The following is a 54409-nucleotide window of genomic DNA, read 5'->3' as shown; positions in this document are numbered from 1 at the left end:
CTACCGACGCGGCCAAGCGTACCGCTTACAGCGCGGCGAACGTTGATGCTGCGATCAACACCTTCACCACGACGTTGGCCGAGCTGGGCACCAAGTCCAAATCGCTGGACCGTCAGCTTTCGTTCGTCGGCAAGCTGCAAGACTCGCTGGAAACCGGCATCGGCAACCTCGTCGATGCGGATCTGGCCAAGGAAAGCGCCCGACTGACCGCACTGCAGACCAAGCAGCAGCTGGGTGTGCAGGCGCTGTCGATCGCCAACTCGTCGAGCAGCATCCTGCTCGGCCTGTTCCGCTAACCGGTAGGGGAGGAGCCTCGAGGCAAGCCTCGGGGCCCCGACCCTGATCACCTCGAATACAGTAACCAGTAAGCGTTGAGTACAGAGCACAAGGCTCACCCCGCCAAAACGGCGGGTCTCACAAAATGTGAAAAACGGAGGCCAGAATGGCCAACTCGATCAATACCAATCGCGGTGCGCTGGTCGCGCTGCAAACCCTGAATGCGACCAACAAGGCGCTGGAGACCACGCAGAACCGCGTGAACACCGGCATGAAGGTGTCGTCGGCCAAAGACAACGGTGCCATCTTCGCCATTGCGACCTCGCAGCGTGCAGAAATGGGCGCTCAGGATGCGGTCAAGCAGTCGCTGCAACGCGGTCAGTCGATCGTGGACGTGGCGCTGGCGGCGGGTGAAACCGTTGTCGCTGCTCTGACCGAACTGAAGAGCCTGGCTGTGGCTATCCAGGACGCGCCGGAAACCGGTGACACCCAAACCAAGCTCCACGCCGACTTCACGGCTATCACCAACGAAATCACCACGGCCTTGGCCGGGGCGACTTTCGATGGCGTGAATCTGTTCCTTGAGAACGACGCAGCTATCGACGTCACCATCAACACGGCCAGCAGCGGGAACAAGTTCACGCTGAAGGCCGTCACCGCCGAAGACACCAACCCTCTGGAAGTGTCCATCGGTGCCGATGATTTCGATCTGTCGGTGCCTGACAAGGACAACCGCACCGCTGCGGCTGTCGATGCGGCCATCAACAGCTTTACCTCCATTCTGGCTGACTTCGGCACCAAGTCGAAGTCGCTGGATCGTCAGCTAGCCTTTGTCGGCAAGCTGCAAGACTCGCTGGAAACCGGCATCGGCAACCTCGTCGATGCGGATCTGGCCAAAGAAAGCGCTCGACTGACCGCTCTGCAGACCAAGCAACAGCTGGGTGTGCAGGCACTGTCGATCGCCAACTCGTCGAGCAGCATCCTGCTCGGCCTGTTCCGATAATCGGTAGGGGAGGGTGTCGTCGCCAAAAGCGGCGTCACCCGCTCCTGATCACCTCTTTAGTACCCAGTAACCGGCGCAAAATGCGCCCCGCGGCCAAAATGGCAGCGGCTTTGTAAATAGTAAGGCAGCCAGAATGGCTAACTCGATTAACACCAACCGCGGTGCCCTCGTGGCCCTGCAAACCCTGAACGCCACCAACAAGGCTCTGGAAACCACCCAGAACCGCGTGAACACCGGCATGGCTGTGTCGTCCGCCAAGGACAACGGTGCGATCTATGCGATCGCCACCTCGCAGCGAGCCGAAATGGGCGCTCAGGATGCCGTGAAGCAATCTCTGCAACGCGGCCAATCGATCGTTGACGTCGCCCTGGCAGCTGGCGAGACCGTCACGGACGCCCTGTCGGAGCTGAAGAGCCTCGCAGTGTCGATCCAGGACGCGACGGCTGACTCGGAAACCGAGAAGAAGCTGATGGCAGACTTTGAGGCTATCGTTACCGAAGTTCACACCGCGCTTGCCGGTGCGAACTTTGATGGCGTGAACCTCTTCAAAGCTACCGACGCCAACACGACCCACCAGGTCACCACCAATACCGGTGCTGCCAACAACAAATTCGTTCTGAAGGCCGCCAGCGCGGCAGCTTCGGCTGATTCGTTCGAGTTCGGGGGTACCCCGGACGCAGCGGCAGGCACTTGGACTGCGGCCACGGATGTGACTGCCAAGCGCACGGCTTACACCGCTGCCAATGTGGACACGGCCATCAATGCCTTCACCTCGACCCTGGCCGATCTCGGTACCAAGTCGAAGTCTCTGGATCGCCAACTGACCTTTGTCGGTAAAATGCAGGACTCGCTGGAGACCGGCATCGGCAATCTGGTGGACGCTGACCTTGCCAAGGAAAGCGCCCGTCTGACGGCTCTGCAAACCAAGCAACAGCTGGGTGTGCAGGCGCTGTCTATCGCGAACTCGTCGAGCAGCATGCTGCTGGGCCTGTTCCGCTAACCTGATGGGGCGGGCGGCAAGAATCGTTCGCCCGCCCTCATCACTCACTATGAAAGGACGCGCAAAAGGCGCGAACAGACATGACAGATACCATCTCCGCCTTAGGGGGCGCTTCCAGCGTTCCTGCCGAGACGATGAAACAGGATCTGACCCCCGCTCCGGCTCCTGCCGAGAGCGCCAGCCGTCGCCAAGCGCCGGATCTGGGGCAGCAGCGTCTGGTCATCGAGCCGGTCAGCTCGCACCGCTATGTCTATAAGGTGCTGGACTCGCACACCGGCGAGGTCATCCGCCAACTGCCTAACGAGCACGTTGAAAAGATGATCACCGACCCCGCCTACCAGCAGGGTGGTCTGGTCAAGACCTCGGTCTAAAGACTTTCGCGCCAGTCCCCCACGGCGCGGTTGTTCAAAATCTCGGCTCGCACCCCTGGCGGTGCCAGCGCCCCCGGATAGCAATGCCGGGCGGCGCAATCATGGTTTTTTCTGTGTTAACCATACGCTCACGACTCATGGTTAATGGTGAAGTCGGTACAGAAAGTCCGGGGGCGTCGAAGCCATGACCACAAGCGTTCATACAAACAGCTCTGCGCTGATTGCGCTGCAGAATCTGAATAATACGAATTCCAAACTGTCCTCTACGCAGAACCGGATCAGCACCGGTTTGAAAGTGCAGGGCGCCAAAGACAATGCTGCAACGTGGGCCATCGCCCAGAACCAGCGCGCCGATACGTCGGCTCTCGACTCCGTTAAATCCAGCCTGAACCGCGCCACGTCGATCGCAGACGTCTCGCTGGCCGCTGGTGCCCAGATTTCCGATATCATCGTCGAACTGAAGGCCAAGGCCGTGGCTGCTGCGGATCCGTCCGCCTCGGAAGCCTCGCGCAAGGCCTATGACGACGAGTTCCAGTCGCTGCTCAAGTCGCTGCAATCGTTTGCCGACAACGCCACCTTTGATGGCGAGAACATTCTAAACGGCGCGAACGCCGCCGTTCCGCTTTCTTTCCTGGCCAGCGCCGATGCGCAGGAAAAGATCGACCTGAACCGTCAGGATCTCACCTTGGCCGGTCTGGGCTTGGCGGCTGATGCCACGGTAACCCCGAACGTTGACGCGCCAAGCCTGCTGGAAACTGCAGACGCCGAGGCGGCACTGGCCCGCGTCGAAGAGGCTTTGCAAACCTCGAACTCGCGTCTCGCCGAGTTGGGGGCCCAAGCCAAGCAGATTGAAAAGCACAACATCTTCGTCGGCAAGCTGATGGACTCGCTGGAAGTGGGCGTCGGCAATCTGGTGGATGCCGATCTGGCCAAGGAAAGCGCCCGACTGCAAGCCTTGCAGGTCCAGCAACAGCTTGGCGCGCAATCGCTGTCGATCGCCAATCAGGCCCCGCAGATCATCCTTTCGCTGTTCCAGTAAACAGCGGGCAGGGAGACACGCTTCTGAAACCGGCTGCGGCATAGGTCGCAGCCGGTTTTTTCGTGTCCGCATTAAGCGCCGCAGTTAACGATTTCCGGTCGCGGATACTGTAAAGCTAGGTGGGCAAAGGAGTGCGCCGTGTCGCGGATCGACAACAGCTATCTGCTGGGACTGTGGGGGCTGGATACCAGTGCCTTCGGCGCGCCCGTGGCTGCGGCCCCCGTCAAGGCGCAACCGACCGCACCGTGGTCGGGCGCCGTGGCCGACAAACAGCCAACCCAGTCCGAACTGCTGCGTTCGGCGCTGAACGGCCGTCGCTTCATCGACGAAGGGGCCAACAAGCTTGATCTGCGCACGAAAACCTCGAGCGAGTATCGCACCCTGTTTGCCCTGCACACGGGTCTGCAAATGCTGGAAGCCTTGTCGATGCGCGCCCTCGACAAGAATGTGCCCAAGGCCGAGGCTGCCCGTCTGGAGCAGCGTTTTGCGGCGGGTATGAAGGAAGTGACGGCCTATCTGGCTACGGCGGGCAGTCAGGTGGACACGGTGCGCTTGATCAACGGCGTTTCGTCCAGCCGCGCCCAATCCACCACCAAGATCGCGCGCGACAACCATGTCTATAATACCGGTGCCATCCACAGCGGCTCGCTGTCCGATCCGGTCGAGGCGTTTCAGGGCGATGTGCGCTTTGGCATCACTGTTCGCAGTGGCAGCACCACCAAGACCATTGACATCAATCTGAACGACATGGGTGCCGAGCCGCGCACCATGGACAAGGTCATCCAGCACATCAACGGCAAGCTGGAAGCCGCTGGCGTCGAAACACGTTTCAGCCGGCAGGATATCAAGGGCGAAGAGCGCACCATGAAGGTGGGCGACCGCACCATCACCCTGCCGTCGACCTCTTCCAGCTGGGGTCTGACCGTCACCGGTAGCTCGGTCGAGACGGTTGGTTTTACCGTCCCCACAACCGGTACAGCCGTTCAGGTGGTTCAGGGCACAGGCATTCCGGGCCAGCGCCAGACGCTGAAATTCGACCCTAACGCCTCGGGCTCCAACGGTATTGGCGAAAATAACTGGGTCGAGGGCCGCACCCACCAGACCATACTGCCCGACGGGCTGAGCGCGGTTCGGGCTTCGGCGGCGACCGCCGACGGCGGCATGTGGATCGTGGCGGACATGACCACCTCGTCTGGCGGTCACTCCGTGCGCGGTCAGTCCGATGTCGTGCTGATGAAGTTGGACTCTGCAGGGCAGGTGGTGGTCAGCCGTGGCCTTGGTGCGGCGTCGCAGGGCGCGGGTTATGCGATTTCGGTGGCTGATGACGGCCGCGTGGCCGTGGCCGGTTCGGTTACGGGTGGCCTGATCCCCGGTCAGAGCGTGGCCAATGCCAATCTGTCCGACAGCTTCGTCACCGTGTTTGACGCTCACGGCGTGGAGCAATGGACCCAGTCGCGCGGCGCGCGCGCAGCCGATGAGGCGACGGCGGTTTCGTTCGGCAGCGATGGCCGCGTCTATGTGTCGGGACGGGCCCAGTCGGCCATGCCGGGGGCGGGGACCGTTGGTGGCTGGGACGGCTATGTTCAGGTCTTTGGCGAAAACCAGTCCCATGCGGCAGCTCCCGTTGTCGGGGTTTCGCTTGGAGCCCAACAGTTCGGCACGGTCGGCGACGATAATGTGCAGGCCATGACCGTCGATGGAGACAATCTCTACACAGCGGGTATCGAGAACGGCAGCTTTGTCGTGCGCCACTTCCGCATTGGCGCGGGCGGTGCTCCCGAACTTCTGAACACGCGCAATCTGGGGGCGTCACACAGTGGCGAGATTGCCGGTATCGCGGTGGCCGATGGCAAGCTGATTGTCTCGGGGGCCACGCGCAACAGCGGGCTCAACGCAGGCACCGTTACACGCGCCCATGCCGGTGGTTCTGACGCCTTTGTCGCCAGTCTTTCGACCGATCTGAATGCCGCTGGCAGCGACCGCCTGACCTATTACGGCACCGAAGGCGAAGACACCGCCGCCGACGTCAAGGTCGTGAACGGCGAGGTCTGGCTGACCGGGGCGTGGAACGGCACCCGCACCGCCAAGGACACCGACCCAACGACCGCCTATCTGGCCAAGCTGGACGCCCAGACAGGGGCCGTGGACTGGAGCCGTACGTGGACGGGCGACAAGCAGAAGGCCACCCCGCTGACCTTGTCGGTCACGCAGAACGGCAGCAGCGTGCTGGATCGTCTCGGCCTGCCGCAGGGCGAACTGGTTCAGGACCTGTCGCAAAAGGTCGTTGAGGCGACAGGCCTGCGTGTCGGTGACCGTTTCTACGTCACCAACCCCAACACCAATCGGAAAACTGCCGTCACCATCGACGCGCGCGACACGCTGCAAACCTTGGCGACCAAGATCGAAACCGCCTCGGGCCGCCATCTGAAGGTGACGGTTTCGACGGATCGGGAAGGGGCGGGCGCAACAGAAGGCGACAGCCGCGTGTTGGCCGGTGGGGCGCAGTATCTGACCATAACCAATGCCGATGGTCGTAAGGGGGCCTTGATCTCGGCGGGCGAGACGGGGCGGGACGCGTTGGCGGGCTTGGGTCTGACGGCGGGCTATGTCGGCAAGACCGATGACAAGCGCAAAACCATCGGCCTTGATCTGCCAGCCAGCCTGAATCTGTCCAGCGCCGACGCCGCCCTGAAAGCGCGGGACTATGTCCAGTCGGCCATGCGCGCCGTGCGCGAGGCCTATCGCGCCATGAGCCCTACCATGCTGAATGCGGGCAAACAGGTCGTCGGCGCGCCGTCGCTGTACATGCAAAACCAGATCGCCAACTACCAAGCGGCCTTGGCCCGCTTGTCCGGCGGCTGACGGACTGTCAACAAGGCTGGCGACCCTGACAGTTGACGTGGGGGGCGCGGTAAGGGTTATTGAAGCCATCACTGGCGTCGAGACCCGAATGGCTTTTTCAAAAGACACCCGCACAGTTCTGATGGTCGGCGCGGGACTGGCTGTATTGGCTGGCGTTGCAGCTGCCCTCGTATTCGGGGCGGGTAAGGCCAATGATCCAAATGCGGTTCCGCCCGCTGCTGAAGGCGGCTTGAAAATCGATCTGGCAGAGGCTCCGGCTTTGGAGCCCACGCGCCAGCTGCGATGCTTCGTGGACGGCCAGTTTGTCGGCATGGCCACTTTGGCTGACTGCGCCAACCGTAACGGGGTAGCCTCCAGTGCGCTGGACGTGGGTCTGGATTCCACGGGTGCGCTGGCTGCGGCCCCTACGGCGGCATTCGCCCCCCCACCGACAGCACCGGTCACGGTGGCCCCCTCGGGCCAACCTTCGGGCGCAACGTCGCAGGCTCAGGCCTCGCCTCCCCAAGCGTCGGCGACGGGCGGGGTGTGTCTGCGCCATGTCGGCTCGGAATGGCGTCAGGTTGGCACCGGAATGTCCATCGGTGCCTGTGCGCAGGCCCTTTATTCCGGCACCTGTGTGCGTTCGCCGGGCGAGGCCCAATATGGCCGTTGGAATGATGTGACCTTGCGTCTGGTACCGCGCCGCGTGGAACAGTCGTCCGACAACAGCCGCTTCACCACTCTGGCGGCCCAGAACCGCGCCTGCCAATTCCCGGACCTGTAAGATGAAATCTTTCGCTCTGACATTCTTGCTGGCCGGATCGGCCTTGGCGCTTTCAGCCTGTCAAAGCCAGCCGCAGGCCCCCCTCGACGAGGGCGTGTGCTATCACGTCGGCAAGGATGATACGCAGGAACACGGCATCCGTTATAATGTCGTGGCCCGTGACCAGCCGCAGATCGAGTTCTGCGCGGCCCGTCTAGAGGAGCTGCGCATCAAGTTTCTGCGCATGGGCGGATCCAACAATGAGCTGGTGGGGGCCTATCAGGGCCAGTACATCTTCATTGACCGCTTTGGCGTGAAGTTCGGCAAGACGCTGGACGGACAACGCTTCTTTGCGCTGGCCCGCACGGGCGATGGACGACTGGCCATCCCCGGTGCCATCCAGCGCCAAATCGACGGCCAACCCATTGCGGTTGCGCCTAACTAATTCTGGTCACCGGATCAGAACGAAACTGGAACATTCCGCCGCAGTCCGCTAGGCTGTGGCGGACAAAAATAATCTAAGGACATCGGTCATGGCGGGTAGCGTCAACAAGGTCATTCTGGTCGGCAATCTGGGCCGCGATCCGGAAATCCGCACCCTGAACTCGGGCGATCGCGTCGCAAACCTGCGTATCGCCACCTCGGAAACGTGGCGCGACAAAGCGACCGGCGAGCGCAAGGAAAAGACCGAGTGGCACTCGGTGGTCATCTTCAACGAAAACATCGTCAAGGTGGCCGAGCAGTATCTGAAGAAGGGCTCGACCGTGTACATCGAGGGTGCCCTTCAGACCCGTAAATACACCGACGCCCAAGGCATCGAGAAATACTCGACCGAAATCGTCCTGCAACGCTTCAACGGCACCCTGACCATGCTGGGTGGTCGTTCGGACGGCGGTCAGGGCGGCGGTTACGGCGGTGGCCAAGGTGGCGGCCGCAACGACGACGACTATTCCTCGGGCTTCTCCACCGGCGGTGCCAACCGCCCGTCGGGTCCCAAGGAAAGCTATGACCTGAACGACGACATTCCGTTCTAAGTCTCGTCAGATTTCCTGAAAAAGGCCGCTGGATCATCCAGCGGCCTTTTTTTTCATCGGTCGAAACGGCTCTTGGTAGCGGCCTCGGACAAGGCCTGACGGACCGCTGCGGTCAGTTCTTCCATTGTCGACACCTGCCGCACGCCATAGGCCTCGGCGGTGATGTCGACATTGCCTTTGCGCCAAAAGCCGTCGGGGGCCAGCACGATCAGTTTGCCGCCGCGGGCGTGTAGCCCCATTTCCAGCAGGCTGATCGGGCTTTGGGTGCCCGGCGCGAAATACATGACGATGACGTCACTGGCTTCCAGTGCGGCCAGTTCCCATTCCACCTGACGGCGGAACTCGGGCTCGGACGCTTCGGGCTTCCATTGCGGGTTCCAGTCAGGCCGACGCGGATTCAGGATAACCACGTCCATATCTGACAGGGCACGGGTCATCGCCGCCTGCCAGTCGGGGGCCCCGCCCATGTCGATGCTGCCCCCTAGAAACAGGCGCGGCAGGCTGTGGTCCAGCGGCAGCGGAGTGGGTGAGGTCACCAGCACCGGTTCGGCCCACGCCATAGCGGGCGCGGACAATGCGCCCACCATTGCTGTCACAGCCGTCAGGCGACGGATCAGTCGGGTGCCAAAAACCATAAGCCACTATCCCTTTGTCACCGCCGGAGCTGTGGCGGTATTCGCCCTGCGCCATAGCCGTATTGATCGCCCTTGCGAAGCCCGACAGATGAACGAAATGCGCTGACACTGTTCGTGAGAAGCCAATGGTCTTCGGCTATGGCATGGGCGGATTACGATGTTGGATCAGAAGCTCAGTCCCCTGGAGTTGGCTGCTATTGCGGCTATCGTCATTATTTGGGGCGTTAACAACGCAGCGGCCAAGCTGGCCACCGAATACATGCCGCCGATGATGGTGGCGTCCCTGCGCTTTATGATCGCAGGCGTGTGCCTGTTGCCGTTCCTGCGACCGCCGTTTCCGAATTGGAAGAGCATGGTGCTGATCGCCTTGCTAGGCGGTCCGGTGCACTATGGACTGATCTATTACGCCTTTTCGATCTCGCAGGACGTTAGCCCTGTGTCGGTCGCTACCCAGATGTGGATCCCGTTCACCACCCTGTTTGCCTTCCTGCTGTTGGGCGAGAAGGTCAAAATATCGGCCATTATCGGCATGCTGGTCGCCTTCGTCGGCGTGGCGTGGATGACCGCGGATCCCCATGCCTTGGCGGACTGGGAGGGGATTGTGTTTGGCACGCTTGGCGCTGCGGTCTGGGCGCTTGTCACGGTAATTGCCCGCCGCACCGCCTCCATCCCGCCGCTCAAGATGCAGGGCATTCTGGCATGGACGGCCTTGCCCAGCCTGGCGCTGGGGTCGTTCCTGTTCGAGACCGGCCATCTGGAAGGCGCGCGAGCGGCCACGCCTTTGGTTTGGGGCTCCGTGCTATGGGCCGGTCTGCTGTCGTCTGTGGCGGCGACCACCTTGTTGTTCTGGCTGGTCCAGCGACGCGAGGCAGGTCGTGTGACGCCCTATCTGCTCGGCTCGACCGTGGTGTCGGTGCTGATGGGTTGGCTGTTCATGAATGATGTGCTGACCACCCAGATCATCATTGGTGCCTCGCTGACCATGGCAGGCGTGATCGTGGTGGCGGCTGCCGAGCGGGGCCTGCGGTCGGGCGCGGCCCGCTAAGGGCAACAGGATTTCAGTCAAGAAAAAGGGCGGGGCACCATGCGGTGCGCCGCCCTTTGTCGTTTGGCCGACAGTGTGTCTTAGCGGGCGGCTTCGATCACGCCACAGGCCACGCGGTCGCCGGCACCGCCAATGGGCTGGCTGCTGTGGTCGTCGGCATTGGCGTGGATCACGATGGCCGAACCGTCGGCATCGGCCAGCAGCACGCCCGGCAGCCCCTGCTGCAGGCTGGCGCGGGTGCTGAACAGCTCGGCCTTGGCGACACCGTTGGCGTCAGCAAAGATGTTCGGCAGGTCGCCATCATCGGGACCGGCCGGGTTCAGCAGGCCGTGCGGCACCTTCGGATCGGCATGGTTGATGTGGGCACCGGCCGAGGTGAAGGGGGCTTCACATTGGGCAGTGGCATGCAGGTGGATGCCGTGCCAACCCGGCGTCAGGCCTTGGGCTTCGACCACCATCAGCAGGCCGGTACGGCCCTGTTTCAGCGTCACCTGACCGGCGGACTGGCCCTGACCATTGATCAGGTTCACGGTCTTGGTCGCGGTGGCTGCCGGTGCGGCCTGTCCCGTCGCGTGCGCTGCGCCGTGACCCTGATGGTGGCTCTCCTGCGCCGTGGCGGCGCACCCGACGGTGAGGGCCATGATCCCGCTAGCGGCAACGACGATTGCAGATTTTTTCATTGTCATTCTTCCTTTGGCTATCGGCATTTTGGCCCTTCGCAGCTTTTGCCACGACGGCCCTAGAGTGCTAGAACCGACCCTAGCGGATCACGTTCCGATTCCGGCCATTTAAAGCCTGATTTCCTTGACCGACGACAGTTACCAAAACGGCGCCCCTTCGGCATCCGGCGATATTGCGACTATCACTATCGAGAACGAGCTGAAACGTTCATATCTCGACTACGCCATGAGTGTGATCGTTAGTCGCGCCCTGCCGGATGCGCGCGACGGCCTGAAGCCCGTTCACCGCCGCATCCTGTATTCGATGCACGACCTGAACATGTCGCCCGAGCGCAGCTATTCGAAGTGCGCCCGCGTTGTGGGTGACGTGCTGGGTCGTTTCCACCCGCACGGTGACAGCTCCGTCTACATGGCTCTGGTCCGTATGGCCCAGGACTTCTCCATGGGCCTGACGCTGGTGGACGGTCAGGGCAATTTCGGTTCGGTCGACGGCGATATGCCGGCCTCGATGCGTTACACCGAGTGCCGCATGACCCACGCCGCTGTGGCCATGCTGACCGACATCGACAAGGACACTGTCGATTTCCAGCCGAACTACGACGAAAAAGAACTGGAACCGGTCGTTCTGCCGACCCGTATTCCGAACCTGCTGGTCAACGGTGCCGGCGGTATCGCCGTGGGTATGGCGACGAATATCCCGCCGCATAACCTCGGTGAAGTTATCGACGCCTCGATCGCCCTGCTGGACGACGAGAACATTTCCGACGATGCCCTGCTGGATATCGTTCCGGGTCCGGACTTCCCGACCGGCGGCGAGATTATGGGCCGTACCGCCCCGCGCAACGCCCTGCGCGACGGTCGCGGTTCGGTCATCGTGCGCGGCAAGGCCTCGATCGAAGAGATCCGCAAGGATCGCGAAGCCATCGTCATCACCGAGCTGCCCTATCAGGTCAATAAACAGACCCTGATCGAGCGTATCGCCGAGATGGTGCGCGAGAAGCGTCTGGAAGGCATTTCCGACGTCCGCGACGAATCCGACCGCGACGGCATGCGCATGGTCATCGAACTGAAGCGCGACGCTTCGGGCGATGTGATCCTGAACCAGCTTTATCGTTATACGGCGCTGCAATCGTCGTTCGGCGTCAACATGCTGGCGCTGAACCGTGGCCGTCCGGAACAGATGGGCCTGCGCGCCCTGCTGGAAGCCTTCCTCGAGTTCCGCGAAGAAGTCATCGTCCGCCGCATCAAGTTCGAACTGAACAAGGCCCGTGACCGTGGTCACGTCTTGGTCGGTCTGGCTGTGGCTGTCGCCAATATCGACGAAGTGATCCACATCATCCGTTCGTCGGCTGATCCGGCCGAAGCGCGCGAGCGCCTGCAGGCCAAGGCCTGGCCGGTGGGTGACATGATGGCTCTGGTCGATCTGATCGCCGACCCGCGCACGGTGCTGGTCGAAGGCGGCCTGATCAAGCTGACCGACGAACAGGCCAAGGCCATTCTGGCGCTGACCCTTTCGCGCCTGACCGGTCTGGGCCGCGACGACATTTTTGGCGAGGCCAAGTCGCTGGCGGATACCATCGCCGGTCACCTCGAAATCCTGTCGGATCGCAAGAACGTGCTGGCCATCATCCGTGAGGACCTGCTGGCCGTGAAGGAGCAGTTCGCTGTTCCGCGCCGCACCGTCATCGGTGAGGGCGATCACGAGATGGAAGACGAAGACCTGATCCCGCGTGAGGACATGGTCGTGACCGTCACCCACACCGGCTATGTGAAGCGTGTGGCTCTGAATGCCTATCGCACCCAGCATCGCGGCGGTAAGGGCCGTTCGGCCATGTCGATGAAGGATGAAGATGCCATCACCGGCGTCTTCTCGGCCTCGACCCACACGCCGGTCCTGTTCTTCGCCACCAACGGCAAGGCCTATAAGCTCAAGACGTGGCGTCTGCCGCTGGGCACGCCGCAGTCCAAGGGCAAGGCCTTCGTCAACCTGCTGCCGATCGAGCCGGGCGACAGCATCATGAACGTGCTGCCGCTGCCGGAAGACGAAGCGACGTGGGGCGACTACGACATCATGTTCGCCACCAAGTCGGGCGATGTGCGTCGTAACAAGCTCAGCGATTTCGCTACCGTGAACCGTGCGGGCAAGATCGCCATGAAGCTGGAAGACGGCGACCACATGGTCGGTGTCGCCATCTGTAATGCCGAAGACGATATCCTGCTGACGACCGCTCTGGGCCGCGCCATCCGCTTCAAGGCGGACGATGTGCGCGTGTTCAAGGGCCGTGACTCGACGGGCGTTCGCGGTATCCGTCTGCAAGACGGCGACGAGGTGATCTCCATGGCCGTTCTGGGCCGCGTGGACGCTTCGCCGGAAGAGCGCGCGGCTTACGTCAAATATGCCAACGCCAAGCGCCGCGCTGCGGCTGGTGAGGGCGAGGACGACGCGGCATCGACCGAGGCCGAGGATGATGCCGTCGCCGCCGTCGATCTGTCGGCTGAACGCATCGCCGAACTGGAGGCTGCCGAGCAGTTCATCTTGACCGTTTCCGAAAACGGTCTGGGCAAACGCTCCAGCGCCTATGAGTACCGCCGCACCGGTCGTGGTGGTCAGGGTTTGACCGCACACGGTCTGGGTGGCCGCGCCGGCAAACGTCTGGCCGCAGCCTTCCCGGTGGACGCCGCCGATGACCTGCTACTGGTCACCGACGGTGGCCAGATGATCCGCACGCCGGTCGAACAGGTCCGCATCGTGGGCCGCTCCAGCCAGGGCGTGATGATCTTCCGCACCGGCAAGGACGAGCGCGTCGTTTCCGTCGAGCGCCTGCCATCGCAAGGCGAGGACGAGGCTGACATCGAGGCCGAAGGTGTGATCGAGGGCGAAGCCGTCGAGATCACCGAAGCGCCGACCGCTTCGGAAGACTAAGCCTAATGGCCGTCGAACCCGTCATGTGGCTCGACGGCCATTTTGTATCTGCTGAGACCCAAGACCTGATCCGTGCCCAGTCGTACGGGGCCTATACTTCGTTCCGTGTGGAAGACAGCGCGGTGAGGGGACTGGACCTGCACCTGTCGCGCCTGTCGAAATGGGCGCTAGACCTGTTTGGGGCCGACATTGACCGCCATGCGGTGAAGCGGGGGCTGGCTCAGGCTGTGGCCGGACGCGAGCAGGCGTGGATCAAGATCAACCTGTTCTCGGACCAGATCACCCCGCGCACTCCCGAGGCCGTGGTGCGCCCCGGCGTTTTGATCAGTGTGACGCCCGCGCCTGCGCCGTTAGGAGCAGGGTTGCGCTGTGTGGGTCTCGTGCACGAACGCTATCGGCCCGAGATCAAACATGTGGCGACCTTTGACCTGATCCATGCGCGCAGAGAGGCACGCATACAGGGCTATGACGATGTGGTTCTGATCGACCGCTTCGGCCGCCTGACCGAAGGCGGCACGTGGAACCTTGGCTTCGTGCAGAGCGATACGGTGATCTGGCCTAAAGGGGCTATGCTGGATGGCGTGGCCCAGATTTTAATCAAGCAGGGTCTGGCCGATATGGGCGTTGAACAGCGCCAGGAAGTGGTCGATCTGGACGCGCTGGGGGTTATGGATGCAGCCTTTGCCTGCAACAGCGCAACGCCCTGTGCAGGGCTGGCCTCGATCAACGACATCCGCTTCGCAGGCGCGCCCGATTTACTGGCCAAGGTGGAAGCGGCCTGGCGTTCGCACCCGCCGCACGCGATCGTCCGCGCACCCTAATCAACGGGGAAGTGAAAGCATTTCCGCTGTTCGGCGGATTTCGCACCTGCTAAACGAAGGGCGCTCAACGTTGGGGAGGCTTAGGAAAGCCTATGCGTATCGGACTTTATCCGGGCACTTTTGATCCGGTCACCAATGGCCACCTCGACATCATAGGTCGAGCCGTGAAGCTGGTCGACAAACTGGTGATCGGCGTGGCGCAGAATGATGCCAAGGGTCCGCTGTTCTCCACCGACGAGCGCGTGGAAATGCTGCGCCGTGAAGTGGCCCAGTTCGGTGACGCCGTGGAAGTGCGCCCGTTCAGCAGCCTGCTGATGCATTTCGCCGAAGAGCTGAATGCCAACTGCATCGTGCGTGGCCTGCGCGCCGTGGCCGACTTTGAATACGAATTCCAGATGACGGCGATGAACCAGCGCCTGAACAGCGAGATCGAAACGGTCTTCCTGATGGCCGATCCGCGTCATCAGGCCATCGCCTCGCGTCTGGTCAAGGAAATCGCCATGTTGAATGGCAATATCGAGAGTTTTGTCAGCCCCGCCATCGCGGCCGAGGTGCTGGACAAGGTGCGCAAGCGCTGAGACCCAGGTTGATATGAAAAAGCTGATGATTTCTGCCGTCGTCGCCTCGGCTATGCTGGCGGGCGGTGCTGTTGCCCAGACTTCCGACTGGCGTACGGTCACGCCCGAAAATCTGTGGGTGATCGACACCTCCAAGGGGCAGGTTCTGGTGGAGCTGGAGCCTCGCGTGGCCCCGAACCACGTAGAGCGTATCCGCACTCTGACGCAGAACGGCTTTTACGACGGCCTGAAATTCCACCGTGTGATCCCGGGCTTCATGGCCCAGACCGGCGATCCGCAGGGCACCGGACAGGGCGGCAGCGATCTGCCGGATATCGCGGGCGAGTTCAGCTTCCGTCGCGGTCGCGATGCGGGCTTTGTGCCGGTCGAGAACGCAGGCGAAGGCTATCGCGGCTTTGTCGGCAGCATCGCCATCGGCACCCAGCCGGACGCGCAGATGTTCCTGACCACCGATATGAAGGTGAATGCCACCCCGCTGTTCTGCGGCGGTGTGGCAGGTATGGCCCGTGCGGCCAGCCCCAACAGTGCCAACAGCCAGTTTTTCCTGATGTCGGGCCAGAACGATGCCCTGAACGGCGGCTATACCGTGTTTGGTCGCGTGCTGAAGGGCCTGGACGTGATCAAGAACCTGCAACCGGGTTCGGAAGCGGCTGACGGGGCGGTGGCGGCCAATGCCGACACTGTGACCCGCGCCCGTCTGGCCTCCAGCCTGCCGGAAAATGAACGCCCGAACGTTCGTGTAGCTGTGGCAGGCAGTGCGCCGTTCACTCAGGCCATCGAAGCTGCCCGCGCGGCCAAGGGGGCCAGCTTCAACATCTGTGACGTCGAGGTTCCGGTCCAGATCGGCTAACGGGCGTCAAACCGTCAGGGAGGGCGGTGTGATGACAGCGATTAGGTTTGTTGCAGCCGCCGCTCTTGGCGCGGCCCTGATGTGTGCGGGCGCAGCCCGTGCGCAGGATGACTGGCGCACGGTTAAGGCCGAACGTTTGTTGGTGATCGATACCAATAAGGGCCGCATCCTCGTCGAGATGAACCCCGATCTGGCCCCAAACCATGTTCAGCGCATTCGCGAACTGGCGGGGCAGGGGTTTTATGACAACGTGAAATGGCATCGCGTGATCGACGGCTTTATGGCCCAGACCGGCGATCAGACCGGCACGGGCGAGGGCAGCAGCCCGCTGCCTGACCTCGACGCCGAGTTCACTATCCGTCGTGATCCGCAGTCCACCTTCAGCGCTGTGGCGCGTCCGACCGGCGCGCAGGTCGGCTTTATGGACACGGTGCCGGTGATTACGCAGCCGGACAGCTATTTTGCCCGCTCATATGACGGCAAGGTTCACGCTTGGGCCACCTATTGCGAGGGCGTGGCGGGTATGGCGCGCGACACGGCTGAGAATAGCGCCAATGCCCAGTTCTTCCTGATGCGCGCGGCCTATCCATCGCTGGATAAACGCTACACCGTCTGGGGCCGCGTGATCGACGGCCAGTCGGTGGTCAACGGGTTGAAAGACAGCCCTCTACCCAGCGGCATGGTGGATGAGCCAGATGTGATGACCCGCGTGCGCATGGGCGATCAGCTGCCTGAGGCCGAGCGGCCCGTGGTTCAGGTGGAAGACACCCGCAGCACGGCTTTTGCCGCGCGGGTGGAAAGCGTGCGTCAGGCGCGCGGTGCCGATTTTTCGGTCTGCGATGTGCCCATCAATGCGCGGGTGACCGCTCCCTGATCTAGTCCGTCGTCGAGGAGGAGGAGGATGTCGCCGCGCCGCGCGGACGGCTTCTGCGCCGCCGACGTTTACGCTTGCGTGTCGGGCGCGGCGGGTCCTGCATCAGGGTCAACAGCAGACCTTCTCTCAGGCCGCGATCGGCCACGCGCACCCGCTCGCACGGCCATGCACGCTGAACCGCCTCAAGGATGGCCGCGCCGGCCAGCACCAGATCTGCACGATCCGGCCCGATGCAGTTTTCTGCCGCACGGCCTGCCGGACCCAATTTGATCAGGCGATTGGCGGCCCGCTCGCAATCGGCGCGCGTCATCCACAGACCATCGACCAGATCGCGCTGATAACGGCGCAGACCCAGATGGATACCTGCCAGACTGGTGATCGCGCCTGAGGTGCCGACCATGTGGGCACGACCTTGCTCATACAGGGCATGGTACGTCGCATCCTTGGGCGCGCCCTTATCGATGGCGGCAGCTACATCGGCGACCATGGCCTCATACCAGACCTGCGGCGAGGTGGTGGGCTCGGGGTGACGTTCGGCCAGAGTGACCACGCCCATGGGCACGGACGTCCAGCCAACGGTTTCCTGACCGGTTTCGGTGCGGCGCATCCACGACAGTTCGGTCGAGCCGCCACCCACATCGATCACCAGAACGGCCTCGGCCTCGGGGTCGATCAGGTTCAGACATCCTGCCACCGACAGGCGAGCCTCTTCGGCTGTGTCGATGATGCGCAGGTTCAGGCCTGTGCCACGGCGCACGCGCTCGATGAACTCCGGCCCGTTCTCGGCGGCGCGACACGCCTGGGTCGCCACGGCGGCCAGATGAGCGGATTTAAGCCCCTTGCGGGCGATGCGCTCGGCACAGAAGGCGAGGGCCTCATAGGCGCGGTCCATCGCCCCTTCGTCGAGGCGACCTGTACGCGACAGGCCTTCGCCCAGTCTGACGATGCGGCTGAAGGAATCGACCACACGGAAGCCGTCACGCGAAGGCCGCGCGATGAGCAGTCGACAATTGTTGGTCCCGAGATCAAGCGCACCATACAAGGGTGCTTCTCGACCAGGGTCCCCCGAACGCCGGGGCCTCGGGGGCTGGGACCGGGTGTCGCGCCGCGGGGGCGCGCCAGGGGTCTCCGGCATGGGGCCGACTTAGGTTGTGGGCGGTCCAAAGTGGCGCCCGTCTCCGACACGTTAGCCCGCGCGTCACCTGTTCGCCAAGCCCCCCCGTCTAAGCAGCCGACCTTATCCCAAGCGAAACCGCTTTATTACATTTGGGTACAAGTATTGGCACTCAGGAGCGCAACTATTAGTCGGACCGTACGTATCCGCTGTATGACCTGCCATCGCACCGCACAGTTCGGCCTCGGCCAACAGGTTCGCCACCGGGACCACGCCTTTTACGGCTTGGTCATGGATGTCGATGCGCGCTACTGCGGACCGGTCGACGAGACAGGCGACCTGTCACCCGATCAGCCCTTTTACTCGGTTCTGGTCATCGCAGAGGATGCGACAGTGATTGCCTACGCGGCGGAGGAAGCCTTGGTACCCTCGGATTCCATCCAGCCCCAGCTGGCGCAACAGGAGCGCCGCTGGTTCAATGTAGACGTCAATGGGCGCCACGTGCCCGTAGAACACACCCTGCAATAGGGATCAGACGCGGAAAGCTTCCCACGGACCTGTGATGGCGACGGTCGTACCGGGCGCATACAGGTTCACGAACATGGTCTGTCCGTCGGGCGAGAAACAGACGCCGGCCAGTTCGTTGTTGGTCTCGTCTTCGTCGTGTGGCTCGGGATTGCGGGCAATCGTATAGATACGGCCATCGGGCATGACGCCCTTGATGTGGTTGGTGCCGACCTTGCGATCCTCGCAGCCGATCACGTGACCATTGGGCGCGATGGTGATGTTGTCGACATAGTCCAGCACGGCGCGGTCGGTAGATTCGATGAACAGTTCCAGTTGACCCGGCTGCAAGGCCTCGTCATGCGCGCCTTCCCGCGGCGAGGGGGTATAGCGCATGATCTGGCCGTGCTGACCGACACCGCCAGAGGTGCAGGTGAAGTACAGGTGGTCATCTGCCCAGTGGATCCCTTCACCGCGCGCGAAGAAGGCGGCACCCTTGGCATGGCCGCGCAGATTCAGATCGCCGTTGGGGCTTTCGACCTCATCCATGTCGATCCATTGCACCGCCAGAGTGTCGGACTGTTTCCACAGTACGCTGTTCCAGTTGCGGGTGTCGGCGGAGGGCTGACCGGCAATAGCCAGCGCCTGTAGGCGACCACCCTTGTCCAGATGGCGCGGATCGACCGGCAGATAGCGGTAGAACAGGGAATCCGCGACGTCTTCGGTCATATAGACGACGCTCGTGCGCGGATCGATACAGGCGGCTTCGTGCTTGAAACGGCCCATGGCCTTGATCGGCTTGGGCTCTACCAGGCCTGTTGCGTTCGCAGGGACTTCAAACACCCAGCCATGGTCTTGCGACAGGCCGTCTTTGACGCCAGCCACGGTTTCCTCGCACGAGAGCCAAGACCCCCATGGAGTCTTGCCGCCGGCGCAGTTGACCGCCGTACCGCCCAGGGACAGATGGCTGCGTTCCAACTTTCCGGTTTTGAGGTTGTAGACCAGCGTCGTCGTGCCGCCGCCCAGCGGATAGACGCCGCCGTCCGGATCGGGATAGACGCCAAAGACCGAGCTTCGGTCGATGTTGTCGGCCAGACGGTGCTGGGCCCCCCACGCGGTCTTGTTGGTGTCCAGCGGGTTTACCTCGTGGTTGCGCACGAGGATGACGCGGTCGTCGTCCAGCGGGAAACAGCCCATGCCGTCAAACTTATCCGGCGTACGCAGGCCGTCGCTCATGGTATCGCCCACTTGGGACACCACGCGGTAGGAAAAGCCCTCGGGCAGATCCAGCAGGCCGTAGGGGTCTCGCTTCAAAGGTCCATAGCCGAAGACTTCATTGCGCGACGGGCCGTCAACGAAGCCGTTGGAGACCGCTTGGGCGCGGCGGGCATAGCCAGCAAGGGCGAGGGCAGTAGCGGAGGCCATAAAGGCGCGACGGGACTGGATCATGCGCGCTCCGATAGAGTGATTGGGCTACGGCCCGATGACGGTGTTTTGACAGGCCGGTGACGCTCGGCAGCTTTCATAAACACCTGGATCTCGCCTGCGTTTTGCTCACGCCGGAACTTTCCTCATCGCGCAAACCTAGGCGCGCTGGAAGGGGTAGGAGTCGTTGCCGAGGTGCAGGATGGAAGTCAGTTCGTCCAGCGCCCCACGGCTTTCCTCCAGCAGCAGCGGATCAGCCAGATCAGCAGGGCGCAGCTCGTCGCGGTACCAGCGCAGCGCCCATACGGTCAGACGCGCATGCAGTTCCTCGGTCATGCGCATGCCGCCATTGGTGGCTGCCAGTTCATCGTCGGTTAGCACTACGCGCAGGCGCAAGCACGCGGGGCCACCGCCATTGGCCATGGATTGGCGCACGTCCACATATTCGACACGGCCAATCGGCCCGTTCGATGCGGCCAACTGTTCGGCCACGGCATGGCTGCGCGGGTTGTCGCGCGTCTCGGTCGGGCAGATCAGGGTGAGGCGGTCTTCGCCCGGAATACGGATCAGCATGGAGTTGAACAGATAGCTGCTGATGGCGTCTTCCAGCGGCAGGTCCGCCGCCGACACCTCGACAAACTTTGGCTCAAAGCCTTGGGCCGCGGCGCGGATGGCGGCCTTGGTCCCGTCGGTGTCCTCAAAGGCCAGTTCGTGGAAAAACAGCGTGTCCAGTGCGCCGACGCAGACCACATCGTTGTGGAAGGTACCGCCCGCAATAGCCGCCTTGCCCTGACGGGCCAGCACCACGCCCGAGGCCGTGTGGCGACGCATGATGGCGTCACAGGCCTCGCGCGTCTGACGCGCAGGGAAGGGGCCATCCCACGCCTCAAACGCCTCACGCCCCCAGACCATCAGATTGACGCCGCGCTCTCCGTGATCGGCGCATAGGCGCACGTGGTTGGCCGCCCCTTCATCCGCCAGATGGCCGACGGGGCGCAGGGCATTGTGAACCGCAAAACGCGTTGTGTCGGGAAACAGGGCGTGCAGGGCCGCTTGTGTCTGCTGATGCTCCAGACTGCGGTGCAGATTGGTCACCAGATTGGCAGGCGTGAAATGCACGCGACCATCGTCGCTGTCGGCGCTTGGGGTCACGGTCGCCGCATTGGCCGCCCACATGGGCGAGGCAGAGCACGCCGCCGCCGCAAAGGTCGGGGCCTCCTTCCACGCCTTTTCCAGCACCTGTTTGTCGGTGCCCGCAAAGCCGATGGAGCGCAGAAAGGGAATGTTGGGCCGCTCATGCGGGGGCAGCACAAACTGCGGCAGACCGAGGTCGGCCAGCATCTTCATCTTGTCCAAGCCCTGCAACACCGCCGCCCGTGGCGACGACGCCTTGGCCTTGTTCAGGCTGGACGCCAGATTGCCCGGCGACAGCCCCGCATAGGAATGGGTCGGCCCAATCAGGCCATCAGCATTGGCTTCAATTGCTTGGGTCATGGCGCTGTCGGAATGATGGTCGTGTAGTCGGGGGAAATTGTCGCAAAGGTGCTAATGTAAGTTATGAGTAGAGGCATTATAAAAAACAGATATGTAATAAATATCGACGCAGTCAAAAATATCGAAATAAAAAATTCAATCCAGTTCCAGCCTCGAAAGTAGAGGCTAATAATGGTCATAAATACAGTGAACACTATAAATGCGACATGTCCTATGACGATTGCTATCCGAGGAGAGCTACCGAACCATATCTCTACAAAAGTAACGAAAATAAATAAGATTACAGATGCGGATGCTAAACAAATTGGGAATGAAGAATTTTCTTTTATTTTTTCAACAAGGCTTTGAGGGCCGATACGACGATCTATACGCCCATTGGAAATCATTGCTTTAGGCCTTTGATTTCGCTGGTGATGTTCTTGACCAAAGCGGCTTCGAAGCTGGCGACCGGATATGCGCAGTAGTCGGCGGCGTAATAGGCGCTGGGGCGGTGGTTGCCGCTGGCGCCGAGGCCGCCAAAGGGCATGTCGCCCGCGGCACCGGTGGTGGGGCGGTTGAAGTTCACCACGCCCGCGCGGATGGTGGTGATGAAGCGATCCCAAAGGGCAGTGTCGTCACTGATCAGGCCCGCCGACAGGCCATAGCGGGTGGCGTTGGCGGCTTCCAGTGCGGCCTCGAAGCTGTCCACGCGGATGACCGACAGGAAGGGGGCGAAGATTTCCTCGTCCGGTACGTCCACGCCCGTCACATCGATGATGGCGGGTTTGACGAAGGCGTCCGACAGGCCGTCGATCGGGCCAGAAGCCCGGATCACCTTGGCACCGGCGTTGATACGGGCTTGCAGATCAGCCAAGGCCTTTTGGGCAGCGCGGGCCGAGATCAGCGGGCCGCCGTAAACTTCCTCATTGCCGTTCCACGCCCCGAAGGTGAGGCGGTCGGCAATGGCGGCCACCGCGTCGACGATGGCGTCGCCTTTTTCACCTTGCGGCACAATCAGGCGTCGCGCGCACGAGCAACGTTGACCCGTGGTGATGAAGGCGGACTGCACCACATGGGTAGCGGCGGCCTCTGCATCGGCCACGTCCCAGACCACCAACGGATTGTTGCCGCCCAGTTCCAGCGCGAGGATCACGTGCGGATCATCGGCAAACTTCTTGCGGAAATGCGCGCCCGCCGCGCCCGAGCCGGTGAACATCAGGGCGTCGATCTTTTGGTCCAGCAGAGCCGCACCGACCTCCTTGCCGCCTTGGACAAGGTTGATTACGCCGTCCGGCACGCCTGCGTCGAGCAGGCACTGCACCATCAGTTCGCCCGTCTTGGGAGCCTCCTCGGAGGGTTTGAATACGACCGTATCGCCGGCCAGCAGGGCCGGTACGATATGGCCGTTTGGCAGGTGGCCGGGGAAGTTGAACGGGCCAAGCACCGCCGCCACACCGTGTGGACGATGGCGCAGGACAGCGCGGCCAAAGGCAGTGTCATTGCTGCGCTCGCCCGTGCGTTCATCATAGGCACGGATGGAGATGTCGACCTTGCCCTGCATGGAGCCGACTTCGCCTTGGGTTTCCCAAAGCGCCTTGCCTGTTTCGCGGCTGATGGTCTCGGCGATCTCGGTCGCGCGCTCTTTCAGCTTGGCCTGATAGGCCTTCAGCACGGCAATGCGCTCTTCGCGCGGGCGCACCGCCCAGTCCGTCAGGGCGGCGCGGGCCTTGGCCACGGCGGCGGCAACCTGATCAGGAGAGGTTTCAGCCCCCTCCCAAACGACTTCGCCGGTGGTGGGGTCAATGGACTGGAAGGTGGTCATAGCGAAACTCGATTTGGGGGATCAGACTTTGACGCGGATAACGTCGCCCGCCTTGACGCGCAGTGCGCGCGCGGCCTCTGGCGAAATCATGACCTTGTCGTCGTGGATGTCGGCCTTGGCGCGAACGGCGCGGAAGTTGGACACGCTGTCCGTCGAGATCAGGGCGGGCAGTTCGGCCTTGATCTCGCTGCCGATTTCCACGGTCAGGACGCGGGCGTCGCGCACGGTGCGAATGTTGTCGCGGCCACAGGTCACGGTGGGGCCGGCATCGAAGATGTCCACCAGACCATTGGGGCGGAAGCCTTCGGATTCCAGCAGCGCCATGGCGGGCACGCCCTGCGGGTGGACCTTGCCGATCACCGCGCGGGCAGGCTCTGGCAGCAGTTCCACATAGATCGGGTGGCGCGGTGCCAGATCGAGAATGAACTGTTTGTCTGTCGAGCCGGTCATGCGGTCGGCGTCGTCAAATTCCATCGGGAAGAATTTGTGCGCCACATGATCCCAGAAAGGGCAGGCTCCGTCAGGCGTGAACACGCCGCGCAGCTCGGCCAGCACCGTGTCTGCGAACAGGTCGGGCTGGGCTCCGATCAGCATATAGCGCGACTGGGCCAACAGGCGGCCGGCGCCGCCGCGACGGCGGTCGGCCTTGAGGAACAGTGAGCCGACCTCGGTCCAGCCCGCACATTCGTTGACCAGCACCAGCGTCTGATGGTTCAGGCGAACGTCCAGCGACGGCGACTGGACGATATTGTTCACCAGACGGAAGGAGAAGAAAGGACGCTTCAATCCCACGGTGGCCTTGACCGAGCCAACGCCGTCGATGTCGCCCGTGTCGCCGTCTTCCAGCATCAGGGTGTACCACGCTTCCTCCCACGGGATTTCGCCCCGGAACGATTGCTGGCTTAGCTCCAGACGCTCGCTCAGCACGTCCGGATCTTCGGGCAGGCTGGTGAAACCGGGCCCTGACAGAATGGCCAGCTCCAGCAGATGGTCCAGATCGGCAGGGCCAGCGGGGCGTACAATCAACATGGATTACATTGTCTCCAGACGGAGTTGTTTCAGCTTGTGCGCATCGATCTCGCCCGAGGCGATCTTGCACAGAATAAGAGCGGACAGCTTGGCACGTTCGACGAAGCTGTCGGGCCAGGCGTATTCCTGATCAGAATGGATATCGCCGCCGATCACGCCCAGCGTATCGACATTGGGCAGGCCCGCCGCGTGCAGATTATTGCCCTCGCACACGCCGCCGGAAGACTGCCAAGCGATGCGTTGGCCCAGCAGGTCGCCCGCAGACTTGACGGCCCCGAACAGCGCCGTCTGGCTGGCATCCATCGGCTTGGGCGCACGGGTCATGCCGCCGTGCAAGTCTAGCGAAATGCCTTCGATAGGCGGGGCCGAGGTGATGTCCTTGATCGCATCCACCACCCATGAGGCCGACTGAGCATCAGGCACGCGAACATTGAATCGCACCACGGCATTGTCGGCCACCACATTCAGTGGCGAGCCGCCGTCGATCTTGGACACATTGACCGTCACGCCCGCGCGTTGACCATTGAGGGCATGCAGTTTGGCGGCGATGATCGCGGCAGCAGCGATGGCATTGGCCCCTTCGTGGAAGGCGCGGCCCGCGTGGGCCGACTTGCCGCGTACGATCAGATGATAGTTGCCGCTGCCCTTACGCTCTCCCGCCAGCGTGCCGTCGGGCAATGCGGGTTCATAGGTCAGGCCGATGTGGCCCTTGGCCCCCAGTTCAGCCAGAAGCGGCGCAGAACCGGGCGAGCCGATCTCTTCGTCAGGGCTGAGCAGGGCGGTCCAGCCCACGCGGTCTTTGTCGGGGTGGTGTTCAAACGCTTCCAGCGCGCCGAGCATCACGCTGATGCCGCCCTTCATATCGGCGATGCCGGGGCCGTTCAGCGCCCCGTCGTCCCGGGCGCGTACGGTCTGGAACGGGCTGGCGGCATCAAACACTGTGTCATAGTGGCCGGTGGTGACGATCTGGATCGGGGCGTCGGGGCGGCAGGTGATGCGCAGGGCAGGGGCAAAGGTGTCGGTGTTGACGGTGCCATCGGCGCGTACCGTGGTCGAGGTGCCGGTCTCGACGCGCTCTACTATCGCGGGCAGGGGGCGGAACGCGGCTTCCAGCGCGTCCAGCACCTGCATCAGTCCCCCGGAATGGCGGCTTCCGGAGTTAATATTGGCCCAGTCTACCGCCCGTTGTACCAGTGCATCGCCATGCTGGGCGACGTGATCGAGAACGATTTGGTCGGCGGGATCGATCTTCATCCATACAACCTAGCCGTCCCGCGAACAAAGGTGAAGGACCGGCGGTTTCTATCGCAGGCAATGGGAATCGGCCGACATTGCCGATAGGTTTTGCCGCCAAATCGCCGGAGTTGAGCATGAACCGTCGCCCGAACCCCTTTGCCGCTGTCGAATCGCGCACTCAGGCCCGCGTAATGGCAGGCTATAGCGTGGCGGGCTTTGGGCTGTGGGGCCTGATCCTGCTGATGCAGGCGGGCTTGATCTGGTACGGCTTTGGCTCGGAGCCGGAAGAATACCGTGGCGGCACTACAGGCTTTGCCGTGTTTCAGGCCCTGATCGCGGGCGTGGCGGCCTTGGTCCAGTGGCGCAAGCCCAACCGCATCATGCCGGTGTTCGGGCTGGCGTGGAGCCTGTATGAGGTGTCGTCGCTCATGGTCGGCTTGATGGTCGGTATGCCGATGGCCATGGGGGGGCTGCCCAACTGGGCAGCGGCCCTGACGGCAGGTGGCATGCTGGTATGCGCCGTGCTGCATATCGGGGGCTTGCGCGGCGCGATTCACATGCAGCGCGCCGACTTTCCGGCCTGAAATCACTTAAGGGGCGACGCGCCCCACTAGGGAGTAAAAACCGTGAGTGTGACCCTTTATCACAACCCCAAATGCTCGACCTCTCGCAAGGCGGTCGATCTGTTGCAGGACAAAGGCATCGACGCCGAGGTGGTCGAGTATCTGAAGGCGGGCTGGGACGCCGAGACCCTGAACCGTTTGGCCAAGGCTACGGGCGTGGGTTTCATCGGCCTGCTGCGCAAGCGCGAGGAAGAGGCCAAGGCCTTGATCGAGCGCGGGGCGTCGGATGATGAAATCCGCGCCGCCATGATCGCCAATCCGGTGCTGGTCGAGCGCCCTATCGTGGAAACCGACAAGGGGGCCCGTATTGGCCGCCCGCTAGAAAGCGTTTTGGAAATCCTTTGATCGTCTGACCGAACGCACCAAGAAAAAAGGCCGGGCGCTGTGCCCGGCCTTTTTGTTTAGCGATCGCTGACCTTGCGCCAGCGGACAGAGATGACGGCATTGCCGTCGCCTCCGGCGCGGGCGCTGACGGCGATGTTGCGGCGGACCTGCCACTCCACATTGACCGCCGTGCCGGATTCACCGCCGCCGATAACCTCCAGATAGATGTCATCGGTCAGGCGACGGCCACCGGCCACCATCAGGTTTGCGCCATCGCCGCTGAACGACAGGCTGTCCAGACCCGACAGCTGGCGCAGATTGCCCAGAATGTCGAAGCCGCCACCGCCAGCCAGCGAAGCCACAGCTGATGCCAGCTGCGCCGCCTCGATCGGAGACAGCTGCGAGATGGAACGACCGAACAGCACGCGGGCCAGCACTTCATCCTGCGGCAGTTCCGGCTCGGAGCTGAGGACGATCCGCGGCTCGGCCGCCGAACCGGTGGCGCGAATGATGGCCGTGATGGTCGGGTCTTCGCGGCGCGCGGTTAGGTTCAACTGGATGCGGCGCGGGTCGGTATCGAGGGTGACGCGACCGCCCGGATCAAAGGTGAAGCGTTTGCCCGCAAACTCGTAGGTGCCGCGCACCACCTCTGCCGATCCGTTGAGGCGCGGATTGTTGATCGAACCGGCCACATCGGCATTGGCTTCCAACTGCATGTCGATGCCATCGCCGCGCACATTGACCTCGGGTGCGACCACCTTGACGTTCAGGATGATCGGTATCGAGTTCGACGCGCCGGTGTCGGTGGTGGTTTCGATTGCGCCCGGTCGGTTAATCTCCGTCACGGGCATACGCACAATGCCTGTATTGCCGGGGAAGACAGGCTCGATCGTCGCCTCGTTGACGTTCAGCGTGCCGTCCAGACGGACAAAACGGCCGGTGTGAATGGCGCGCAGATCGCCCGAAGTCGTGATCTTCACCTCATCGGTATCGGCCACGCGGAAATCACGTAGCTTGACCTGAAGTTCGCCCATATTGCCGGGCCCCTGCGCGCGGAAACGCAGACGGCCGCTGGCTTCGATCTGGCCGTTGCGGGCATCCGCTGCGGTCAGGCGCGAGATGGTGATGTCGTCATTCGTCAGTTGGGCTTCGCCATTCAGATTACGCAGCTTCAACCCGATGCCGTGGTCATCGACGCGTCCGTTGGAGACGCGGATCGGACCCGAGAAGCGACGTTCATTCAGACGCCCGCCAAGGGTGATGTTGGTGTCGATCTGACCTTCGACCGTGCGGTCCACACCATCCACCAGATCATACAGCGGCTTGATATTGCCGTTGATGGCGATGTTGCCGGACAGAGGCCCGTTGCCGTCCAATGCCAAACGCAGCGGCTGGGGATCATAGTCTATGGGCAGGGACACATTGGCGTTGGCGCGAAGGCCGCTATCACCGCCGGTCGCCGTGTTTGTGGCATTGGCCTGAAGACGCAGGCTGTTGGCGTCCAGAACCGCATTGATGCGGGCATTCAGAGCGTCGTTGCGCGAGTTGGCCAGCCGTGCGCCGGTAAGCGTGATGTCGCCGCGGCCGTTGAGATTGGCGGCACCGATCTGGCTGACATTGACGGTGCCAGACAGTGTGCCTTCGTGATCGCGGCTAAAGGCGTTGACCGGCACGTCGTCCAGATTGGACGTCAGGTTCCACACGGTGCTGCCGTCACGGCGGCGCGGTCCAGCAGGCGACAGATTGGCGCGTAGCGTGCCAGAGCCCAAGCCCACATCCACATTCGCCATCAGGCCGTTGCCGCCCGTCTGAACAAAGGTGTTTGGATTCACGGTGAAGGCGATATCGCGAACGCGGCCGCGGGCCTCTCCACCGGCCTGACCCATGGATAGGCGGTGGCCATCGTTCTGTTTTTCATAGACCAGCGGGCCGCGATAGCTGAACGGGTTTTCGCCGCCGATCTGCACGTCGGCTGCCATCGGGAGACGCTGGAGCGTGCCTTGACCGCGCAGAGCCAGACGCTCCACCAGCACATTGGTGCCGCGCATGCGGAAGTTGCGACCGTCCACCTGAACGTCAGCGCGGGCATTTTGGCCACCTTCGCTGAGCAGGATACGGCCGTTCAGTGTGCCGCGCTCGACAAACACGCCCGGACGGGCATCGAAGGTCAGATTGGCGCTGGACGGTACAGACTGCGAAAGGGCGATATCGCCTTTGGCGGTAATGCCGCCGCCGTTGATGTCCACGCCGCTGAGCGCGATCAGCTGATCGGCCAGGCGGAAGTTGGCCCGTGCCAGCAAAGGCTGCCCCCGCGAGGACGAGGTGATGATGACATCGCCGTCCGATCCAGCGGTACGCTTGTTGAAGTTCAGCTTGAGATTGGTCTGGCCCAGGACGACCTGACCCAGATTGACGCGATCGAAGTCGGCGTTCAGAGCCAGTTCCGGTTGATTGATCGTACCGACCAGAGAGCCGTCTCCGGTCATTTTGCCGTCGATGGCCAGAGGCCCGACACCGAAGGGCCCGTTGGCATCCCAGTTCAGGCGCAGACGCAGCTTGTCGCCTTGCACCTGCCCAATCACATCGGCCTGTCCGGCATCGCCGTTAAGCTGGCCCTGGGTGATGGAGATCACGCCCTTGTTCATGCTGCCGGCCAGAGCGAGGCGCGGACGTTCGCCCAACAGGCGATCCATCTCTTCCATGCCGGTTTTCAGGCGGCGGCCCTGACCGTTGAAGCTGAGGGTCCACGGTGCACCCGAGCGCTGTGTGCCAGCGCGGATATTGCCGCCGAAGCTGCCGCTGGCTTGCGGGCTGAGCGCCGCGACATTGCTGAGGTTCACATCACCATTGAAACTGAGACCACCCAGCAGGTTACGGCGGCCCGAACCGGTCAGGGTCAAAGCCGAACCGCCCAGGTCTATATTGCGGACAAGAATGGCCCCATCGGCCAGACGCGAGGCGGATAGCTTCACACGCGGGGCCGCGCCCAGCAGCCCGCCCAGAACGCCCTGTCGCGAAGCATTGGCCGCAGTGAGCTCGCCCGACAGGCTGTATTCGCCCTTATTGGCCGACAGGTTCAGCGGGCCCGTCAACCGGGCCATGCGATAGTCGCTCAGCTGTACGTTGGAGGCGTTGATCGCACCCTTGAGCTCGAAGGTTTTGCCATCCCCGTTGAAAACGCCCTGATAGCGGGCGGCATCGCCCAGCGGGGTTCCGGCCAAACGGGTGAGGGAGGGCGTAGCGACGTCCAGCTTGATGTCTTCGGCGAAGGCCCCGTCCTTGGTCCTCACGTAGCCGACGGCTGAAGACTGGATGTTGTCGGCAAACAGACGCCACGCCACGCCCTGAACGCCTTCGCGGCCCCGTTGGGGCACCGCAGCGAAGCCAAGGCGTGCGGTACGGCCAAAGCGTTCGATGAACGGCACAAATAGGTCGGAACCCGAGAAGTCCATATAGCCCGACAGGCGCGAACCATTGTCGGAGAACTGGCCTTTGACATGCAGCGGCGTGAAGCTGCCGGTGCGCATGACCATGTCGACGGTTCTGCCGTCTACAAGAGCCTTGGCCGAAAACGGCTGATCGGGCGAATAGCCGAGCGCGCCCGCCAGCGGTCCGCCGCTGGCTTCCTCGGCTTGAAGGTTCAAACGCAGATCCTGGGGGTCTTCGCCGAAGGTCGCCGCCAGTTTCAGGAAGTCGCCAGTACGGCTGAGGCTTCGGGCATCGACATTCGCCGTCTTATTACCCGCGCGGGGGATGTTGGCATCGCCCGACAAGGCCCAACGTCCGTACTCTTTGGAGAAGTCCTCCAGCAGTTCGACATTGGCTGCAAATTTGTCGATCACAATGCCCAACGCCTGCGGACCGCCGGGCTCGGTCGGCGGCTCCAGCACGGGACGGCGGATCAGGCGGATTTGGTCGGCGGTGATTTCGTCGGCATGGAAACGACGGAAAACGAGCGGCAGATAGGACCAGTCCACGCGGACATTGGTAGCTTCCAGCCACACGCCATCCACGTCCGACACCGTGACGCGATCCAAGGTAAAGTCGTCGAACAGATCGCCGCTCAGGCCCTCGACATTGATCTCGCCGTAACGACCGATCTTTTTGCCGGCCACAAAGGTAGTGATCAGTTCGCGCCCTGCATCCGACACCAGATAGTAGCGCCCGCCCACCACGGCCACGATCCCGAGGCCGATCAGCGTCCCGATGCCGATCCCCGAGACGATGGCGATCGTTTTTAGACGCGAGCGTTTGCGCTTCTCGCGTGTTTTGGACTTGGACAGGGTCTCTGTCGGCGTGGTGCCTTCGGTTTCAGGCTCTTGAGAGGGCGTTTCGGTCAAAACGACTGGCCGATGCTGATGTAGAGTTGAAAGCTTGAGTCACCTTCGCGCTTGTTCAGCGGAAAGGCTACGTCGGCACGCACAGGGCCGAACGGCAGTTTGTAGCGGACGCCGACACCTGCGCCATAGCGCATATTGCTCAAGTTCGGCGTTTCCTGAAAGCCGATGGCACCGCCGTCGAGAAAGGCCACGGCCTGAAACTTCTCGCCGATGTCCTGACGCACTTCCAGCGAGGTCTCGAACTGGCTAAGGCCCCCGCGCGGCGTGTTGTCGGGCAGGCGCGGGTTGATGCTCTGATACGAATAACCACGCACCGAGCCCCCGCCGCCCGAATACATCAGGCGATCCGACGGCACGGTCAGCTCATCGCCACCGACGATGGAGCCGATCTTGACGCGACCGGCCAAGACGGTGCGCTCGCGCTCTCCGATAGGGTAGTAGGTGCTGGCCTCACCGACCGAGCGCAGGAAGAAGACATTGTCCTCGCCGGTCACCGCCGTCGGCTGCACCGACAGACGCGCACGCCAACCGCGCGTGGCGTTCAGTGGATCATTGGCACGGTCGATAAAGGCACCGCCTCGCAGGGTGAACAGCACCAGATTACGGTCAAGCGTGAGAGCCTGCATGGTGTCAGGGTCGAAACGCGTTTCCTTATAGCGACCGCCGTCCAGACCCACGCCGTAGCTGAAGAAGGAGGTCTTGCCCCAGCGCTGGGTCATATCCGCTTCGAATACAGCGGCCTGACGGTCGTAGGCGTCGGTCATTTCACTGACGGCCCAGCCGGCGACGCGAAGGGTGCGGCCGGGGCGACGGAAATGCGGGCGGGTCCACTCGCCGCCGATCCGGCTGTCGATATCGGCAAGCCGTAGGCCATAGCGCAGGGTGTCGGCGCGACCGAAGCGGTTGAAATGGGTTCGGAAAATATCCAGACCGAAGCCGTCTTTGGTTGCGTAAGAGGCACCCGCTTCCAACAGCTTATGCGGACGGTCGCTCAGATAGACGTAGACATCGCGCAGTTCGTCATCGTCCTGATTGGCCTGAAACAGCGGTTGCAGCGAGACCGAAGCCGCATCGAACACTCCGGTTTCGGTCAGGAGACGTTCAAGCTCGGTGAGGGCGTCCGGCGTAAAAATCTCGCCGCGTTCCCACGTGACCAACTGCTGCACCCAGTCTTCCCGTGTGCGGGTGGGAGCGTCCCGCTCTTCGGCCTCGGCCTGATCGGCGGTGGTCGAGGGGGTACGGCGCGTGGGGTTCAGGGTGATCTGGTCGTTTAGATAAACGACGTCGCGCGCCATGATGTTGAAACGGGGACGCAGGGTATTGGCTGCCGGATTGGGGTCGCCCTCGTATTCGGGGTGAACAACCTCGACGTATCGGGGGTCGGGGCGGGCGTCGGCAAATCCGTTGCGCTGAAGCACCGAGATGACCCGCGCCTCTGCGGCGATCACGTCAGGGGCACGGCCGGGGGCACCATCGGGCAGGTCAATGGCCTCATTGGCCAAGGCTACGATGTCTTCCGTGGGATGCACGGGAGGTGCCCCGCGTACGGGTTTCAGTGTCGTATTACCCGAAACCGCGAGAGAGTCGCCAATCTGGCCCGTATCGGCATTGGCGACCACGATTGTCGGGGTATCGTTGGTGGTCTCGGTGGCGGCGCGCGGCGTAAAGGTGGTCTGGCGCGGCGCGACCCATTCAATGCCCGCATCGCGGACCACAAACTGCGGCCCCGGATTGATGATCAGCTCGACCGTATATCGATCGGTTTCGCGCGAGGCGGGACGGGCCTCAACCGTAGCGCCGTAATAGCCTTCGGTGCGCAGAATATCTTCGGCCAACTGGACGGCGCGGCGCTCGTTGCGGCGCTGCTCGCCGGCAGAGCGGGGCGCTTGTTCAACACGCCCGATCGCTTGTTCCAGCTTGGCTTCCAGATCACGTGGAATGGTGGTGTCGGGCGCGGCCACAAAGGTGGCCCGCTTTTCGTCGGCGAAGGCAGGACTGGCAGCAGCGCCCAGCACGGCACACGCCGCCACGCTGCACAGATAAAAACCGAGACGAGTGCGCAATCCGAACCTTCTTATACGTCTGTAGCCGTAGTCATCGGTGACTACGGCGATTAACGAAGCACTCAAGGCGACCTTTCAGATCGCCTCGTAAACCTTAGTAAAACAGGGTTTCACTATCCGGCTGGACAGACTCTTCGGAGCTGCGGACATCCGGAGGAACGGTTTCTACGGGGACGGTATCGACCACCGGAGCTTCGGCAACAGCGGGAGCCGCCTGTTCTTCGGCAGGTACAGCCTCTTGCGGCGCTACGTCCTCGACATAGGTGTCTTCATATGACGGCTGAGGTTGCGGGTTATCGCAAGCGGTCAGCGTGAGACCGGCCGCAACTAGGGCAGCGACCGTCAGCGAAGCGGGGGAGAAGGGATGTTTGCGCATAGATCCATGTCGACTGTTGTGTGACGAACGCAGGCGAACGGGAGGAGGTTCCCCGCAATGTCCGCCCATCTGTCCAGTGTGGCATGAACTGATTATGAACTTCTGACAGCGAACACGGAAATCTCTTAGTCCCGAAAATTTATGATGATTTGCGTATTTTTGGGCTTGCCCGGAATCAGAACCCTTTCTATGTTCCGCGCCTCTTCACGAGAGTGCGGATGCGCCCCTAGCTCAGTTGGTTAGAGCATCTGACTTTTAATCAGAGGGTCCTCGGTTCGAGCCCGAGGGGGCGTACCACTCTCGTGAAGATGTTTTCCTTAGAGAAAATCGTCTGAATGCCGCTCGTTTCTCTGAGCGGTTGGCTCTCATATACAGTCCATATACACTCCCGTATACAAAAGCCGATTTAAGGCTCTTGGGCGCGTTTCTTGGCCTTGAGAGACACCACATTATCGATCTTGTCTTGAGCCGCATCCGCCATTCTTCTGCGATTAGCTTGCCGCCGATAGATCTTAGCCGCGGCCTCCGAGGCCTGCTCCAGCTGCGACATGATTTCGCTGTCAGAAGCGCCTGCTAAAGCCAGCTCGACGCCTCGAGCGTGTCGAAGCCCATGGAGCGTGAGCGGGCAGTAGACATTGCCCTCAGCATCGACAGCGGCGCGAACTTTTCCATTCTTGGCGAGGCGATCCATCAACCGCTCGACGGCTTGATTCAGCTGGCGTTCCTTCCAAGGCGCGCCGTCGGCATTGTAAGCCACGGTCAAGGCTCGATTGGGCGTACGCTCAATAACCTCGGTGAGACGCGCATCCTCGCGCTTGTCGGCCAGAACAATGCGCTTTTCGGTCAGCCAGTAGAGACGGCGTTCTTGCTCGCCCTGGTCATTGATCGCGACTGTTCTGGCGTGAAGTGGCAGATTGCAGATCGTGCCGCGGCGAAACCCTCCATATCGGCCAAGAGCTATGGCACGGGCCAAGCCCGGCGTTCCGCGCTCAATGGCGTCTTCAATACCGGCAATGACTTCGTGGTCTTCCCAGCGGGGGTTCGCTTCCTTGACCTCGTGCGGTCGCTTCACCTTCGGGATTTTGTGGAAGGGATCGCCGCTGATTCGACTATCTGTTTCATCAAGGATGGCAGGCTTCAGAGCGTTCTTCAGTACCTGCATGCGCTTGTTTGCAGAGTTGTGCCCCCGAATGGCCCAGGCATCGCGCAGGCCCATGATCCAAGACCGAGTGACTGAGCTCAGCAGGACATCGCCAATGTCCTCGATCTGCTCGTCAATGTAGTCCTGATAACCGGCTCGAGTTCTGGCGGCGAGACCGAGGAAGTCACTTGATTTGGCATAGGCCTTGAGCATACCGCCGACGGTGCCGGCGCGCGGTGTCGAACTGGCCAGCTCGATGCTGTTGATCCGCTCAACGATGGCCGTCACTTCATCCTGTAGGGCCTGAGTTCCAAACGCCGACCTGAGGGGCCCTTCTCGGTAGCCGCCCTTTCGGAAATACAGCAGGTCGCTGCCATCGGCTGCTTTCTGCCTCTGGACGTACTTAACCTTAATCGAGCCTTTATCGGTCAACGCTGGCTTCCTTTGGCGCGCGAACGGACGCGCTCAAGTGCTTGGGCAGCATGGTCATTGGCGACGATTGGCGGCTCGTCTGGTAGTTCGGTCGGCTGATGCGGCAGGCGCTTGAAGCCACCGACGCGCGGTTTCAGTTCGGCAATCCACGCATCAACCAGATGGCGGGGATAGCGCAGCAGGTTCGCGCCTAGATCCACCGGTGCGACGGGGCAGACCTTCGAAAGCGTCTCCTCGCTCATGCCGCCGACATAGGCGCGTAGCTGATCCTTGCTGAGGAGGGCAGGCCAGCTATCGGGGATGTAGCGGTGATGGCCCGGGGCGGCGTTGTTGGACCTGCTCATTGCCAAATCCCCCTGCCATGATCCCGCGCTGCGTTCTCCTCTGCACGGTACGGATCACCGAAGTTCGTTTCCGATATAGCGAGCCCTTCACTGACCAGTATCGCGCCGAGGTCGCGGCCATTGATCGTGCAGGTGGCGACGTTACGCTGATACCTGTCTCGGTTCTGGACCGTGCAGCGGGCACCATTGACGGCAAGCTGGCGGGCGCGGTCGGTAGCTTGCACAGCCGTGGAGCGGGCAGGGGTTGAACAGGCCCATACGTTTGGCCTTTGACGGCAGCGCGTGTACGGCGCGACTTCGCCCGCGTCGATGCCAGCAAGGCGCACACGATGGCGCTCGCCGTCTGCTGTGACGCATCGCCCACTATCGCCGTCGGACATCAGGAGGGCGGTGCAGATCAGGACAAGAGCGCTCACTTGCGGGCCTCCATGGCGTCGGATTTCTCCGCCTCGCAGGAATGGCAATAGAAGACGGTCAGGCCGGAAGGATGGCGACGCTGAACAAAGCTGGATGCAACGGCGATGGCGCGACACCGCCAGCACTGTTTTTCTCTATGCGGGGCATGAGGGGTTATGCTGCTGATCACGCGCATCACGACTGCGGCCCCTTGTGCTTGGCGAGACGGTCAAGACGTTCAATCTCGGCGGCTATCAGCGCGCCCGCCTTCACCAGATCACGGCGTGGATTATTCGGTTTGGATTTCAGCCACCTTACGCTCCAACCCTTTGGCCAAATCTCGCGCACAGCATCAACGGCCCAGTTGCGCGAGCCAATCAGTCCGTAGCAAGCGCCAGCGATGGCAAGCTCACCAGCTACATAGCCGTCATCGCGTTCGTGTGACCATCCTTCGATTGCCACCTGACGCTGACGTTCGACGGCAATGTCTAGGATCGAGGCAGGCAGTTCATCGCTGGCTGCGGGGTGGGATGCGCGGTCTATCAGATCGAGAACAACCGATGGGCTGGCGGCAGCAATAAACTGTCCGTCTGCAAATGCATTCGGGGCGTCCCAAATCTGGCCGATAGGCTGTCCTTCGCCCTTCGCGCCCGTTCTGATTTCACAGTTCATATGCTCATAAATCGTGCCACAAGCCTTCCACGGCCCCGGCGAAGCATTTTCGGCTAGGCGCTTCAGTTCTGCATAGTCCTGCTCCGCCTTCGGGGCGGCTGCGAGCGCGGCGCTCAAGTCAGCGCGAAAGGACGCAGGGCCATTGATGCACCATTCGCCCCCGTAGACATCGGAAACGCTTGCCCCATTGGCCACGGCAGCAAGACGTTCAATCGCTTCGGGCACATTCACAGTATCGGTCATCACGCGGCTCCCTTTATAACAGCTTTGGCCTTCTGCTCGAGAAGGGCGATGCCGAGGATTGCGGGTTTCAGCTCGGCCGGCGCGGTGTCGTAGGCCAAGACGCGACTTGCGCGGCCACCGTTCAGGCGTGGGAGAGCGCCCCGAGGGATCGCAATCCAGTTCGTCGGATCAGTGTTTGTCCGGTCGCCGTCGAGACACTTGAGGCAGTGGCCATCGGGGATCGGGCCGTTTGCCTTCTCCCAGAGCCAGACGTGCTTATGGACGTAGCGCCGCTCATAACCGGTGTGCGGGTTCGTCTCGGCAACGCTGATCTCTATGTAGCCGTCTTTGTTCAGCCGCTCATGGCCGAGGTGCTTGGTGTTGTGCGGCTCCTGACCCTTCTTGAACTGCGTCTTACGAGCGTTCGGGTGACGGCCGCCCACGCCTTCGGGGCACTTCTTGCCTTTGTTAAGTGGGGCTTGGCCTTTGGCGAAACGACCGGTGCGGCCTGTCATCCAACCCTTGCGCTTCATTAGGGCAGTCAGGTTGCTGGCAGTTAGATCGCGGCGGTCGAATAGGACCACGAAAGCACTGTGGAGGTCCGCGCGAGGCCAGTCCTTGCGCTCCTCGAGCCAAGCCAGTTCATTTGCGTTGTAAGAGATCGCCCGGCCTTTCATCGCGGAGCCTCGATCATGGTCAGCTTGTCGTGGAAGCGCTCGCCGTGCTCGGCTATGAGCTCGACGGCCTTCAGGTTCAGGTTCTGTGCGCTGACGATCTGGGCTGCCACGCCGATGATGGCTTTGGAACGCTCGACTTCGGAGCTGATTTGCTCGGCAGTGAGGTCCTCATCCCCTAGACGCTCCAACTGTGCGAACAGGTGGTTGTTCAAGTCGGAAAGCTTGTTCTTCACGCCACTTCCTCCACTTCGTTGAGATCGTCATTGGCAGGGCGCGCGGCCCACTTCCGAATGACAGGCATTGCTGGTTGGCCTTGATCGAACGCGGCGTTGAGATCGGCACAGAAGTCGGCGATGCCGTCCCGCAATCCTAGGCGGTCCCAGAACTTGCGTTGGCCGCCCGTGTCGCAGCTGTTCGGCGCTAGGCGATGATGCCAGGCGCACGGCGGGACGCAGCGTCGGTCGTGGACGCGGGGGCCGAGACCGCCTTCGCGCCAGCCCTTGGAAGCAATCGCAAGCTTTTGATGCGCAGCCTCGATGACCTCAGCGCCTCCGCCTCCAAATGCAGGTCGTCCCTCGATTAGACAAGCGATGCAGTCCGTGCCTTCGTGCAGCCATGCCAGATAGGCCTTGTCTTGCTGACGTGGATCGCGCTGCCCCTTGCTTTCAGGCCTGAACGTCTGCGAGCGCAGTTTGTTGGGGCTGTGAAACATGCGCTTCTGGGCCTTCTTCTCGGCCTTAAGTGCTGCGATCTCGGCTGCGATTTGCCAGAGGGGGCGGGTCATCTCGCAAACCTCCTCTCCAACTCACGCTGCGCATTCCATTTCAAATCAGCTTCCATCGAAGCCTGCTGGGTCATCCAGTTCAGGAAACCCGTTTCGACATCAGCCCACTTCTGGCCTCTGAACTTCCCAATGGGGCAGGTCGGCAGAAGGCGTGGTTCTTTCGTCCAGGCGACCATGTCCTTGCCAGTGGCACCGGCGGCGAACAGGGCCTTGAGGATGTGCGCGGTCACATAGGCGTCTGGGCCCGCACGGTGCGGAGGCATGGCTGTGTCAAAGTCCAGCGACAACAGACCCTGATCCTCCAGCCAGTAGCGCAGCACGCTGTTCGAATGGGCAGGCGCATCAGGCCAGACGCGAAGAGCGGCCTTATAGGTGCAGACCTTCGGCGGAATGCCCTCAATCTGGAGCCATTGCTCTTCCATCGACATGTTGTGAGCGGCGATGGCGGCGACGTGCGACGACGCCTGCATGAGGGCCATGCCGTCGAACGGTTCGCAGTCCGCACACTCCGCGAGAGTGATGTGGTGAACGGCACGGACCTCGGCCGGCATCTGCGCCACGCGGCAGAGATAGGACACCGGCTGTCCGACCGACCAGGAACCGTCATCGGCTCTGGTCAGGTCGCAATAGCCGACCTCGCAGACCTCGGCGGGTGGCTCCAGTCCGCAAGTCTCGAAATCGATAACCCTGATGGTGGTCATGGTCACCCTTCCTTCGCGGCTTGAATGGCGGCTTCCAGCTCTTGGGCCTTGGCCATGTCGGTCGATTTCAGAAGCGTGAACCGCGCGACTTCCCTGCGGTCGTTCTCAATGGCCGCGACCTGATCCGGCCTCATGAACGGCATGTCTTCAATGAGCTTGTCGGCCCACTGGATGACGTCGACGGCTGATGGCGCAGGGGAGAGATTGCCATCAGCCGTCGTTTCACCGGTGGGAGGACGGTCACCGGGGAAGTCATGGCCCGCATCCGTACGCGACGGGGGATTGTCATCGGATACGGGCTGATCCGACGCGGCATCGGAGGGGCGTGGTGCCGCGTCGAAATCTGGAATGTGGTCGTCTAGATCGATGCCGCGCACAGCGCTGAAGCCTTCACGCGGGGCATCATTGGGTGCGGCCAGACGAGCGGCGAGGTTCGGGCGTTCGGTCGGGACCGCGCGAGTAGTAATCGGCTGATAGTCCTGGACCTCTTCAGCGACGTGCATGCCGCGCAGAACGTCTGCGGCTCCATCGCGGGCAGTAAAGGCGCGGGCGCGCATCTGAAGCATGCGCTTCTGGTACTGCTGCCACGGCCCTTGCTTACCGAGAAGTCCTGCCTTCTTTGCATCGCCAACCGAGAATGAGCGTTCGATCTCGTCGCCGTCGGGTCGGGTGATCCGGCAGAACGCCTTGGTCGGCTCGTCCTCGTTGTCGAACCACTCCTTGATCTTGAACCCGCGCGACCACAGCAGCGCGGGCAGGGCGTCCCCCCAGATGTTCGGCTTGCCGTTGATGACGGCGAAGGACTGCATGGCCTGGAAGGGCGCAAAGCCGAGTTCGGCGCCTGCCATGATGGCGACCAACACCTGCTCAGGCTTGTCGACGCCCTTTGGAGTCATGCCTGATGCAGCCATGGCGGTAGCGACGCGGAATGCTTCATCCAGCGACTGCGGGACCAGAGCGGATACCTGACCGCCAGTGACGATCTGAGGGCGCGGTTGCTGTTGGGTGGTCACGGCGTTCATCAGGCGGCCTCGGTCTGGGGTTGATTGTCGTTGGCTTCGGCTTCCATGACCTCAAGGCGCTCATCGATGCGCTTGGCGGCCCATGGGGGCAGGGTCAGGTATTCTGCATCGCGACGGTCACCGCCTGGGCCCGGCCAGACGCCTGTGCTCACACACTCGGCGAACTGGTCGATGGCGCGACGTAGCTGTTGGCGACCGCGATCCAGATCAGCGCCGGTGAGGACGGTGACGCGCACGCAGTATGGTGGGGCTTTCTCGACCCACACCAGTGCGAACTCTTCCATGGGGCGACCGAGAATGGCTTCCGAGGCCATGCCCACCAAGGCCGCTTGCATGTGGTAACCGAAACCGGCGAGCGAGCGCTCAAGGTCGTCGTCGGCAACGCTAGCCGTCGTTTTGAGGTCAGAGAAAAGGCCAGAGGCGCGTGGAACCACGTCGGGGCGGCTCTTAAGCCAGATGCCCGTCTTGTCGTCTTTCCAGATCAACGAGCGCTCGACGAAGCCGTCAAGAATGCCGGCCTCGACCAATGGATGCTGCGCCAAGCTTTCCGCCATGCCGGTGACGGCGGCCAAGTCGGCATCCGTGATCACCGTCTTGCCGGCTGCGATCATGTCCTCGCGCCACTGCTTGGCGTCCTTGGTCCGCCAGTCCGACCATTGCTCGGGACGTGTCACGAACTCGTCGGCCAGCCCGTCAGAACCTTCCAGCAGCAGTTTGTGAGCTAAGCGGCCGAGGGCGAAGGCCGGTCGGTCCTGTTGCGGTGTTCGCTTCGGGTTCAGGGCGCTGTCGACGTAGTAGTGCGCCGGGCTCTGGCTCCAGATCGTCCGCAGGCCGCTGGAGCTGATCGACGGGCCGACGGTCGGCTGGCCGTGATATACCTCGATGGGCAAGGCATAGACGCCCGGCTCGCTGATCTTGCCCGATAAGGGCATGGGCAGGGGGTTGTGCAGGGTCAAAAAGGTATCTCCTCGAACTCGGATTGCGGGGTTTCCAGCGCTTGAAGCGCGGCGTTCAGTTCGCGCAGGGCTTCGCGGTCCGGGATGTGCGGCCGCTCCCAGCTGTCCTTGGGGGAATGGGCGGCGCGGAAGCCGTCAAACCAGAGCAAGCAGTCAGCCACAATGGCTTGGAAGCGGCGGTGATCGCGCTGAACGACGGCAAGCCGCTCCATCGAAACCTCCAATACCTTCGCCTTTTCACACCACTGATCGGAGGCTGCCTCTGCCTTCATGATCTCGCGATGTGCCTGAGCGAGACCCTCGGCCTTGCCATCACTCCACGCCTTGGCGGTGCTGGCGTCCGATCCCGCCATGACTGGCGACATGATGATGAAGCGCTCTCCGGGGTTCTTGGCCGTGAGGCGCTCAGCTTCCGCCAATGCGCGCTCGATGGTGTCGTGGACCACGTGCGGCATACCGCGCGCCGGGTTCCAGACCATGAAGCCTATGCAGTTGGTCATCATCAGAACTTGATGCTGACGTTCGGCACATCACCGGCGGCGATGGCTAGAATGATGGCCCGAGCTGTGCTTTCGCCTACGCCGTGACCCATGATGGCTTGCTTGGCGGCCCCCATGATCTTCGTGCGGTGCTCGATGTCGGCGGCACGAGCGGCAGCAGCATCAGCGGCAGCCTTCTCTTCTGCTTCGCGGGCGGCAGTTTCGCGGGCGATCCGGTCGGCCTCGGCCTTGCGGGCTGCTTCGGCTTCATCGGCGCGGCGCTTCTCGGCGGCCAGGGCCTCGGCATGGGCGCGTTCGGCAGCCTCACGTTCAGCGCGGGCAGCAGCTTCAGCATTGGCTCGGGCCTCTTCCTCGGCCGCCTTGGCGGCGGCTTCGATGCGAGCCTTCTCTTCCTCAGCTGCGCGAGCGGCACANNNNCTCTGCGGCTTCGGCAGCGGCCTTAGCCTCGGCTTCGGCGCGTTCGCGTTCGGCGCGCTCTGCGGCCTCGGCGCGCAGGCGGTCCAGTTCGGCGCGATCGGCCTCTTCTTTGAGCAGTCGAGCATGCGCCGCAGACAGGTTTTCAATGGCGTCGGCCTGCTGCTGTTGAGCTGTAGCCAGCAGGGATTGGAACTGCCCTTCATCCAGCGCAAAGGCTTTGATTTCGGCCAGACGCGCGGCGACCGATGCTGACGTGTCTTCCAGCGTGACAACGGCGTCGCGCTTCATCAGGGCGATCAAGGCGTCACAGGCGGCCACGCGCTCCTCTTCTCGAGCCTCCCAGTCGGTAAGCGGCTTGCGCACCTCGTCTTTAAGGGCGTCCAGCTTCTCGCGGATGTCGCGGCGGGCGGCGTCGACCTTGTTGATCTGTGCGCGCGCTTCCTCATTAAGAAGCTTTCCTGCCGCATCGATGGCGGTCTTGGTCTTGGCGACCTTGAAGGCCATGGAAGCGATCTCCTTCCGGCCCTTCTCGGTCGTCAGGTCGGGGACCAGCTTGTCCGTCTCCTGCTTGATCGCCTCGTAGAACTGGTTGAATCGTTCCTGATCCAGAAGAACCAAGCCGGGGTTGGCGCTGACCTGCGCGACAAGCGCGGTCTGCGGGGTGTCTTCTTCGATAGAACGCAGGGCTTGGGCCATTTGGGCCTCCAAAGCGTTGATTAGGGATCTCGGGGGCCGGCCTAAAGCTGGACCCATTCGAGAAAGCGGATGGTCATGACCCACATGCCGACGATGACGGCGAAGAGGATCAGGCCCTTGGTGAGGTCGCCGATGTGGTGGCGGGCAGCAGCGCGCCGTTCCTGGTCGGCTTGAGCAGCCTCTCTGGCGATGGAGTTGCAGACGCGTTCCGCATGTCTGTTGCGGACGGCTGGCCATTCGGGATGCTCGACAATGCCAAGCGGGTGAGGGCGCATGTCGATGTCGCGGAGGGTCAATGGTAATCCCTCCGGGCATCAGCAGCGTCTTCGCGCCGGCATGTTTCCTCTTCGGAGGCAGCGGCAAACAGATCGGCATCAAGGTCGCCGTCTTCAAACTTGCTCAGGATCGCCTCAACTTTCAGAGCGTCTCCGACGACGACAGGCTTGCCATTGATCTGCTCCACGCGAATGTCATCAATCTCGGCATCCTCGGCAGGGAGGCCGCCATGGCTGTATGCAGGCGGGGTTTCTGGGCGACCAGCCAAGACCGCGTAACTGACCGTCACATCGATTTCGCTGTAGTCAGCCTCGCCATCGGTGCCGAACGAAACGCAGGTTGAGTAGGTGTAGCGGGTCATCACACACACCTCGCGGTCGGAGATTGTGACGGGCGCTCGCCGTTTGCTTTGGCTAGGGCGGCTTCGATGCGCTGGCGGCAGGAGGCATTCGGGTATGCGTCCCAGCGCAACACCTCCTCCAGCGCCTCCTTCATTTCAGGAGCGGCGGCGATGAGGCGGGCGTTGGCTGGCGCATCTGGCCCACTACCCACGCACACCGAAAGGTAGGAGTCATCGCCGACCCATCCGGAGCCGTGACCGGCCACAGGCATCACCCAGTAAGTCCCACCTTCGGGGTTGGGGCGACCATCATCACCATGCCGGACGACCTCCCAAGGCCCCAGCGTGTGCTTGCTCTCACCCATCACGCCACCGCCTTGAGCACAGGACGCTCGTCTGTTGGGTCGCCAAAGCTGAAAGCCGCCACGAGGTTGTCAGACCACATCGGCCCAACCCAGCACTCGGTAATCGGGCGAGCGCCGCAAACATGCAGCATCTTGGCTTCTGGCTTTGGCTTGCCGTTTGGCAGCATGGCCCAAGTCAGGTCGCCACCGGGGGCGGACATGATGCCGACGTGCATTCCGGCGGTTTTGACATCGGGCGGCAGTCCGGGGCCGCGGTGCAAGCGTTCCTCGGGCATGGCGAACAGCAGCAGATCGCCCGGCTGAGCATGACGCAGCTTGATTTCGGTCAGGCCCCATTGGCTTAGCGCCTTGCGGGCTTCCTGTTCCTCGATGCCCCAGCCCACGCCTTGACGCTGCACGTCAATACAGTCGCGTTGCGTGGCGTGCGTCGCGCAGGCGCGGGCATAGGACCACGCATCAAAAGCCGAACCATCCGCAGTACCGCCAAAGCGATGCGGCATCCCGCGCAGGGCGAATGCCTTGTCCAGCATACGGTAGCGTTCGCTGTCGTGCTCCGGCGCGGACCAGCCGCCCATGTCAGCGATGTTCTGGACAACGGTCTTGCCATGCTTGCGGGCAACAACGCGCTCCAGCTGTGCAACGACACTGCCGACGCCTTCAGCGATAGGGCGGGGGCCATCATTGGCAGCCACGGGCGGCATAAAGCCGTCTGCGATGCCTTGGAAAATCGGGTGCAGGGCCATTACGCAGCCATCCTCACGCTGTCCGGCGAAGGGGCGGCCGGAGTGGATTGATGGGTTTTATCGGGCGAGGTCAGGGCCAGCGCAGAGCGGGCCTGCCAGAGCAGCGCGTCGATATTCACCTGCGATGTGTCGCCCTCGAAGCCAGCCATGAAGGCCTCGGCCTCACTAAGAGCGGCAAGCAGTGTCAGGCCCTGCTCAGGCGTGATCGGGGCGTGGTCATAGACTGCGCGGTACAGCTCAGCCTTGTCCGTAAAGCTGGCAAATACAGCGCCAGTGGACATGCCAATGCGACGTGCGACAGCGCGGATAGTGGCGCGCTCGTATCCGACTTCTTCGAAGAGGCTCTTGCCGGCATCGAGGACTTTAGCGCGGGTCTGGGCCTTTGCCAGTTGGCGACGGTTCGGGGCGGCATCATTGGCCGCTGTTTGTGCTGGGACAGCTGACATTACGCAGCCTCCGCAACAGCATGGGCTTGGCGAACCAGCTCGCGCTGCAGTTCAGCCAGGCGCTCCAGTTCGGCCAGCATGGCGGCGTAGAGGTCACGCGGCGGGGTTTCAGTTTTGAGTGACATTGCATCTCTCCGTTCGATGGAGAGACGTTAAGTCGGAGATTTCCGACTGTCAAACACAAAGTGGGATATTTCCTACTTTGCTAGTTGGAAACCTGATGCGCGAGGGCCGCATATCAATGTGATATACCACCTAGGGAAGCATACGAGGATGTCATGTTATCTGCTGTTTTTGTGGCGGCCGGGCTGCTGTCAACAGGCGTGAGTTCGGAAGAAGGGACTTGGTCGCCTGATAGATTAATCGATGCATCTAAGGCGCTGTTCGACGAAAGACTCGTGGATTATCCGAGTGCGCGTTTCAAAGATGTTCGCATGTCCGAAGATGCCACTTTTCTGTGTGGATCAGTGAACTCTAGATCACGTGCAGGCGGCTATGCAGGCTGGCACAGATTTGCAGTGAAGGTAGATGGACCATCACCACGCCTCGCAATGATCAATGATGACATTGTTGCTCCTGCCATGGCCAGGGAATGCAGCGGAGACGAAAGAACTTGGTCCCCGACCGACTTCTCCAAAGCTGTAACGTTCAGCGATGAGCAATAAATACAAACCGCATGTCTCAGCAGCTATACAAAGGCTGGGATATGTCAGTGCGGAAGCGATTGATGTGATCGCTGAGTTATTGTGGGAATCCCAAGGGATGCATCCACATGCGGTGGCGCGGCTCTTTCGCTCCAAGGGCCGCCTTCTGGACAAAGCTGAACTAAGAGCTGTCGGGCTTAGAGCCAATACAATCATGTCACATGAAGCCATGGCTACGCTGACCGATAAAGGCAGAGAAAAGCCCATAGCAGCTTTGGATGGGATTTTTTTGGATGCTGCCTTTAACTTTATTAGACAGCGTGGCGTCGAGCGTTTTCAGGAAGCTGGGTACGACACATTCAAGGTGGATGCTGTCGCGCCAGATTGCCCTGCATGTAAAAGACTACATGGCCTTGAAGTCAACGGGGCGTACATACAGCATTTACCACCCAAAGACTGCTCTAGAGACGGCTGCATGGCCATGTTGGCGGGGCATATAGATTTTTATGCGGGTCTTACGTAGCGGCTCACACGGGCCGCCGTTTGCATTTTCCGCCCTGTGTGTCTGAATAGCGAGCCTAGTTTAGCTGGAGGACGCCACCATGACATTGACCGGACCCCAAGCCCGCGCAGCACGCGCACTGGTTCAATGGCCTCGTGAGCATGTGGCGAAGAAGGCTGATGTTGAGCTGGACGCTCTGGCCGCGTTCGAGCGCGAGGGTGTCGATCCGGGCGATGATGCCAAGGAACGCATTCAGGTAGCGCTGGAAGAGGGCGGGGCGGTATTCCTGTCCGAAGCCGACGGCGGTATCGGCGTGCGCCTCAAGTTCACCAGACAGGAAGTGCGATCGATCCGCCGTATGGAGAACGAAGGCGGGCCGGTTGGGGATGATGATGTGTAGGGCTACGGGATGAGTGAAGAGGCTGCGTGACAGACAACGATTCACAGGAATAATTTCCTGTGTCATTATAGTACTCGGTAGGCACCAAAACTGCATTGCCAAACAGGCGCAGGAGGATGCTCGATGGCCGACACAACGATTGAATGGACTGACGCGACTTGGAATCCTGTCGCCGGTTGCCAGATCATCACACCAGGTTGCTCGAACTGTTACGCCATGAGAATGGCAGCTCGCCTTGATGCCATGGGAGTGCAGAAATATCAGGGCCTCACGCGAAAGAGTGGTGATCGTTACATTTGGACCGGGAAAGTCTTTTGCGATGAAGCATCTATCGACGCACCGTTGAAGTGGCGAGCGCCAAGGAAAATATTCGTCAACTCTATGTCGGATCTATTCCACGAAGATGTTCCGGCTGATTTCATCAAGCGCGTATGGAGCACGATGCAGGCCACACCGCACCATACTTATCAAATTCTGACCAAGCGGCCCGAGCGCATGGCGGCAATAATTGCCGACGAGAACTTGCCGGTACTGAGCAACGTATGGCTTGGAACGAGTGTCGAGGACGGCAAGGTGATCGGCCGTCTTGACCACCTGCGAGCCACCGCAGCTGCTGTAAGGTTTGTCTCATTTGAGCCCTTAATCGGCTCAGTGGGTCAGGCTGACCTCACGGGCATCCAGTGGGCTATCGTCGGAGGCGAGTCCGGCCCTCGTAGCCGTCCGATGTTGGAAGAATGGGTGGACGAGATCTATGAGCTCTGCGCCGACGCTGACACAGCCTTCTTCTTTAAGCAGTGGGGAGGGCGGAACAAGAAGGCTACCGGTCGCTCGTTCAGGGGGCGGACTTTTGACGAGATGCCTCAAGCTTCTGTGTTCTGATCAGATCTGAAACTGCCTTCTTGGCAAGCCCGATGGCTTTGGGGCTATCATTTGAGACTAGAAGAAACAGCGCAAATTTCTGTTGGTTTCCAGGACCAATTGACAAGGGTTCGGAGACAAAGGGAAAAAGCTTCTCTAGGCGCCGCTTCACATAGGCTTCGATGTCTCGACGATCACCCCTTCGCCGCTGAGTCGTGGTTTCGGAGAACAAATCGCCGGCAATCACTTCATCTTCGTAGAGATCTGTCTGCCACTCCGGTCCTCCAAAGATGAAGTCGAGCTTGCGCTGTTTAGACTGATCGACTCCTTCGAACTTACGGGCAAGCTGGCGACCGACCGCCTCAATGGGGAATAGATACCAAACGTCGAAGCGCCTAGTTGCAGCTAGTAGCTCGAGCGTCTGCCAAGAAACTTGCATCCCGTATGGATCCAAGAACACCACGCCTCGACGAAGCCCTTTGCCTTTACCCGGCAGGCGCCATTCGGGTGACTTCAAGAGCTTAGCAAGTTCTTCGTTCGCGTCGCCTTGGATGCATTGCACCCGGCTATCTTTACTGAGCGCACTTAAAGCAGCGTATCGGGTTGCGTCAGCCTCGATAAGAACCACCCGTTGAAAGGGTGGCTTAATCGCTAGAGCACGCTTTGCGGACCCATCGAGTTGAACAACTTCTTGGCCGATCGGCTGCTGGACGAATAGTCCTCCGGTCTGCCGAACGGCGGTCCTCTCCCCGGATCCCGCGAATGCGTCGACATACCAAAGGTCAAATGACCAAGATGCGTCAGCTTTGCCCTTAAGGGCGGTTGTATAGAATTGGAGATAGTAGAACAGTGCATCAAGCTTCTGTTCTGTCCAGTCGCCACCAAAAGTGTGCTCCGCTTCCTTCATATCCTCCCCCGAGGTTATCTGCATTTAGCACTTACTGACTACGCCCTCCGCGTGATCCACCGGATGCGGCCGATGATGCGGACTTGCTCTTCCGGGACGCGATACTCGCCGTGCAGCGGGTTATCCGACTTAATGCGGACCTCGCGCGGTTCAGAACCTGGAATGCGCTCAACGCGCTTGCAGACCAGTGCATCGCCATCCCAGACAGCAAAGATGCCGGGCAGGCCAATGCGCGTGTCGTTCATGTCGATCAGGACATAATCGCCGCTAGACAGGGTCGGCTCCATGCTGTCCCCGATGACCTCCTGAACGGTGGCTTTGTTCGGTGAGACACCTAGCTGATCGACAACGAGGAAGCGCGGGTAGGGCCACTCACGTTTTGTGGTTTCGGCCCCGACATAGAAGCCGTCACCGGCTGACAATCTGACATCGTATTCTGGAAGCATCACGACGTTAGATAAGTCGGAGGCTACGTCAGTTTCGGGCGGAAGGTCGGCTTCGGGTATATCATCGAAAGAGCCCGTCAAGATTTGGCTAGGGGTAGCATTCAACCCCTTGGCGAGCTTGTTGAGATTATCCCCCCTGACCGTCTTTTTCTTGTCGTTCAGGATATCGTTGATGAAGTTACGCTCGAGCCCGCCGTCGCGAGCGGCTTCAAAAGCGTTCTTGCCAATTTCTTCTAGCCGACGAGCGACCGTGGTCTTGAGAGATGCCATGTCGGATTTATCCGATGAGGTAACATATAAAGCCAGACGGACGTTTCCGATTGACGAAGTAGGAAACTTCCGACTATCGTTGGCGCTATGGAAACCACTCTGCGCCGTCATCTCGAAACCTGCGCAAATGATTTTGCGAAGGCTACCAACCGCGAAGCGTCAACAGTTGCTCGGCTTTCGACGGGCGATTGGCGTTTCTTTGACCGCCTGAACGAGGGCGCGTCCTTCACCGCGAGAAAATACGACACGATCATGGCGTGGTTCTCCGTGAACTGGCCGTCTGATGCTCCGTGGCCAGCTGATGTGCCGCGCGCATTTGTGCCCGCCAACGACAACCCCTCTGTAGAGAGGGCGGCTTGATGGTCTGGCTTCTTGTCTGGCTTCTGGCTGTTCAGAGCGTGGCGCTGATCGTTCTCGTCGTTTTGACCAGGACTTTGCGAGACACACTTCGCATCACGCAAATCATCACCTTGCCGGATTCGATCTTCCCGCTTGAACCGTCCGGTGACGCTCTCGCCAAGAAGAAAGTCGAAGCTGCTGTGCTGGAGCGCCCGTAATGCAGGGGAACGTGCAGCTTTCTGTCTCGGCGCACATCGGATGGCCCAACGGGTATGAAGCCGCCCTGACCGTCGCTGATTGTCGTGACGCCAGCGTTGTAGATGACATCGACATCCGGTGTCAGCGATTTGATGACAGCCGTGATCTGTTCGGCGCGATCCTTTGGAGTGAATGCAAGATTCACTTGAAGGGCATCTTTTGCTTGGGTGGTGATTATCGAAAGTCGGGCCAAAGCCTTCTCTCGTTCGGACTTGCGGTAAAGCCACAACGTCCAGCCAGCGGAAACCAAGCCGCTCACGCCCCCAAAGAGGCCGACCACGTTGATCCAAGGCGAGGTCAACCATTCAAGGCTCCCCATACCCATTCTCCAGTGTTGTCTGACAACTTCACTGTGAGGGCGACTGCCGGAGGTGTCACCCCCCATGCCATCTCCGGCAGCGTGCGCCCGGAGGGCTGCTGAAATGCTGTCACCTGGGGAGCTTTCGCGCGCACGAACCGACGCTCTGGCCAATGCCGGAACGGTCTACGGTCTGGTTCTGCGGATCAACGCGCTGGCCGCCAACGGGGACCAGTCTGAGGTGATCAACCGGCTTGGGGAACTGGCCGAAATCCTCCCTCTCGAGCTTCAGACCATTGACCTGATCCTCGCCGCCGAGCGTGAGACCGCAAAGGCGATGGATGCGACGCAGACCACCCTGAGCCGCTTCTTCCCTCGGCCAGCCGCTGAACATGCGCACGCCGCGAATGATGAAGGACATGCGCCTTCTCCTGAAAACCCCACCCCGACAGTCGCGTGACGGCGCACGTCGGTCATCTGGAAACGAAAGCTGGACATCCGGTGAACAAGATCAGCCACAGAGAACATGCCCGTCTGGCCCATGAACTTATTGAGGAGTGTGGTGGGCTTGAAGAAGCGGCGAGGGCCTGCCGCGTGCGCAAGTCGGCCCTGTCTGGCTACCAGACGCCGCACGATCCTTCGTCCATGCCTGCCGATGTCATTGCCGATCTGGAGCGTCACTGCGGCAAGGCAATCTATAGCGCCGCCCTGTTTGACGCCTGCCAGCCCGCACCCGTGACCGGCTGCCTGAAAGAGCTGGCTTTTGATCTGGCGCAGGAAAGCATGGATGTCGTCAGCACCGTCCGGCAAGCATTGGCCGACGGCAAGCTATCAAACAACGACCTTGATGCCATTGCCGCAGCAGAACGTGATGCTGAGCAAGCGCTCGACCGTGTACGTGGCGTCCGCCGTGCCATTGAAGCCGCAACCCCGTCGAGGGCTGCATGATGGCCTCCCTACTGATCTTTGGACACGCCCTCATCCTGCGACTGGCGCGTAAGCCGTCGCTCTTCAACGCCAAGCCTTTCGCCTTCTGGCGATGACCGAACGGGACCGACCGCCCCGTTGAGCGGTCTGATGGAGGCCAGCATGGCCAAGAAACTGACGAGTGAAGGGGAGGGCGTGAAGTCCATCCCCAACCGCGACGAAGAAGCTGTCTTCCTGTCGCACCTGAACAAGCTGCGTATCCAGCAGAACAAAGTGGCCGAAGTGAAAGCCGCGTTCGATGCTGAGAAGGCCGTCATGACGGACCTCTTCCGCGTGGCCAAGACGGACGGCTTCACCCGTAAGGAGCTGCAAGCCATTCTGGACGATGGGGCGGCGAGCCGTCGTGATCTGACAGCTGAAGAGCAGCGCCGTACCCAGCTGCGTTTGTGGGCTGGCTTGCCCGCTGGTTCGCAGGCCGATCTGTTTGACCTGCCGTCGCCGGCGCGTGATGAAGTCGATGCTGAGGGTACAGGCTACACCATGGGCCTGCGCGGCGAAGATCCGGTGATGCCGGATGCCTTCTCTCCCAACTACCTCCAAGCCTTCATGAAGGGCTGGGAAGCCGGTCAGGAAAAGCTGGTTAAGGCTCTGACGCCGACGCCTGCCAATGATTTGGCTGACGCTGAGGTCAAAGGCGCGGCCTGATGCTCCTATCTCTCGACCTCGCTACCTGCACAGGCTTTTGCTTCGGTTCCCCCGAGGCAGAAAGCTTGCCGACCGTTGGCCACATCAACTTGCCAAAGACGGGCGAGGACGTTGGCTCCTTCCTGATCGCGTTTGAGGAATGGCTGACGGCCAAGGTGGTCGAGGTCGAGCCGAGCCTTATCCTTTTCGAGGCTCCTATTCTGGCAGCCCGTGCGACGCCTTCGGTCACGCGCAAGCTCCATGCCTTGGCTGGCCTGACCGAAATGGTGGCCCTGAAAGCCAAGGTGGAGTGCTGCGAAGCCTATCCGGTCACGATCAAGAAGGCCCTGACCGGCAACGGCAAGGCCACCAAAGACGACATGGTGCGTGCTGCCCGCGTCTATGGCCTACCTGTCACCCTTTCGGACGAAGCCGACGCCTTTGGGTTGTGGCTCCACGCCGTCCGTCTCCGTCATCCGTCCCATGCGTGGCGCTGGGAACCGATGAATCAAGGAAGAACGGCATGAGAAATAACCACTCCGACGTTTGGAGCCTAGAAGAGCTTGAGAAGGCGAAACTGATGTGGGAGGCCGGTAACTCGGCTTCTGAAATCGCTGCTGTTCTTCCCCGCCGTAGCCGTTGCGCTGTGATTGGCGTTGCTACACGACAGGGCTGGAAGCGTGCATCAGCATCCGCTCCTTCAAGATCGACGGGCACCAAGGCACCGAACTGGTCGGCTGAAGAGGCTGAGCAGATCAAGACCAAGTGGCTCGAAGGCAAATCGGCTACCGAGATCGTTTCGGCGTATCCAGGCAGAACACCAGCCGCCGTAATCGCTCTAGCCTATCGCATGGGCTTGAAGCGGCAGCGGCCATCTAAGCCCGAAACGGCCAAGAAGCAGCCCAAACAGAAAGTACCCGCGAAAGAACGTCCGGCCAGGACCGTCGAGCAGATCGTGGCCGCGAACAAGAGCCGCGCATCATGTGCATCGTTTGGGGCCAAGGTCATTGAAGCCTTTCCAGAGCCAGCCAATGACACCTCTATGCTGTTGTGGAAGCGGGGGCGTTATCAATGCGCGTGGCCCGTTGGTGACGGGCAGGGTGCCCAGATGATGTGTTGCGGGCGTCCGGTAGATCCTGAGGCAACCGAAACAACCAAATCTTACTGCTCGAAGCACAGGGCTATCGCTAGCACCGGCATTAAGCAGGTCCAGAAAGTTCCCCGCGAAGCCAACGTTATTGCCCGTCGCGGACCCTCGCGTTCGGTCTGGGATGGAGGCCGAGTGGCATGAATGCCGAGCAAGCCATCACAGCCATGCGTCAGCGTGCCGCCAACCTCGACATCGAGCGAGCCCGTCTCGCCGGTGCCATGAGGGCCATTCGTGACATGGGCGGCATGGATGCCGTTCGCGCCATGACCAAGGCCGAGATCGAAAAGCTGACCCAGAGCGCCAACGATAACGGGGAATGGATCGGGTAGATGAGTAAGCGCGAAAAGTATCTGGTCGAGCGCATTGACCGAAGCCGTGAAAGCGCCGTCTCTCGCGATGCCCGCACGGCCCGCAGTCTGTTCCTGCGTATGCACGCCCGACGCACCATAAGCACCGCGCTTGCTGACCTGAACCCCAAGGAACAGGCCGTGTTCCTGCGCGATGTTCTCGATGTCACCGCAGAGCACCTTCACCCCCTGATCGGTAAGCCGTCTGCGGTTTCTGCCTTCGGCGCTGTAGCGCACGATCTGGGCGCTGGATTGAAGCTGACCCGCTCTGTGGCTTCTGCCGAGGCTGAGCGGCTGTTTGCTCGCTTGGAGCCCGCGAATGATGGGGCAAGGGATGAATAGGCGCGACATCATCGACATGGAGCTACACTACGCTCGCATGATGCGGCGCGAAGCCAAGGCTCGCGCATCGCAGAACCCTGCTGCCGCCGAGCAACTGAACCGCTTCGCTGATGCCGCCGTCCAACGTGTCGAGGCCATCAAATGTGGGCCACTATTCGATACGGAGCGCGCACGATGATGGACGACGCTCGCTTCAACACCGAACCGGCCATACCCATGAATATCGAAGCCGAGCAGGCTTTGCTGGGCGTGCTGATGATGGACAACGAGGCCATGCGCCATGTCCATGATGCTGTAACGGCTGACGACTTCTTTGAGCCCTATCATCAGCGTCTGTTCGCAGCGACTGCAGGCTATGTTCGCGATGGTAAGCTCGCGGAACCGACCACCCTCAAGGCTGTCCTGGCAAATGATCCGGCGTTCGAGCAGTTTGGCGGCATCGGCTATCTGATCGACCTTATCGACCGAGCGCCTCCGTCGAACTTGGCGCGCGAATATGCTGGACATATTGCTGACGCGGCTGTGCGCCGACGCCTGATCAAGATGGCCGGCGAGGCCATGCAGAAGGCCCGCGACCCTGAAATGACGGGCTATCAGGTTGTGGCGCAGGCACGCGCTGAACTGGAAGCGGCTGAACGTGGTGCCGCGCCTGAAGATGCGCTTTTCATCAACGCCCACGAAGCCGCGCAGACCCGCATGGACCGGCTGGAGCTGGAACGGGCCACCGGCAAGCCCAAGGGCGTGCAGACCGGCCTGTCGTGCATCGACAAGCGGCTCGGCGGCCTGATGCCCGGCTCGGTCATCGTCATGGCCGGTCGCCCGGGTATGGGGAAAACCGCGCTGCTGGGTAACGTCCTGTACAACGCAGCCATCCGCAACCCGAACCACCTGTTTGCGGGCTTCTCGCTGGAGATGGATGCCGACCAGCTCAATGACCGTGCCTTGTCGCGCCTGACGGCCAATGAGGACTTGCGCGTCAGTTTCTCGGACATCGCTAAGGTCGCGCCTCTGACCAGCTTCGACATGGAAGTGCTGCATAAGGTCAAAGGCGGTATACCGAAAAACCTGTGGCTGCGAGACAGGGCAGGGGTGTCTGTCGAGGATGTCAGCCGCGCCGTCTGGGCCATGAAGCGCCGCGGCGACCTGGCCGCCATCGGCATCGACTATCTCCAGCTGATGCGTCGTCCCGCACTGGCCGGCCGAAATGAGGCCTCTGCGATCGGAGAGATGACTGGTGCGCTCAAGACGCTGGCCCGCGAGGCCAAGATCGCCATCGTGCTGCTGTCCCAACTGAGCAGGGCAGTCGAGAGCCGCGACGATAAGCGCCCGCAATTGTCTGACCTGCGTGAATCCGGCTCCATCGAGCAGGATGCCGATGCGGTCCTGTTCCCGTACCGCGAGGTCTATTACCTCCAGAAGTCTGAACCCAAGGCTGGCACCAACGAGCATTTCGAATGGGAGATGCAGGTTGAGAGCATGCGCACCGTCATGGATGTCATCGTAGACAAGAACCGCCATGGCTCCGAAGGCACTGAGCGTCAGCGCTATTGGGCTGAGGTGGACCTGATTGCTGACGAGGTGGCGCAATGAGCCTGACCGTCGCAGCACTGAGAGAACTGGTGTCGCTAGGCCTGACAGCAGAGCAGATCCTGCGCGTGGCCGAAGCTCAAGATGCAGGCGCTGTTCCCGCGGTGCCCACCCAGACTGCTCGCCAAGAACGCAATCGCCGGTACTATGAGAAGCGTCTTAAAGCGTCTGAAAACCGTCTTAAAGCGTCTGAAACGTCTGAACCCGAGGAAGATACCCTCCCTCTCCCTCCTTCCCCCCAGACCCCCCAACCGCCCA

Annotated in this window: 64 protein-coding genes and 1 tRNA gene (1 of these 65 cut by a window edge); 34 read left to right on the top strand and 31 right to left on the bottom strand. The window is 61.6% G+C overall.

Annotated features, from left to right (window positions below; translation table 11 throughout):
* The 9 genes from B3B04_RS00605 to ssb all read left to right on the top strand — a co-directional run.
* Positions 1–296 carry the final stretch of a flagellin gene (locus B3B04_RS00605; protein ID WP_292038745.1) on the top strand. 574 nt of this gene lie to the left of the window's left edge, so 296 of the gene's 870 nt are visible here — the last part of the coding sequence; its start codon lies off the left edge, out of view; it ends in the stop codon at positions 294–296.
* A gap of 146 nt (positions 297–442) precedes the next feature.
* Positions 443–1279, top strand: coding sequence for a flagellin (locus B3B04_RS00600; RefSeq protein ID WP_292038744.1), 837 nt, complete (start codon positions 443–445; stop codon positions 1277–1279).
* Positions 1280–1412: 133 nt separating this feature from the next.
* A complete protein-coding gene (locus B3B04_RS00595; protein WP_292038743.1) occupies positions 1413–2279 on the top strand; it encodes a flagellin in 867 nt (288 codons plus the stop codon).
* A gap of 80 nt (positions 2280–2359) precedes the next feature.
* Positions 2360–2650 (top strand): flagellar protein FlaG, encoded by a 291-nt coding sequence (locus B3B04_RS00590; RefSeq protein ID WP_292038739.1) that lies wholly within the window; start codon positions 2360–2362, stop codon positions 2648–2650.
* A 184-nt stretch (positions 2651–2834) separates the two neighbouring features.
* Positions 2835–3689, top strand: a complete 855-nt coding sequence (locus B3B04_RS00585) for a flagellin (RefSeq protein ID WP_292038737.1) — start codon at positions 2835–2837, stop codon at positions 3687–3689.
* Positions 3690–3827: 138 nt separating this feature from the next.
* Positions 3828–6551 carry a transcriptional regulator gene (locus B3B04_RS00580; RefSeq protein ID WP_292038735.1) on the top strand — a complete coding sequence of 908 codons (2724 nt, stop codon included), beginning with the start codon at positions 3828–3830 and terminating at the stop codon, positions 6549–6551.
* 88 nt (positions 6552–6639) lie between these two features.
* Positions 6640–7314 carry a hypothetical protein gene (locus B3B04_RS00575; RefSeq protein ID WP_292038733.1) on the top strand — a complete coding sequence of 225 codons (675 nt, stop codon included), beginning with the start codon at positions 6640–6642 and terminating at the stop codon, positions 7312–7314.
* Between the two features lies 1 nt (position 7315).
* The gene (locus tag B3B04_RS00570; RefSeq protein WP_292038731.1) at positions 7316–7738 is read left to right on the top strand and encodes a hypothetical protein; all 423 of its coding nucleotides are present in this window, start codon (positions 7316–7318) and stop codon (positions 7736–7738) included.
* Positions 7739–7826: 88 nt separating this feature from the next.
* Entirely contained in the window at positions 7827–8327 is a 501-nt protein-coding gene (gene ssb / locus B3B04_RS00565) for a single-stranded DNA-binding protein (protein WP_292038728.1), read from the top strand.
* A 53-nt stretch (positions 8328–8380) separates the two neighbouring features.
* Here the strand turns inward: ssb and B3B04_RS00560 are convergent, their stop codons facing one another.
* Positions 8381–8962: a nucleoside 2-deoxyribosyltransferase domain-containing protein gene (locus B3B04_RS00560; protein WP_292038725.1), complete on the bottom strand. Its 582-nt coding sequence runs from the start codon at positions 8960–8962 to the stop codon at positions 8381–8383.
* Between the two features lie 157 nt (positions 8963–9119).
* Between B3B04_RS00560 and B3B04_RS00555 the strand changes: the two genes are divergently transcribed.
* Entirely contained in the window at positions 9120–10007 is an 888-nt protein-coding gene (locus B3B04_RS00555) for a DMT family transporter (protein WP_292038722.1), read from the top strand.
* A gap of 80 nt (positions 10008–10087) precedes the next feature.
* On the opposite strand, the gene B3B04_RS00550 is transcribed toward B3B04_RS00555, so the two are convergent.
* Positions 10088–10648, bottom strand: a complete 561-nt coding sequence (locus B3B04_RS00550) for a superoxide dismutase family protein (RefSeq protein WP_409516062.1) — start codon at positions 10646–10648, stop codon at positions 10088–10090.
* Positions 10649–10811: 163 nt separating this feature from the next.
* Between B3B04_RS00550 and gyrA the strand changes: the two genes are divergently transcribed.
* The 5 genes from gyrA to B3B04_RS00525 all read left to right on the top strand — a co-directional run bounded on the left by gyrA (position 10812) and on the right by B3B04_RS00525 (position 16733).
* Positions 10812–13610: a DNA gyrase subunit A gene (gene gyrA / locus B3B04_RS00545; RefSeq protein WP_292038716.1), complete on the top strand. Its 2799-nt coding sequence runs from the start codon at positions 10812–10814 to the stop codon at positions 13608–13610.
* 5 nt (positions 13611–13615) lie between these two features.
* Entirely contained in the window at positions 13616–14431 is an 816-nt protein-coding gene (locus B3B04_RS00540; protein ID WP_292038714.1) for an aminotransferase class IV, read from the top strand.
* 92 nt (positions 14432–14523) lie between these two features.
* Positions 14524–15009, top strand: coding sequence for a pantetheine-phosphate adenylyltransferase (gene coaD / locus B3B04_RS00535; RefSeq protein WP_292038711.1), 486 nt, complete (start codon positions 14524–14526; stop codon positions 15007–15009).
* A gap of 25 nt (positions 15010–15034) precedes the next feature.
* Positions 15035–15859, top strand: coding sequence for a peptidylprolyl isomerase (locus tag B3B04_RS00530; RefSeq protein WP_292038708.1), 825 nt, complete (start codon positions 15035–15037; stop codon positions 15857–15859).
* A gap of 31 nt (positions 15860–15890) precedes the next feature.
* Positions 15891–16733, top strand: a complete 843-nt coding sequence (locus B3B04_RS00525) for a peptidylprolyl isomerase (RefSeq protein ID WP_292038705.1) — start codon at positions 15891–15893, stop codon at positions 16731–16733.
* A gap of 1 nt (position 16734) precedes the next feature.
* On the opposite strand, the gene B3B04_RS00520 is transcribed toward B3B04_RS00525, so the two are convergent.
* The gene (locus B3B04_RS00520; protein WP_292038703.1) at positions 16735–17868 is read right to left on the bottom strand and encodes a Ppx/GppA phosphatase family protein; all 1134 of its coding nucleotides are present in this window, start codon (positions 17866–17868) and stop codon (positions 16735–16737) included.
* Between the two features lie 192 nt (positions 17869–18060).
* On the opposite strand from B3B04_RS00520, the gene hspQ reads away from it, so the two are divergent.
* Positions 18061–18375, top strand: coding sequence for a heat shock protein HspQ (gene hspQ, locus B3B04_RS00515; protein WP_292038699.1), 315 nt, complete (start codon positions 18061–18063; stop codon positions 18373–18375).
* 3 nt (positions 18376–18378) lie between these two features.
* On the opposite strand, the gene B3B04_RS00510 is transcribed toward hspQ, so the two are convergent.
* From B3B04_RS00510 to B3B04_RS00490, 5 genes are all read right to left on the bottom strand, one after another.
* Complete coding sequence (locus B3B04_RS00510; protein ID WP_292038696.1) at positions 18379–19800, bottom strand: alkaline phosphatase PhoX; 1422 nt, start codon at positions 19798–19800, stop codon at positions 18379–18381.
* A gap of 135 nt (positions 19801–19935) precedes the next feature.
* Entirely contained in the window at positions 19936–21270 is a 1335-nt protein-coding gene (locus B3B04_RS00505) for an N-succinylarginine dihydrolase (RefSeq protein ID WP_292038694.1), read from the bottom strand.
* Positions 21271–21652: 382 nt separating this feature from the next.
* Complete coding sequence (gene astD, locus B3B04_RS00500) at positions 21653–23071, bottom strand: succinylglutamate-semialdehyde dehydrogenase (RefSeq protein ID WP_292038691.1); 1419 nt, start codon at positions 23069–23071, stop codon at positions 21653–21655.
* Positions 23072–23092: 21 nt separating this feature from the next.
* On the bottom strand, positions 23093–24100 hold the full coding sequence (locus B3B04_RS00495; RefSeq protein ID WP_292038686.1) for an arginine N-succinyltransferase: 1008 nt from the start codon (positions 24098–24100) through the stop codon (positions 23093–23095).
* Positions 24101–24103: 3 nt separating this feature from the next.
* Positions 24104–25354 carry a hydrolase gene (locus tag B3B04_RS00490; protein WP_292038684.1) on the bottom strand — a complete coding sequence of 417 codons (1251 nt, stop codon included), beginning with the start codon at positions 25352–25354 and terminating at the stop codon, positions 24104–24106.
* 116 nt (positions 25355–25470) lie between these two features.
* On the opposite strand from B3B04_RS00490, the gene B3B04_RS00485 reads away from it, so the two are divergent.
* A complete protein-coding gene (locus tag B3B04_RS00485) occupies positions 25471–25920 on the top strand; it encodes a hypothetical protein (RefSeq protein WP_292038682.1) in 450 nt (149 codons plus the stop codon).
* A 42-nt stretch (positions 25921–25962) separates the two neighbouring features.
* Complete coding sequence (gene arsC, locus B3B04_RS00480) at positions 25963–26304, top strand: arsenate reductase (glutaredoxin) (protein WP_292038678.1); 342 nt, start codon at positions 25963–25965, stop codon at positions 26302–26304.
* Positions 26305–26360: 56 nt separating this feature from the next.
* Here the strand turns inward: arsC and B3B04_RS00475 are convergent, their stop codons facing one another.
* From B3B04_RS00475 to B3B04_RS00465, 3 genes are all read right to left on the bottom strand, one after another.
* Positions 26361–30623, bottom strand: coding sequence for a translocation/assembly module TamB domain-containing protein (locus B3B04_RS00475; RefSeq protein WP_292038674.1), 4263 nt, complete (start codon positions 30621–30623; stop codon positions 26361–26363).
* Positions 30620–32686, bottom strand: a complete 2067-nt coding sequence (locus tag B3B04_RS00470; protein ID WP_292038672.1) for an autotransporter assembly complex protein TamA — start codon at positions 32684–32686, stop codon at positions 30620–30622. The genes B3B04_RS00475 and B3B04_RS00470 overlap by 4 nt, the downstream gene beginning before the upstream one ends.
* Before the next feature lie 94 nt (positions 32687–32780).
* Positions 32781–33062 (bottom strand): hypothetical protein, encoded by a 282-nt coding sequence (locus B3B04_RS00465; RefSeq protein WP_292038669.1) that lies wholly within the window; start codon positions 33060–33062, stop codon positions 32781–32783.
* 220 nt (positions 33063–33282) lie between these two features.
* Between B3B04_RS00465 and B3B04_RS00460 the strand changes: the two genes are divergently transcribed.
* A tRNA-Lys gene (locus B3B04_RS00460) sits at positions 33283–33359 on the top strand.
* Positions 33360–33468: 109 nt separating this feature from the next.
* Here B3B04_RS00460 and B3B04_RS00455 read toward each other — a convergent pair.
* The 17 genes from B3B04_RS00455 to B3B04_RS00375 form a co-directional block, all read right to left on the bottom strand.
* Positions 33469–34635, bottom strand: coding sequence for a site-specific integrase (locus B3B04_RS00455; RefSeq protein WP_292038666.1), 1167 nt, complete (start codon positions 34633–34635; stop codon positions 33469–33471).
* Positions 34632–34979, bottom strand: coding sequence for a hypothetical protein (locus tag B3B04_RS00450; RefSeq protein WP_292038663.1), 348 nt, complete (start codon positions 34977–34979; stop codon positions 34632–34634). The genes B3B04_RS00455 and B3B04_RS00450 overlap by 4 nt, the downstream gene beginning before the upstream one ends.
* Positions 34976–35359, bottom strand: coding sequence for a thermonuclease family protein (locus B3B04_RS14625; RefSeq protein WP_409516061.1), 384 nt, complete (start codon positions 35357–35359; stop codon positions 34976–34978). Before B3B04_RS14625 ends, B3B04_RS00450 begins: the two co-directional genes overlap by 4 nt.
* 211 nt (positions 35360–35570) lie before the next feature.
* Positions 35571–36290, bottom strand: coding sequence for a hypothetical protein (locus B3B04_RS00440; RefSeq protein ID WP_292038652.1), 720 nt, complete (start codon positions 36288–36290; stop codon positions 35571–35573).
* Complete coding sequence (locus tag B3B04_RS00435; protein ID WP_292038649.1) at positions 36290–36946, bottom strand: HNH endonuclease; 657 nt, start codon at positions 36944–36946, stop codon at positions 36290–36292. Before B3B04_RS00435 ends, B3B04_RS00440 begins: the two co-directional genes overlap by 1 nt.
* Complete coding sequence (locus B3B04_RS00430; protein WP_292038647.1) at positions 36943–37179, bottom strand: hypothetical protein; 237 nt, start codon at positions 37177–37179, stop codon at positions 36943–36945. The genes B3B04_RS00435 and B3B04_RS00430 overlap by 4 nt, the downstream gene beginning before the upstream one ends.
* The gene (locus tag B3B04_RS00425; protein ID WP_292038645.1) at positions 37176–37730 is read right to left on the bottom strand and encodes a hypothetical protein; all 555 of its coding nucleotides are present in this window, start codon (positions 37728–37730) and stop codon (positions 37176–37178) included. Before B3B04_RS00425 ends, B3B04_RS00430 begins: the two co-directional genes overlap by 4 nt.
* Positions 37727–38431: a hypothetical protein gene (locus tag B3B04_RS00420; RefSeq protein WP_292038643.1), complete on the bottom strand. Its 705-nt coding sequence runs from the start codon at positions 38429–38431 to the stop codon at positions 37727–37729. Before B3B04_RS00420 ends, B3B04_RS00425 begins: the two co-directional genes overlap by 4 nt.
* 2 nt (positions 38432–38433) lie before the next feature.
* The gene (locus B3B04_RS00415) at positions 38434–39453 is read right to left on the bottom strand and encodes a hypothetical protein (RefSeq protein WP_292038641.1); all 1020 of its coding nucleotides are present in this window, start codon (positions 39451–39453) and stop codon (positions 38434–38436) included.
* Positions 39453–40409, bottom strand: a complete 957-nt coding sequence (locus B3B04_RS00410; RefSeq protein ID WP_292038640.1) for a PD-(D/E)XK nuclease-like domain-containing protein — start codon at positions 40407–40409, stop codon at positions 39453–39455. The genes B3B04_RS00415 and B3B04_RS00410 overlap by 1 nt, the downstream gene beginning before the upstream one ends.
* Entirely contained in the window at positions 40406–40912 is a 507-nt protein-coding gene (locus B3B04_RS00405; RefSeq protein ID WP_292038637.1) for a hypothetical protein, read from the bottom strand. Before B3B04_RS00405 ends, B3B04_RS00410 begins: the two co-directional genes overlap by 4 nt.
* A gap of 1151 nt (positions 40913–42063) precedes the next feature.
* Complete coding sequence (locus tag B3B04_RS00400) at positions 42064–42318, bottom strand: hypothetical protein (RefSeq protein ID WP_292038636.1); 255 nt, start codon at positions 42316–42318, stop codon at positions 42064–42066.
* Positions 42315–42659: a hypothetical protein gene (locus B3B04_RS00395; protein ID WP_292038634.1), complete on the bottom strand. Its 345-nt coding sequence runs from the start codon at positions 42657–42659 to the stop codon at positions 42315–42317. Before B3B04_RS00395 ends, B3B04_RS00400 begins: the two co-directional genes overlap by 4 nt.
* The gene (locus tag B3B04_RS00390) at positions 42659–43003 is read right to left on the bottom strand and encodes a hypothetical protein (RefSeq protein ID WP_292038631.1); all 345 of its coding nucleotides are present in this window, start codon (positions 43001–43003) and stop codon (positions 42659–42661) included. Before B3B04_RS00390 ends, B3B04_RS00395 begins: the two co-directional genes overlap by 1 nt.
* On the bottom strand, positions 43003–43746 hold the full coding sequence (locus B3B04_RS00385) for a hypothetical protein (protein WP_292038629.1): 744 nt from the start codon (positions 43744–43746) through the stop codon (positions 43003–43005). The genes B3B04_RS00390 and B3B04_RS00385 overlap by 1 nt, the downstream gene beginning before the upstream one ends.
* Positions 43746–44192 (bottom strand): TetR/AcrR family transcriptional regulator, encoded by a 447-nt coding sequence (locus B3B04_RS14620; protein WP_409516059.1) that lies wholly within the window; start codon positions 44190–44192, stop codon positions 43746–43748. Before B3B04_RS14620 ends, B3B04_RS00385 begins: the two co-directional genes overlap by 1 nt.
* Entirely contained in the window at positions 44192–44317 is a 126-nt protein-coding gene (locus B3B04_RS00375; protein ID WP_292038626.1) for a hypothetical protein, read from the bottom strand. The genes B3B04_RS14620 and B3B04_RS00375 overlap by 1 nt, the downstream gene beginning before the upstream one ends.
* 153 nt (positions 44318–44470) lie before the next feature.
* Between B3B04_RS00375 and B3B04_RS00370 the strand changes: the two genes are divergently transcribed.
* From B3B04_RS00370 to B3B04_RS00355, 4 genes are all read left to right on the top strand, one after another.
* Complete coding sequence (locus B3B04_RS00370; RefSeq protein WP_292038623.1) at positions 44471–44857, top strand: hypothetical protein; 387 nt, start codon at positions 44471–44473, stop codon at positions 44855–44857.
* A complete protein-coding gene (locus B3B04_RS00365; RefSeq protein ID WP_292038620.1) occupies positions 44847–45359 on the top strand; it encodes a hypothetical protein in 513 nt (170 codons plus the stop codon). Before B3B04_RS00370 ends, B3B04_RS00365 begins: the two co-directional genes overlap by 11 nt.
* 79 nt (positions 45360–45438) lie before the next feature.
* A complete protein-coding gene (locus B3B04_RS00360; protein WP_292038616.1) occupies positions 45439–45738 on the top strand; it encodes a DNA-binding protein in 300 nt (99 codons plus the stop codon).
* A 123-nt stretch (positions 45739–45861) separates the two neighbouring features.
* Positions 45862–46617 (top strand): DUF5131 family protein, encoded by a 756-nt coding sequence (locus tag B3B04_RS00355; protein ID WP_292038614.1) that lies wholly within the window; start codon positions 45862–45864, stop codon positions 46615–46617.
* On the opposite strand, the gene tcmP is transcribed toward B3B04_RS00355, so the two are convergent.
* Both tcmP and B3B04_RS00345 read right to left on the bottom strand, forming a co-directional pair.
* Positions 46571–47503, bottom strand: a complete 933-nt coding sequence (tcmP, locus tag B3B04_RS00350; RefSeq protein WP_292038613.1) for a three-Cys-motif partner protein TcmP — start codon at positions 47501–47503, stop codon at positions 46571–46573. The two genes, B3B04_RS00355 and tcmP, sit on opposite strands and share 47 nt — an antisense overlap.
* A gap of 38 nt (positions 47504–47541) precedes the next feature.
* Positions 47542–48219 carry a S24 family peptidase gene (locus B3B04_RS00345; protein WP_292038612.1) on the bottom strand — a complete coding sequence of 226 codons (678 nt, stop codon included), beginning with the start codon at positions 48217–48219 and terminating at the stop codon, positions 47542–47544.
* Between the two features lie 87 nt (positions 48220–48306).
* Here B3B04_RS00345 and B3B04_RS00340 point away from each other — a divergent pair, with 87 nt between their 5' ends.
* Complete coding sequence (locus B3B04_RS00340; protein WP_292038610.1) at positions 48307–48579, top strand: hypothetical protein; 273 nt, start codon at positions 48307–48309, stop codon at positions 48577–48579.
* 31 nt (positions 48580–48610) lie between these two features.
* On the opposite strand, the gene B3B04_RS00335 is transcribed toward B3B04_RS00340, so the two are convergent.
* On the bottom strand, positions 48611–49135 hold the full coding sequence (locus B3B04_RS00335) for a hypothetical protein (protein WP_292038608.1): 525 nt from the start codon (positions 49133–49135) through the stop codon (positions 48611–48613).
* A 103-nt stretch (positions 49136–49238) separates the two neighbouring features.
* Here B3B04_RS00335 and B3B04_RS00330 point away from each other — a divergent pair, with 103 nt between their 5' ends.
* The 10 genes from B3B04_RS00330 to B3B04_RS00285 form a co-directional block, all read left to right on the top strand.
* Positions 49239–49574 (top strand): hypothetical protein, encoded by a 336-nt coding sequence (locus B3B04_RS00330; RefSeq protein ID WP_292038606.1) that lies wholly within the window; start codon positions 49239–49241, stop codon positions 49572–49574.
* A gap of 41 nt (positions 49575–49615) precedes the next feature.
* Complete coding sequence (locus tag B3B04_RS00325; protein WP_292038603.1) at positions 49616–50062, top strand: hypothetical protein; 447 nt, start codon at positions 49616–49618, stop codon at positions 50060–50062.
* Positions 50063–50203: 141 nt separating this feature from the next.
* On the top strand, positions 50204–50746 hold the full coding sequence (locus tag B3B04_RS00320; protein ID WP_292038600.1) for a hypothetical protein: 543 nt from the start codon (positions 50204–50206) through the stop codon (positions 50744–50746).
* Positions 50746–51252 (top strand): hypothetical protein, encoded by a 507-nt coding sequence (locus B3B04_RS00315; protein WP_292038598.1) that lies wholly within the window; start codon positions 50746–50748, stop codon positions 51250–51252. Before B3B04_RS00320 ends, B3B04_RS00315 begins: the two co-directional genes overlap by 1 nt.
* Positions 51249–52016 carry a GcrA family cell cycle regulator gene (locus tag B3B04_RS00310; protein ID WP_292038595.1) on the top strand — a complete coding sequence of 256 codons (768 nt, stop codon included), beginning with the start codon at positions 51249–51251 and terminating at the stop codon, positions 52014–52016. Before B3B04_RS00315 ends, B3B04_RS00310 begins: the two co-directional genes overlap by 4 nt.
* Complete coding sequence (locus tag B3B04_RS00305; protein WP_292038591.1) at positions 52013–52204, top strand: hypothetical protein; 192 nt, start codon at positions 52013–52015, stop codon at positions 52202–52204. Before B3B04_RS00310 ends, B3B04_RS00305 begins: the two co-directional genes overlap by 4 nt.
* Positions 52205–52564 (top strand): hypothetical protein, encoded by a 360-nt coding sequence (locus tag B3B04_RS00300; protein WP_292038589.1) that lies wholly within the window; start codon positions 52205–52207, stop codon positions 52562–52564.
* Positions 52557–52742 carry a hypothetical protein gene (locus B3B04_RS00295; RefSeq protein WP_292038587.1) on the top strand — a complete coding sequence of 62 codons (186 nt, stop codon included), beginning with the start codon at positions 52557–52559 and terminating at the stop codon, positions 52740–52742. The genes B3B04_RS00300 and B3B04_RS00295 overlap by 8 nt, the downstream gene beginning before the upstream one ends.
* Positions 52739–54154: a DnaB-like helicase C-terminal domain-containing protein gene (locus B3B04_RS00290; RefSeq protein ID WP_292038585.1), complete on the top strand. Its 1416-nt coding sequence runs from the start codon at positions 52739–52741 to the stop codon at positions 54152–54154. The genes B3B04_RS00295 and B3B04_RS00290 overlap by 4 nt, the downstream gene beginning before the upstream one ends.
* A partial coding sequence (locus B3B04_RS00285) for a hypothetical protein (RefSeq protein ID WP_292038583.1) occupies positions 54151–54409 on the top strand: 259 nt, incomplete at its 3' end. The genes B3B04_RS00290 and B3B04_RS00285, both read left to right, overlap by 4 nt.

Source organism: Brevundimonas sp. UBA5713 (genome assembly GCF_002419815.1).
Taxonomy (GTDB): Bacteria; Pseudomonadota; Alphaproteobacteria; order Caulobacterales; family Caulobacteraceae; genus Brevundimonas.
This window is presented reverse-complemented; position numbering and strand designations above follow the sequence as displayed.

Coding starts and splice junctions, on each gene's coding strand:
- hspQ (WP_292038699.1), top strand. CDS start 18,061: ATGACCTGCCATCGCACCGCACAGTTCGGCCTCGGCCAACAGGTTCGC.
- B3B04_RS00340 (WP_292038610.1), top strand. CDS start 48,307: ATGGAAACCACTCTGCGCCGTCATCTCGAAACCTGCGCAAATGATTTT.
- B3B04_RS00300 (WP_292038589.1), top strand. CDS start 52,205: ATGAGTAAGCGCGAAAAGTATCTGGTCGAGCGCATTGACCGAAGCCGT.
- B3B04_RS00315 (WP_292038598.1), top strand. CDS start 50,746: ATGCTCCTATCTCTCGACCTCGCTACCTGCACAGGCTTTTGCTTCGGT.
- B3B04_RS00485 (WP_292038682.1), top strand. CDS start 25,471: ATGAACCGTCGCCCGAACCCCTTTGCCGCTGTCGAATCGCGCACTCAG.
- B3B04_RS00415 (WP_292038641.1), bottom strand. CDS start 39,453: ATGAACGCCGTGACCACCCAACAGCAACCGCGCCCTCAGATCGTCACT.
- B3B04_RS14620 (WP_409516059.1), bottom strand. CDS start 44,192: ATGTCAGCTGTCCCAGCACAAACAGCGGCCAATGATGCCGCCCCGAAC.
- B3B04_RS00510 (WP_292038696.1), bottom strand. CDS start 19,800: ATGATCCAGTCCCGTCGCGCCTTTATGGCCTCCGCTACTGCCCTCGCC.
- B3B04_RS00295 (WP_292038587.1), top strand. CDS start 52,557: ATGAATAGGCGCGACATCATCGACATGGAGCTACACTACGCTCGCATG.
- tcmP (WP_292038613.1), bottom strand. CDS start 47,503: ATGAAGGAAGCGGAGCACACTTTTGGTGGCGACTGGACAGAACAGAAG.
- B3B04_RS00420 (WP_292038643.1), bottom strand. CDS start 38,431: ATGACCACCATCAGGGTTATCGATTTCGAGACTTGCGGACTGGAGCCA.
- B3B04_RS14625 (WP_409516061.1), bottom strand. CDS start 35,359: ATGTCCGACGGCGATAGTGGGCGATGCGTCACAGCAGACGGCGAGCGC.
- B3B04_RS00585 (WP_292038737.1), top strand. CDS start 2,835: ATGACCACAAGCGTTCATACAAACAGCTCTGCGCTGATTGCGCTGCAG.
- B3B04_RS00600 (WP_292038744.1), top strand. CDS start 443: ATGGCCAACTCGATCAATACCAATCGCGGTGCGCTGGTCGCGCTGCAA.
- B3B04_RS00440 (WP_292038652.1), bottom strand. CDS start 36,290: ATGACCGATACTGTGAATGTGCCCGAAGCGATTGAACGTCTTGCTGCC.
- B3B04_RS00560 (WP_292038725.1), bottom strand. CDS start 8,962: ATGGTTTTTGGCACCCGACTGATCCGTCGCCTGACGGCTGTGACAGCA.
- B3B04_RS00345 (WP_292038612.1), bottom strand. CDS start 48,219: ATGGCATCTCTCAAGACCACGGTCGCTCGTCGGCTAGAAGAAATTGGC.
- B3B04_RS00425 (WP_292038645.1), bottom strand. CDS start 37,730: ATGACCCGCCCCCTCTGGCAAATCGCAGCCGAGATCGCAGCACTTAAG.
- B3B04_RS00305 (WP_292038591.1), top strand. CDS start 52,013: ATGAATGCCGAGCAAGCCATCACAGCCATGCGTCAGCGTGCCGCCAAC.
- B3B04_RS00360 (WP_292038616.1), top strand. CDS start 45,439: ATGACATTGACCGGACCCCAAGCCCGCGCAGCACGCGCACTGGTTCAA.
- B3B04_RS00495 (WP_292038686.1), bottom strand. CDS start 24,100: ATGTTGATTGTACGCCCCGCTGGCCCTGCCGATCTGGACCATCTGCTG.
- B3B04_RS00435 (WP_292038649.1), bottom strand. CDS start 36,946: ATGAAAGGCCGGGCGATCTCTTACAACGCAAATGAACTGGCTTGGCTC.
- B3B04_RS00540 (WP_292038714.1), top strand. CDS start 13,616: ATGGCCGTCGAACCCGTCATGTGGCTCGACGGCCATTTTGTATCTGCT.
- B3B04_RS00490 (WP_292038684.1), bottom strand. CDS start 25,354: ATGAAGATCGATCCCGCCGACCAAATCGTTCTCGATCACGTCGCCCAG.
- B3B04_RS00550 (WP_409516062.1), bottom strand. CDS start 10,648: ATGGCCCTCACCGTCGGGTGCGCCGCCACGGCGCAGGAGAGCCACCAT.
- B3B04_RS00450 (WP_292038663.1), bottom strand. CDS start 34,979: ATGAGCAGGTCCAACAACGCCGCCCCGGGCCATCACCGCTACATCCCC.
- B3B04_RS00365 (WP_292038620.1), top strand. CDS start 44,847: ATGAGCAATAAATACAAACCGCATGTCTCAGCAGCTATACAAAGGCTG.
- B3B04_RS00570 (WP_292038731.1), top strand. CDS start 7,316: ATGAAATCTTTCGCTCTGACATTCTTGCTGGCCGGATCGGCCTTGGCG.
- B3B04_RS00390 (WP_292038631.1), bottom strand. CDS start 43,003: ATGGGTGAGAGCAAGCACACGCTGGGGCCTTGGGAGGTCGTCCGGCAT.
- B3B04_RS00520 (WP_292038703.1), bottom strand. CDS start 17,868: ATGCCGGAGACCCCTGGCGCGCCCCCGCGGCGCGACACCCGGTCCCAG.
- B3B04_RS00405 (WP_292038637.1), bottom strand. CDS start 40,912: ATGATGACCAACTGCATAGGCTTCATGGTCTGGAACCCGGCGCGCGGT.
- B3B04_RS00290 (WP_292038585.1), top strand. CDS start 52,739: ATGATGGACGACGCTCGCTTCAACACCGAACCGGCCATACCCATGAAT.
- B3B04_RS00310 (WP_292038595.1), top strand. CDS start 51,249: ATGAGAAATAACCACTCCGACGTTTGGAGCCTAGAAGAGCTTGAGAAG.
- B3B04_RS00375 (WP_292038626.1), bottom strand. CDS start 44,317: ATGTCACTCAAAACTGAAACCCCGCCGCGTGACCTCTACGCCGCCATG.
- B3B04_RS00355 (WP_292038614.1), top strand. CDS start 45,862: ATGGCCGACACAACGATTGAATGGACTGACGCGACTTGGAATCCTGTC.
- B3B04_RS00395 (WP_292038634.1), bottom strand. CDS start 42,659: ATGACCCGCTACACCTACTCAACCTGCGTTTCGTTCGGCACCGATGGC.
- coaD (WP_292038711.1), top strand. CDS start 14,524: ATGCGTATCGGACTTTATCCGGGCACTTTTGATCCGGTCACCAATGGC.
- B3B04_RS00320 (WP_292038600.1), top strand. CDS start 50,204: ATGGCCAAGAAACTGACGAGTGAAGGGGAGGGCGTGAAGTCCATCCCC.
- B3B04_RS00505 (WP_292038694.1), bottom strand. CDS start 21,270: ATGACCCAAGCAATTGAAGCCAATGCTGATGGCCTGATTGGGCCGACC.
- B3B04_RS00330 (WP_292038606.1), top strand. CDS start 49,239: ATGCTGTCACCTGGGGAGCTTTCGCGCGCACGAACCGACGCTCTGGCC.
- B3B04_RS00595 (WP_292038743.1), top strand. CDS start 1,413: ATGGCTAACTCGATTAACACCAACCGCGGTGCCCTCGTGGCCCTGCAA.
- B3B04_RS00590 (WP_292038739.1), top strand. CDS start 2,360: ATGACAGATACCATCTCCGCCTTAGGGGGCGCTTCCAGCGTTCCTGCC.
- B3B04_RS00465 (WP_292038669.1), bottom strand. CDS start 33,062: ATGCGCAAACATCCCTTCTCCCCCGCTTCGCTGACGGTCGCTGCCCTA.
- ssb (WP_292038728.1), top strand. CDS start 7,827: ATGGCGGGTAGCGTCAACAAGGTCATTCTGGTCGGCAATCTGGGCCGC.
- B3B04_RS00370 (WP_292038623.1), top strand. CDS start 44,471: ATGTTATCTGCTGTTTTTGTGGCGGCCGGGCTGCTGTCAACAGGCGTG.
- astD (WP_292038691.1), bottom strand. CDS start 23,071: ATGACCACCTTCCAGTCCATTGACCCCACCACCGGCGAAGTCGTTTGG.
- B3B04_RS00530 (WP_292038708.1), top strand. CDS start 15,035: ATGATTTCTGCCGTCGTCGCCTCGGCTATGCTGGCGGGCGGTGCTGTT.
- B3B04_RS00575 (WP_292038733.1), top strand. CDS start 6,640: ATGGCTTTTTCAAAAGACACCCGCACAGTTCTGATGGTCGGCGCGGGA.
- B3B04_RS00525 (WP_292038705.1), top strand. CDS start 15,891: ATGACAGCGATTAGGTTTGTTGCAGCCGCCGCTCTTGGCGCGGCCCTG.
- B3B04_RS00385 (WP_292038629.1), bottom strand. CDS start 43,746: ATGGCCCTGCACCCGATTTTCCAAGGCATCGCAGACGGCTTTATGCCG.
- B3B04_RS00555 (WP_292038722.1), top strand. CDS start 9,120: ATGTTGGATCAGAAGCTCAGTCCCCTGGAGTTGGCTGCTATTGCGGCT.
- B3B04_RS00335 (WP_292038608.1), bottom strand. CDS start 49,135: ATGGGGAGCCTTGAATGGTTGACCTCGCCTTGGATCAACGTGGTCGGC.